At 72.3% G+C, this 56,441-nt stretch carries 52 protein-coding genes and 2 pseudogenes (1 of these 54 running past the window's edge); 32 read left to right on the forward strand and 22 right to left on the reverse strand.

All coding sequences use genetic code 11. The features are described from left to right. From LN042_RS16410 to LN042_RS38030, 3 genes and pseudogenes are all read left to right on the forward strand, one after another. Positions 1-311: hypothetical protein (locus LN042_RS16410; protein ID WP_230051963.1), on the forward strand; the 311-nt coding region annotated here is incomplete at its 5' end. Between the two features lie 18 nt (positions 312-329). Further along, complete coding sequence (locus LN042_RS16415; protein ID WP_230051964.1) at positions 330-785, forward strand: hypothetical protein; 456 nt, start codon at positions 330-332, stop codon at positions 783-785. A gap of 236 nt (positions 786-1,021) precedes the next feature. Next, positions 1,022-1,344 (forward strand): annotated as a pseudogene (locus LN042_RS38030) (polymorphic toxin type 30 domain-containing protein). Positions 1,345-1,558: 214 nt separating this feature from the next. On the opposite strand, the gene LN042_RS16420 reads toward LN042_RS38030, so the two are convergent. The 4 genes and pseudogenes from LN042_RS16420 to LN042_RS16435 form a co-directional block, all read right to left on the reverse strand. Next, entirely contained in the window at positions 1,559-2,905 is a 1,347-nt protein-coding gene (locus tag LN042_RS16420) for a tyrosine-type recombinase/integrase (protein ID WP_230051965.1), read from the reverse strand. After that, on the reverse strand, positions 2,905-3,090 hold the full coding sequence (locus LN042_RS16425) for a helix-turn-helix domain-containing protein (protein ID WP_230051966.1): 186 nt from the start codon (positions 3,088-3,090) through the stop codon (positions 2,905-2,907). Before LN042_RS16425 ends, LN042_RS16420 begins: the two co-directional genes overlap by 1 nt. Next, positions 3,087-3,281: a hypothetical protein gene (locus LN042_RS16430; RefSeq protein ID WP_230051967.1), complete on the reverse strand. Its 195-nt coding sequence runs from the start codon at positions 3,279-3,281 to the stop codon at positions 3,087-3,089. The genes LN042_RS16425 and LN042_RS16430 overlap by 4 nt, the downstream gene beginning before the upstream one ends. Positions 3,282-3,447: 166 nt before the next feature. Then, positions 3,448-4,414 (reverse strand): annotated as a pseudogene (locus LN042_RS16435) (replication initiator); the annotation flags it as partial. Positions 4,415-4,882: 468 nt separating this feature from the next. Here LN042_RS16435 and LN042_RS16440 point away from each other — a divergent pair. Next, the gene (locus LN042_RS16440; protein WP_230051968.1) at positions 4,883-5,257 is read left to right on the forward strand and encodes a winged helix-turn-helix domain-containing protein; all 375 of its coding nucleotides are present in this window, start codon (positions 4,883-4,885) and stop codon (positions 5,255-5,257) included. A gap of 682 nt (positions 5,258-5,939) precedes the next feature. Here LN042_RS16440 and LN042_RS16445 read toward each other — a convergent pair. The 3 genes from LN042_RS16445 to LN042_RS16455 form a co-directional block, all read right to left on the reverse strand. Beyond that, entirely contained in the window at positions 5,940-6,293 is a 354-nt protein-coding gene (locus LN042_RS16445; protein ID WP_230051969.1) for a hypothetical protein, read from the reverse strand. After that, positions 6,290-6,763, reverse strand: a complete 474-nt coding sequence (locus LN042_RS16450; RefSeq protein WP_230051970.1) for a hypothetical protein — start codon at positions 6,761-6,763, stop codon at positions 6,290-6,292. Before LN042_RS16450 ends, LN042_RS16445 begins: the two co-directional genes overlap by 4 nt. Before the next feature lie 1,527 nt (positions 6,764-8,290). Continuing rightward, positions 8,291-8,707 carry a transposase gene (locus LN042_RS16455; protein WP_308191816.1) on the reverse strand — a complete coding sequence of 139 codons (417 nt, stop codon included), beginning with the start codon at positions 8,705-8,707 and terminating at the stop codon, positions 8,291-8,293. A gap of 170 nt (positions 8,708-8,877) precedes the next feature. Between LN042_RS16455 and LN042_RS16460 the strand changes: the two genes are divergently transcribed. Further along, positions 8,878-9,042: a hypothetical protein gene (locus LN042_RS16460; protein WP_230051971.1), complete on the forward strand. Its 165-nt coding sequence runs from the start codon at positions 8,878-8,880 to the stop codon at positions 9,040-9,042. A 330-nt stretch (positions 9,043-9,372) separates the two neighbouring features. Here LN042_RS16460 and LN042_RS16465 read toward each other — a convergent pair whose 3' ends face one another. Beyond that, positions 9,373-12,588: a hypothetical protein gene (locus LN042_RS16465; protein ID WP_230051972.1), complete on the reverse strand. Its 3,216-nt coding sequence runs from the start codon at positions 12,586-12,588 to the stop codon at positions 9,373-9,375. A 731-nt stretch (positions 12,589-13,319) separates the two neighbouring features. Beyond that, complete coding sequence (locus LN042_RS37305; RefSeq protein WP_283843776.1) at positions 13,320-13,445, reverse strand: hypothetical protein; 126 nt, start codon at positions 13,443-13,445, stop codon at positions 13,320-13,322. 703 nt (positions 13,446-14,148) lie between these two features. Here LN042_RS37305 and LN042_RS16470 point away from each other — a divergent pair. After that, the gene (locus LN042_RS16470; RefSeq protein WP_230051973.1) at positions 14,149-15,594 is read left to right on the forward strand and encodes a hypothetical protein; all 1,446 of its coding nucleotides are present in this window, start codon (positions 14,149-14,151) and stop codon (positions 15,592-15,594) included. Positions 15,595-15,797: 203 nt separating this feature from the next. Then, on the forward strand, positions 15,798-15,965 hold the full coding sequence (locus tag LN042_RS16475; protein ID WP_230051974.1) for a hypothetical protein: 168 nt from the start codon (positions 15,798-15,800) through the stop codon (positions 15,963-15,965). A 198-nt stretch (positions 15,966-16,163) separates the two neighbouring features. Here the strand turns inward: LN042_RS16475 and hemC are convergent, their stop codons facing one another. Then, a complete protein-coding gene (gene hemC, locus LN042_RS16480) occupies positions 16,164-17,105 on the reverse strand; it encodes a hydroxymethylbilane synthase (protein WP_230051975.1) in 942 nt (313 codons plus the stop codon). Positions 17,106-17,248: 143 nt separating this feature from the next. On the opposite strand from hemC, the gene LN042_RS16485 reads away from it, so the two are divergent. Further along, positions 17,249-18,712: a DUF2079 domain-containing protein gene (locus LN042_RS16485; protein ID WP_230051976.1), complete on the forward strand. Its 1,464-nt coding sequence runs from the start codon at positions 17,249-17,251 to the stop codon at positions 18,710-18,712. A gap of 18 nt (positions 18,713-18,730) precedes the next feature. On the opposite strand, the gene LN042_RS16490 is transcribed toward LN042_RS16485, so the two are convergent. Beyond that, complete coding sequence (locus LN042_RS16490; RefSeq protein WP_230051977.1) at positions 18,731-19,129, reverse strand: ACT domain-containing protein; 399 nt, start codon at positions 19,127-19,129, stop codon at positions 18,731-18,733. Between the two features lie 155 nt (positions 19,130-19,284). Here LN042_RS16490 and LN042_RS16495 point away from each other — a divergent pair, with 155 nt between their 5' ends. Next, the gene (locus LN042_RS16495; protein WP_230051978.1) at positions 19,285-19,911 is read left to right on the forward strand and encodes a PadR family transcriptional regulator; all 627 of its coding nucleotides are present in this window, start codon (positions 19,285-19,287) and stop codon (positions 19,909-19,911) included. 3 nt (positions 19,912-19,914) lie between these two features. Here the strand turns inward: LN042_RS16495 and LN042_RS16500 are convergent, their stop codons facing one another. Further along, positions 19,915-20,148, reverse strand: coding sequence for a DUF8847 domain-containing protein (locus LN042_RS16500; protein WP_230051979.1), 234 nt, complete (start codon positions 20,146-20,148; stop codon positions 19,915-19,917). A gap of 344 nt (positions 20,149-20,492) precedes the next feature. Between LN042_RS16500 and LN042_RS16505 the strand changes: the two genes are divergently transcribed. Further along, positions 20,493-21,194: a bifunctional DNA primase/polymerase gene (locus LN042_RS16505; protein WP_230051980.1), complete on the forward strand. Its 702-nt coding sequence runs from the start codon at positions 20,493-20,495 to the stop codon at positions 21,192-21,194. A 120-nt stretch (positions 21,195-21,314) separates the two neighbouring features. On the opposite strand, the gene map is transcribed toward LN042_RS16505, so the two are convergent. Then, positions 21,315-22,163 (reverse strand): type I methionyl aminopeptidase, encoded by an 849-nt coding sequence (gene map / locus LN042_RS16510; protein ID WP_230051981.1) that lies wholly within the window; start codon positions 22,161-22,163, stop codon positions 21,315-21,317. A gap of 93 nt (positions 22,164-22,256) precedes the next feature. Between map and LN042_RS16515 the strand changes: the two genes are divergently transcribed. Continuing rightward, the gene (locus tag LN042_RS16515) at positions 22,257-22,484 is read left to right on the forward strand and encodes a hypothetical protein (protein WP_230051982.1); all 228 of its coding nucleotides are present in this window, start codon (positions 22,257-22,259) and stop codon (positions 22,482-22,484) included. Positions 22,485-22,490: 6 nt separating this feature from the next. Here LN042_RS16515 and LN042_RS16520 read toward each other — a convergent pair whose 3' ends face one another. Further along, positions 22,491-23,054 (reverse strand): hypothetical protein, encoded by a 564-nt coding sequence (locus tag LN042_RS16520; RefSeq protein ID WP_230051983.1) that lies wholly within the window; start codon positions 23,052-23,054, stop codon positions 22,491-22,493. A gap of 46 nt (positions 23,055-23,100) precedes the next feature. Here LN042_RS16520 and npdG point away from each other — a divergent pair, with 46 nt between their 5' ends. Then, positions 23,101-23,784: an NADPH-dependent F420 reductase gene (gene npdG / locus LN042_RS16525; protein WP_230051984.1), complete on the forward strand. Its 684-nt coding sequence runs from the start codon at positions 23,101-23,103 to the stop codon at positions 23,782-23,784. Between the two features lie 135 nt (positions 23,785-23,919). Continuing rightward, the gene (locus LN042_RS16530) at positions 23,920-24,102 is read left to right on the forward strand and encodes a hypothetical protein (protein ID WP_230051985.1); all 183 of its coding nucleotides are present in this window, start codon (positions 23,920-23,922) and stop codon (positions 24,100-24,102) included. A gap of 40 nt (positions 24,103-24,142) precedes the next feature. Here LN042_RS16530 and LN042_RS16535 read toward each other — a convergent pair whose 3' ends face one another. Beyond that, the gene (locus LN042_RS16535) at positions 24,143-24,949 is read right to left on the reverse strand and encodes a site-2 protease family protein (protein WP_230051986.1); all 807 of its coding nucleotides are present in this window, start codon (positions 24,947-24,949) and stop codon (positions 24,143-24,145) included. Between the two features lie 112 nt (positions 24,950-25,061). Between LN042_RS16535 and LN042_RS16540 the strand changes: the two genes are divergently transcribed. Beyond that, on the forward strand, positions 25,062-28,388 hold the full coding sequence (locus tag LN042_RS16540; RefSeq protein WP_230051987.1) for an ATP-binding protein: 3,327 nt from the start codon (positions 25,062-25,064) through the stop codon (positions 28,386-28,388). Between the two features lie 9 nt (positions 28,389-28,397). Here the strand turns inward: LN042_RS16540 and LN042_RS16545 are convergent, their stop codons facing one another. The 3 genes from LN042_RS16545 to panB form a co-directional block, all read right to left on the reverse strand. Continuing rightward, entirely contained in the window at positions 28,398-29,210 is an 813-nt protein-coding gene (locus tag LN042_RS16545) for an ABC transporter permease (protein ID WP_230051988.1), read from the reverse strand. Then, a complete protein-coding gene (locus LN042_RS16550; RefSeq protein ID WP_230051989.1) occupies positions 29,207-30,244 on the reverse strand; it encodes an ATP-binding cassette domain-containing protein in 1,038 nt (345 codons plus the stop codon). Before LN042_RS16550 ends, LN042_RS16545 begins: the two co-directional genes overlap by 4 nt. Before the next feature lie 98 nt (positions 30,245-30,342). Continuing rightward, on the reverse strand, positions 30,343-31,254 hold the full coding sequence (gene panB, locus LN042_RS16555) for a 3-methyl-2-oxobutanoate hydroxymethyltransferase (RefSeq protein WP_230051990.1): 912 nt from the start codon (positions 31,252-31,254) through the stop codon (positions 30,343-30,345). Positions 31,255-31,559: 305 nt separating this feature from the next. On the opposite strand from panB, the gene LN042_RS16560 reads away from it, so the two are divergent. From LN042_RS16560 to LN042_RS16570, 3 genes are all read left to right on the forward strand, one after another. Next, the gene (locus LN042_RS16560) at positions 31,560-33,173 is read left to right on the forward strand and encodes an MFS transporter (protein WP_230051991.1); all 1,614 of its coding nucleotides are present in this window, start codon (positions 31,560-31,562) and stop codon (positions 33,171-33,173) included. Positions 33,174-33,196: 23 nt separating this feature from the next. Continuing rightward, on the forward strand, positions 33,197-33,892 hold the full coding sequence (locus LN042_RS16565) for a TetR/AcrR family transcriptional regulator (protein WP_230051992.1): 696 nt from the start codon (positions 33,197-33,199) through the stop codon (positions 33,890-33,892). Between the two features lie 105 nt (positions 33,893-33,997). Beyond that, positions 33,998-35,032 carry an endonuclease/exonuclease/phosphatase family protein gene (locus LN042_RS16570; RefSeq protein WP_230051993.1) on the forward strand — a complete coding sequence of 345 codons (1,035 nt, stop codon included), beginning with the start codon at positions 33,998-34,000 and terminating at the stop codon, positions 35,030-35,032. A gap of 13 nt (positions 35,033-35,045) precedes the next feature. Here the strand turns inward: LN042_RS16570 and LN042_RS16575 are convergent, their stop codons facing one another. Continuing rightward, on the reverse strand, positions 35,046-36,773 hold the full coding sequence (locus tag LN042_RS16575; RefSeq protein WP_230051994.1) for an NAD+ synthase: 1,728 nt from the start codon (positions 36,771-36,773) through the stop codon (positions 35,046-35,048). A 50-nt stretch (positions 36,774-36,823) separates the two neighbouring features. Between LN042_RS16575 and LN042_RS16580 the strand changes: the two genes are divergently transcribed. The 3 genes from LN042_RS16580 (at position 36,824) to glnA2 (ending at position 39,049) form a co-directional block, all read left to right on the forward strand. Continuing rightward, a complete protein-coding gene (locus LN042_RS16580; RefSeq protein ID WP_230051995.1) occupies positions 36,824-37,132 on the forward strand; it encodes a type II toxin-antitoxin system Phd/YefM family antitoxin in 309 nt (102 codons plus the stop codon). Further along, positions 37,129-37,548, forward strand: a complete 420-nt coding sequence (locus LN042_RS16585) for a type II toxin-antitoxin system VapC family toxin (protein ID WP_230051996.1) — start codon at positions 37,129-37,131, stop codon at positions 37,546-37,548. Before LN042_RS16580 ends, LN042_RS16585 begins: the two co-directional genes overlap by 4 nt. A 139-nt stretch (positions 37,549-37,687) precedes the next feature. Further along, positions 37,688-39,049 (forward strand): gamma-glutamylpolyamine synthetase GlnA2, encoded by a 1,362-nt coding sequence (glnA2, locus tag LN042_RS16590; RefSeq protein ID WP_230051997.1) that lies wholly within the window; start codon positions 37,688-37,690, stop codon positions 39,047-39,049. Positions 39,050-39,411: 362 nt separating this feature from the next. Here the strand turns inward: glnA2 and LN042_RS37735 are convergent, their stop codons facing one another. Continuing rightward, on the reverse strand, positions 39,412-39,825 hold the full coding sequence (locus tag LN042_RS37735) for an MSCRAMM family adhesin SdrC (RefSeq protein WP_230051998.1): 414 nt from the start codon (positions 39,823-39,825) through the stop codon (positions 39,412-39,414). On the opposite strand from LN042_RS37735, the gene LN042_RS16600 reads away from it, so the two are divergent. Further along, positions 39,812-40,858 carry a DUF7927 domain-containing protein gene (locus LN042_RS16600; RefSeq protein ID WP_230051999.1) on the forward strand — a complete coding sequence of 349 codons (1,047 nt, stop codon included), beginning with the start codon at positions 39,812-39,814 and terminating at the stop codon, positions 40,856-40,858. The two genes, LN042_RS37735 and LN042_RS16600, sit on opposite strands and share 14 nt — an antisense overlap. Before the next feature lie 264 nt (positions 40,859-41,122). After that, positions 41,123-44,149 (forward strand): bifunctional [glutamine synthetase] adenylyltransferase/[glutamine synthetase]-adenylyl-L-tyrosine phosphorylase, encoded by a 3,027-nt coding sequence (locus tag LN042_RS16605; protein ID WP_230052000.1) that lies wholly within the window; start codon positions 41,123-41,125, stop codon positions 44,147-44,149. 35 nt (positions 44,150-44,184) lie between these two features. On the opposite strand, the gene LN042_RS16610 is transcribed toward LN042_RS16605, so the two are convergent. After that, positions 44,185-45,156, reverse strand: a complete 972-nt coding sequence (locus LN042_RS16610) for a phosphatase PAP2 family protein (RefSeq protein ID WP_230052001.1) — start codon at positions 45,154-45,156, stop codon at positions 44,185-44,187. 999 nt (positions 45,157-46,155) lie between these two features. Between LN042_RS16610 and LN042_RS16615 the strand changes: the two genes are divergently transcribed. From LN042_RS16615 to LN042_RS16660, 10 genes are all read left to right on the forward strand, one after another. Then, positions 46,156-47,544 carry a helix-turn-helix domain-containing protein gene (locus LN042_RS16615; protein ID WP_230052002.1) on the forward strand — a complete coding sequence of 463 codons (1,389 nt, stop codon included), beginning with the start codon at positions 46,156-46,158 and terminating at the stop codon, positions 47,542-47,544. 99 nt (positions 47,545-47,643) lie between these two features. After that, the gene (locus LN042_RS16620; RefSeq protein WP_230052003.1) at positions 47,644-48,765 is read left to right on the forward strand and encodes a tetratricopeptide repeat protein; all 1,122 of its coding nucleotides are present in this window, start codon (positions 47,644-47,646) and stop codon (positions 48,763-48,765) included. A 93-nt stretch (positions 48,766-48,858) separates the two neighbouring features. Beyond that, on the forward strand, positions 48,859-49,197 hold the full coding sequence (locus LN042_RS16625; protein WP_230052004.1) for a P-II family nitrogen regulator: 339 nt from the start codon (positions 48,859-48,861) through the stop codon (positions 49,195-49,197). A 102-nt stretch (positions 49,198-49,299) separates the two neighbouring features. Further along, complete coding sequence (locus tag LN042_RS16630) at positions 49,300-49,614, forward strand: hypothetical protein (RefSeq protein WP_230052005.1); 315 nt, start codon at positions 49,300-49,302, stop codon at positions 49,612-49,614. Next, complete coding sequence (locus tag LN042_RS16635; protein WP_230052006.1) at positions 49,611-50,582, forward strand: WXG100 family type VII secretion target; 972 nt, start codon at positions 49,611-49,613, stop codon at positions 50,580-50,582. Before LN042_RS16630 ends, LN042_RS16635 begins: the two co-directional genes overlap by 4 nt. A 25-nt stretch (positions 50,583-50,607) precedes the next feature. Continuing rightward, positions 50,608-51,249, forward strand: coding sequence for a hypothetical protein (locus LN042_RS16640; protein WP_230052007.1), 642 nt, complete (start codon positions 50,608-50,610; stop codon positions 51,247-51,249). Between the two features lie 42 nt (positions 51,250-51,291). Then, complete coding sequence (locus LN042_RS16645) at positions 51,292-52,569, forward strand: ROK family transcriptional regulator (protein ID WP_230052008.1); 1,278 nt, start codon at positions 51,292-51,294, stop codon at positions 52,567-52,569. A gap of 216 nt (positions 52,570-52,785) precedes the next feature. Continuing rightward, the gene (locus LN042_RS16650) at positions 52,786-53,829 is read left to right on the forward strand and encodes an alpha/beta hydrolase (RefSeq protein ID WP_230052009.1); all 1,044 of its coding nucleotides are present in this window, start codon (positions 52,786-52,788) and stop codon (positions 53,827-53,829) included. Between the two features lie 219 nt (positions 53,830-54,048). After that, positions 54,049-54,894: a hemerythrin domain-containing protein gene (locus LN042_RS16655; RefSeq protein ID WP_230052010.1), complete on the forward strand. Its 846-nt coding sequence runs from the start codon at positions 54,049-54,051 to the stop codon at positions 54,892-54,894. Positions 54,895-55,160: 266 nt separating this feature from the next. Next, positions 55,161-55,925 (forward strand): hypothetical protein, encoded by a 765-nt coding sequence (locus tag LN042_RS16660; protein ID WP_230052011.1) that lies wholly within the window; start codon positions 55,161-55,163, stop codon positions 55,923-55,925. 53 nt (positions 55,926-55,978) lie between these two features. Here LN042_RS16660 and LN042_RS16665 read toward each other — a convergent pair whose 3' ends face one another. After that, on the reverse strand, positions 55,979-56,441 hold the 3' portion of the coding sequence (locus LN042_RS16665) for a DUF1697 domain-containing protein (protein WP_230052012.1). 86 nt of this gene lie beyond the right edge of the window; 463 of the gene's 549 nt are visible here — the last part of the coding sequence; its start codon lies beyond the right edge, outside the window; the stop codon is at positions 55,979-55,981.

The raw sequence follows: 56,441 nt of genomic DNA on the forward strand, positions 1-56,441 counted from the left end.
CTAAGAGCTTTGATATCGGCGAGGGCCGTTCCATGCTTCTCGACACCAAAGCCATGGTGCATATCATGGTTCGCCATGTTCCCGAATTCTGGGACGGGTCGACCGCGACTGCGCAGAGTTTCTTCGACCGTGGAACCACAGCTGCTGATATCACCCAGTACGTTGGTAGTGTTGTTCGTCAAAATAGGCAAGATTTGTTGGCTGCTGTAAAGGCTGGCGCCTGGAAGCAGGTCGTCGGGACGGTGGGAGACCAGGACTTCACTCTAGGCACCAAATTCGGAGGTCGCATAGGACAGTTCTATCCTCACTAGGCCTGGAGGTGGCCTGTAATGATCACGATTCGTTCGCTCTTGCGCGGTAGGGACGGTCGCCTTATCGAGCTCGATGGAATTGATGACCCTCGGCATGACCCCGACTACATGGAAGGTGCCATCGAGTTGTCCATTGATGGAGTTGCTATCCTGTCCGGGAATGACTGGGATTATATCGATGAGCTTTGGGCCTACATTGGCGGCATGTTGGAAAAGTTGGATAACGGCGAGCCAAGTGCTGCCACCTACTTTCCGGATCAGCCATTGCTGCTAGAGATGCGCAGAGTTTCGGAAGGCCGTCTCGCAGTATCATGCAAACATGGCAAATCGGTTCGTGCTGCTACTGTTTCAGAGCAAGAGCTTCTTGGGGCTCTTCGGGATTCAGGGCGGGAGTTCTTCGAGGCGATGGCGCGCGCCTTCCCGGTGAACGCGGAATCATATTCCGTCGCATCGCGCGCATTCTATGCGGGCTGAAACGTTCTGCAAGTGCGGCTTGGAAGCAGCTTTGGGTCCATGTTCACCGCCGCTCGGTGACTCGTAAGTAGAAGGACCAGGTGCCGGGATGAGCCCCGGCTCCTGGCCCCTTAGCTTCCTCTACTCCACCGGTTCAACCGCGTCGGCAGTCGACTCACACGTACTATGTGCTGGCAGGGACCACGCCGGTACTCGTGCATAACTGCGGCGGATATGATCTGCGCGGCAAAGATCCCATGAGTATCGTTCCCGATAACGCCAGTGTGCGAGAGCTGAAGCCGGACCCGAATGGCGGATCTCAGTATGGTCTTGAGTTCAAGTGGAAGAACGCCGATGACAAGACCGTCCGCTTGAGGATCCACGGTCCGGATGGGCGAGCTCCGGCTGGATCGAACTCGGCCACTGGGGAAACGTACCGCGTCAGATTGGAAATCAGTATCAAGATGAAGCAGGAAATCTCTATCACCGACAGGTGCACAATCCGGATAGCCCCTTCTATGATCCGACCGCAGCCAATGAAACTCACATTCCATGGCCGTTGCAGTTCCCGGGGCTGTAGATGAGCATTGGTCGAGATTCCCGCAGAAAGCCTTGACCCTTCGGAGGTTTCCTATATTGAAGACCTCAGAGGGCTCTTCGGATAGATGCCGAGCAGGATCTTGAGTGATCTCTGACTATCCAGTCCTTCGGGGTGAATAATCATTGAGCCCCCTTCCGGAGATAACTTCGGGAGGGGGCTCAATGCGTCTTGACGGCAGTGGTTGACGGCAACGTCAACGTACGGGTGCTGCACAAAGCTGTGGATCGTCGCCGTCGTCGGGCTCGACGGAGCTGTCGGCGAGGTTGCCGAGTATGCGGCCGAGGAGGTCTATGGCGTCGCGCTGGAGGCGGAGTCGGACGTGGGCGTACACGGTCGCGGTGACGCCGATGTGGGCGTGACCCAACAGCTCCTTGATGACGACGAGCTCGACGCCCTGTTCCAGGAGCAGCGTCGCAGTCGAGTGCCTCAGGTCATGGAACCGGATCGCCCGCAAGCGGGAGCGGCGGAGCAGCGCCTTGTAGTGCCGTGTGAGGGTGGCGGGTTCGATGGGGTGGCCGTCCGGCCGGGTGAAGACGTGGCCGCTGTCCACCCAGTCTGCGCCGGCCTGCTGCTTCTCTCGGGCCTGCCGGTCGTGGTGCGCGCGGAGCGAGGCGACGCAGGCGGCCGGGAGGGCGATGCGGCGTTCCGAGCTGATCGTCTTGGTCGGCAGGGCGGTCAGGCCGCCGGTACGCGTGCGCTGGAGGGTGCGGCGGATGGCGGCGGTGCTGGCGTCGAGGCCGAGGTCTTCCCAGCGCAGGCCGAGGAGTTCGCCCTTGCGGAGCCCCGTGCGGAGGGCGAGTTCGAACAGGGCGTGCAAGCGGTGGCCCCGCGCGGCAGCGAGGAAGGTGCGGGCCTCGTCGGCAGTGAGCGGGTTGAAGCGGCGTGGGCGGGGTGTGCCGGTGCGGACATTGCGGGCGACGTTGCGCGGGATCTCCTCCTCGCGCACGGCGTGCTCCAGGGCGGATTTCAGCACGGAGTGGATGTAGGCGAGCGTCAGCGGCGAGAGGTACTTGCGGCAGCACTTGCCGATAGCGCAGCAGCGCGGCCGGCGGTCGGCCTGAGCATCAGGCTTCCGGCGGGCGTCGATGCCGCGTGCGCAGCACTGGCAGACAGTCCGCAGCCCGTTCAGCCAGCTCCGGATGTCCTTGGCGGCGAGCTTGGCGAGCTTCTTCTTGCCCAGGCCGGGGATGAGGTACTGGTTGACGCAGGCGGTGTAGCGGGTGTGGGTGGTCTCGCGGAGCTGGTGGACGGCGACGTTGTCCAGCCGGTACGTCAGGTAGGCGGCCAGGCTGCCCTGGGCGGAGACCACGGGCACGCCGCGGTTGCTCGCGGCGATCTTCTCGGTGAGCTTGGACAGCGCCTCTTTGCGGGTGCTGCCGTAGACGCTAACGCGCTTCCGGGTGTCGCCGGGTGCGAGAACGTATCCGGCGGCTTCCCAGCGGCCGTCCTTGCGCTGGTAGACGGTGCCGTCACCATTGGCGCGGACCCTGCGAGAACTGGTGTGGGTGATGGGGCCGGGGTTGGTTTCGGAGCTGGTCATCAGGCTGCCTCTGCGAGGTGGTGGTGGACGAGGGCGGTCAGGGCGTGGGTGGGGATGCGGCGGGCGCGGCCGATGGTGATGGAGGCGAGCTGCCGGGTGCGGATGAGGTCGTAGACGGTGGAGCGGCTGATCTTGAGCCGGGCCATGACCTCGGGGACGGTGAGGAGTTCGCTGTCGGAGGTCATGCGATCGCCCCCGTCTGGACGGGGATGGTCAGCGGGTCGGTGGTGTGACTCGCCAGGTCACCGGAACGCTGTGGGTGCCTGGGGTGGCTCGGTTGCTCGGGCTGGGGGCGCGGTGGGGTGGCCAGGAGGTGGGCGAGGTGGGCGAGTTCGGGTAGGAGGCCGGTTCCGGCGTACTGCCAGTGCGAGATCACCAGGGTCGTGTCCGTGCTGCCGTGTCGCCTGTTTTCCGCGCGCTGACCGGCGCGGCGACCGGGGCCGAGGTCGGTGGGACCGGCGGTCAGGTCATCGCGGTCACCGTGCCGGTCAGTGACCGGCTGACCCTCACGGTCCCTGCTCGGCGGATCGGCCGACGAGAGCCGGGTCGGCTGCCGTGGAGGCGGCGGTTTCGGGTTGACGGGTGCGCCAGGCGGTGCGCTCTGCTCGGAGGTGGGTGAGGGTGGTGGAGTAGTGGCGGGTGCGGGTGGAGAAGTGGCCTCGGAAGCCGAGCATGTGGGCCCACTGGCGCAGGCGGAGGTGGGCGTGCTCGGGCCGGGTGCCGAGGCGCCAGGCAGTGTGGATCATTTGGCGGGCGTGGTCGGTGAGGTCGTGCTGGGCGAGTTCGGCCAGGAATCGGAGTCGGCGGTCGAGGGTGCCGGTGGTGGTTTCGGCGCCCTTGGTGGCGTACTTGGCGATGTAGGCGGCGACATGCCGGTCCGTGACAGGGCCGTCGCCGGTGAAGTCGGTGCTGCGGATGGCGCGGACGTCGATCTGCCGCCCGAACCGGAACGAGGTGGGCCTCGCGGCGCAGGTGGGTGGTGAAGCGGGCCCACAGAGCGGGCGCGTGGGCGTTCCACAGCACCGCGCCGGTGTAGTCGTACCGCTGCGGGTTCAGCGGGGTGCCCAGGAGCGGGTCGCCGTCGGCGTGCCGGGTGCCGCAGGTGCAAGGGGTGGTGCCGGGTTGGTTGTGGACGGGGCCGAAGCCGGGGGCGGTGAGGGTGGCGAACACGCGGGGGTGGGTGGCGACGCTAGCCGGGACGGTCTTGCCGCCGCGTAGTCCGGCGGCGATGAGCTGGTAGGTGTCGTAGCGGTAGAGGGTGGAGCAGGCCGGGCAGCGGGTGGTGCGGCGGTTGCCGCAGCGCAGCAGGAGTTCGCCGGCGGGCAGGTGGCGGGTGTCGAGGTGGTCGAGGATCTGGCCGGTGGCGGTGTTCAGGCGGGTGCGGTGGCCGGTCATCCGGATCGGGCGGGCGCAGCCGCCCAGGGAGCCGATCTGCCGGGCCAGGGGTGCGAGGTATCCGGCGGCAGCGAGCTTTGCCAGCCTGGCTGTCAGCCGCGCCCGGCGTTCCAGCGCCGAGCCCCTGTGCGCGGACGCGTCGGCCTTCCTGTCCTGCGCTGGTGCGGCGAACGCCGTGCTGGCGGGAGTGAAGGTGGTTGCGGGGGTGGGGAGTTGGAGCTGCGCGGGCATGGGGACAGACCTTCGGCAGGAGTCGGGAGAAGAGGAAGGCGATTGAGGGGCGACCCGGGTGATTGGCGCACGTGGCCACGGTGCGCGTGACGGCGGGCGCGGATGGTGGGCCGGGGACGTCTGGCCTGGTCAGCGGTGGTGTTCACCAGCGGTGCGTGAAGGTAGCATCGCTTCAAGCGCGCATTCAAGTGCATCCCTCCTCATCTATTTCGGTGGCCGGTGGGGACGCGAGTACTGTGGCCCCGGTCTTCCGTTTTGGACGGGCCGGATTTCAGTGGTAGAGGCGCAGAGAAAGCGGGGTGACCTGCGGTGACGGTGGGACGGCGGGGGCGCAGACCGGCGGGCGGCACGGTGCTGCTGACGTTCGAGGTCATCGCCGAGGCCCTGCGGGAACGGATCCGCTCCGAGGAGCTGAAGCCGGGGGACGCGCTGCCGACGCAGGCCGTGTTGATGGCGGAGTACGGGGCCTCCAGCCTGTCCGTGCAGAAGGCCATGGCCCTGCTGAAGCAGGACGGCTACGCGATCTCCCGCCCCGGCAAGGGCGCCTTCGTCGCCTCCCCCGACACTGACTCAGGTGACGGGGAGGCGGGGAACACACCCGTCGGCGGGACGGCGGCGCGCGTCGAGGCGCTGGAGCTGGCACTGGCCGAGACGCTTGATCAGCTCACTGCTCTGCGTGCCCGCGTCGAAGCCCTTGAAGCAGGGGACGCCGAGCGAGACCGCTGACCCGCCGGCCGCTGGACGGCCAGGGGCTGGAGTCGTGCGTCCAGATTTTCTCTACGAGGTTCAAGGCGGGCTCCGCCCGTTGGAGGTGGCCCGACGTCGCCGCCCGACCCGGAGCCGTAGCAGAACCCGAGGCCCGCAGGAGTGTCGGCGGTCAGCGGTCCGCCAGGTCGTGAGCGGGGCTCGACTGGTGCCCGATGGGAGCAAGTTGTGGAGTAAGGACTCCTCCCGCGTTCGCGGAGCAAGTTGTTGCCAACGACTGTCCTACGGCCGGATCTCAGGCAACAGGGCCGACCAGGGGGCCGACCCTTCACGTCCGTCGTCCGGCTCACCGGGGGCGGTGGCGGATCTCGCCTCCGGCGGGGAGCGAAGCTGCCAGCGACCCGTCGTTGGGGCGCCCATCTCGCCCGCCCCGGTCGCGTGTGGCCCTGTGGACGCGTATCAAGCTCCGGTCGCCGACCGCCTCACGGTCCGGCGACGGTCGGCGACCGGGCTGACCGGAACCGGGCTGTTGGCGCAGCAAGTGTCCCGTTGGATATCCCAACGGGCTATCCGACGGGAAGAAGGCTGACCCGGGGGCGGGTCTTGCGATGCAGGGCTCTCCGCGAGGGGACGACGCCGCGTCGACCAGAGGCTTGGCGTGCGAGCGGTGGAGCCCCCCGCTGGGCAGCCGCCCGTGACCACGTCAGTCCGTGGTCTTGGGGTGGCCGGTGCCGGCGTAGGTGATCCAGGCGGTGCGGTTGGCGTCGTCGAGCAGGTACCAGATGCGTCCGCCACCGGTGACTTCGTACTGCCAGCGCTCCAGGGTCTGCCCCTTGTAGGTGGTGGTACCGAGTTTGCCCTTGAGCCGGTGCTGGCGCTCGGGGTTCTCGGCGGCGCGGGGTGTGGCGCGGATCCGCTCGAAGGCGCGGCGCAGGTTGCCCGGTGCCTGGCGGCTCAGGTGTTCCCAGCCGTCGGCGGCCTCAGTGTTGGCGAAGCGGAGGTCGTACTCGTCGCCGGTCGGCGGCGGCGCGGCCCGGTCTCCGCGCTTCGGGCTCACTCCGCCGCCCCGGGCGCGGGGACGGAGCCGAGGTCGCCCTCGGGCTCGCGGGTCAGCAACGCGTGCAGGGCGGGGTCCGCGTAGATCTCGGCGCTGTGCTTCCACTGGGTGAGCAGAAGTGCGATCGGGGAGAGATTGTCCAGGGCTACCGCGCCGCGAGCCGTGTCGACCAGCTCGGCGAGCAGGGTGTCGATGTCCTCGGTGGGCAGGAAGGTGCTCCATGGGAGGGCTTCGGGCAGGGCCTGGCGCAGGGCGCTGATGTTCTCGGTCCGTACCAGCCCGGCGAGCAGGCGGGATGTGAAGTCCACGACGGTGGCGTCGCGCTCCATCTGGTCGACGCGCATCAGGGCCAGATCCCCCGCGTCGCGTCTCCGAAGCCTCAAGGCGCGGACGGCTTCGAGTCGGCGCGTGGTCGCGGCGGGATGGTGGAGCAGCTCACTGAAGGGCAGGTCCTCATAAGCCGAAGTCATAACATCCACAGTAGCTCGGATGTGGGTCGGTGGATAGGCGGCGCGACGCCTCGCCGCCGCCTGTTGGTCTAGACCTCTGACGGCAGTAGTGACGGCAACAACCACGCACGCCAGCGCACAATCACGCACCCCAACGGAACGTCTAACCGCCGCTGACCTGGGGAAAGGCAGGTAGGGCAGGCGGCCGTGCCACACGTACTATGTACTGGCCGGGACCACGCCGGTGCTCGTGCACAATTCTAATTGCGACTGGCGGATCCACGATGCTGCCGATATCGCGCGTGGCCATGCAGACGGAAAGCATGCATCAGAGTTCCCCGGGATGTCTGCCAGTGATCTTGAGGCTCACGTCAATGACGTAATGGAAAACCCCCTTCGTACAAAGGATCTAAACAACAATCGGAAGGCATATCTGGGCCAGGATGGCGAGACGATCGTAATCCATGACCCTATGCATGATGACGGTGGAACCGTCTTCCGGCGTGCGGCGGATAGGGTGGACGAGTATTGGAACAACGAGCTGAACTGAGAGGCCCAGGCAATGACTAAGAAGTCGGCGGAGCAGTTGCTGCTCACAGATGAAGAGGTTCAGCTGCTCCGGAAGGGATTGATGGAATGGAGCGGCCCGGCTCGCTGTACTGAGGAGTTCGCTGTCGCAATGGGGTTCAGCGGCGCGACGGACTTGCCTGACCAGTGCAGTAAGATCCGATCTGCACTTGTTGCAGGGGAGTCCCTTGAGTCGATGGACTGGGCAAGGGCGCTCGTTGCGACGGAGATTGCTTTTGCCAGTGATGTTGTCGGTTCCGGATATGAGTGGTCGACCACGACTGGCTGGTCTGACGAAGTGACTGTCAAGACACTGCGGGCCATTCAACGGAAGTTGGTTCGCACGGTAGCCCCGCTCGTTGGTAATGGCCTAGGAACGCGACCGTCGGAGTTCTGAATAGAGACCACGGTTATAGCCCACGCGCCACAATTGAGAGAGTGCTGTAGGAATCCCCTCTAATTGCCGATTTTTGCGCAAAGAGGCCCCGCCGGGATCGTCCGGCGGGGCCTCTGGGTTTTCTGACGGCAACGGTTGACGGCAACGTCATCCCTGAAGGGGCGGGGCCGGGTCAAGTCCTTCGGAGAGTTTGTGGCTTCCGGCTGGTTGCGGGCAGCCGTGAAAAAGGCGCTCGTGGGTCAAGGCGGAGCGCCCGCAGGCGGAGCCGAGGACGAACGGCCTTGAGGCCGAGTGCCAGCTCACGATGATGTCGGTGCCGGAAGCGCGCTTGTCGACGGGGAGTTGTTGGTGGGGTGGTGCTCCGAGTTGGGTCAGGGTGTCGGTGGGCGGGCCGTCTCCAGGGTCCGGGCGAGTGCCGGAGGGCAGGCCGTGGCACGGCTGCCGGTCATCCCTTCGCCCCGCTGACGGGGGCATGGAGCGGTGCGGCGGGCGGCCGGACGGGGGCAAACAGCGGGGCGACCTCGCCGCCTTGGCGGGGGTCAGACGTTGCGCGACCTCGCGTGCGGACGCGGCTGGGTGCCTGGTCATGCTGCGGCCTTGTGTCGGTGCAGGGCGCGGATCTCGCCGTCACGCAGGCCGTAGTAGACCAGGGTCAGGAGTTTGCGGGCCACCGCGACAGTGGCGATATTGCGGCCGCGTCGCCCGGTGATCGTGGCGCGGGTGGAGGTGAGCCAGTTGCCGGAAGGGATCCTCTGGACGGCCTCGATTACAGCCCAGCGTACGAGGGTGGAGCCCTGTTTGGTGATGCGTCCTCGGCGGACCTTGGTGTCCGATTCGCGGTGACGTGGTGTCATACCGGCCCAGGAGCAGAGGTGAGGGGCATCGGAGAAGCGGTCGACCTCGTCGATCTCGGCGGTGAGGACGGCGGCGAGCGTGGGTCCGACACCGGGCAGGGCCTGCAGTGCGTGGTAGCCGGTGTGGGTGGCGAGGCGGGCTCGCAGCCACCGTCGGCCAGATCGATTTCGAAGCCGTAGGCGTCGATGAGCCGCAGTGTGGCGTTGGCCCGCGCTCGGAAGGGAGCGTCCAGCGGCGCCGCGGCAAGAAGGTCACGGCCACGGACGCCGAAGATGTCGCTGACCGGCAGCGTCATGCCTTGCTTGGCGAGGATGGCATGGATCTCGGCCTTCAGCCCGGATCGGAGGGCGACGCACTTGGCCCAGAGTACGGCTGGTGGGCGCTGCCCGTCCCACTTCGCCCCGACCTCACCGCTCAAGAGGCCCGCGACGACATGGCCGTCACGGTGAAGCACATGCTCGCCCCGCTGCGCGAGCTGTGATCGCCCGCCCGGCATGATGGGGCACGTCCACCCGGCTGCCGAGGACAGGCGTGCCCGGATCACGGACCTTCAGCGCTGCTGGACGTCGCTCGCTGCGGCGCCGGGCAGGAGAGTAGGGGTTCACTGTTTCGGGAAGCTGTTCCGAGGGCCGCCGCACACGAAGCGTGCCCGAGCAGCGGCAGCACCGGTCGCCGGTGCCGGCCGTTGACGCCACAGGCCAATGTCGACGCGATGAGCCGCTACGCGGCCGAGCCCGCCACCGACCTCGCCCCGAGCTGCGGAGCCGCCCGGCCGCAGCCGGCGCCGGTCCCGGGCTGACCGCAGGCCCGTTCAGCGGGCCAGCAGGGCCGCCTCCGCGACGTCCGGGTCCGGGTGGCGTTGCCAGTGGGCGAGTTCCTCGCGCCAGTGCGGTGGCCAGGACTCCTTCCCGCCGACGGTGCGCAGGAGCCCCACGGCGAGCACGGCGGCGGCGGTCGTGGCGCGGGCCCGGAGGTGGTGGAGCACCGCGAGGGTGGCCTCGGCCGGCGGGCGGTCGCCCCAGGCGAGGCCGGAGACCTCGGCCACCTGGGCCAAGCGGAGCGGATGGCCCTGCGCCAAGTCGAGGCAGCGGTCCCACAGGTGGAGCGCCGGATCGCCGGCCGCCAGGGCGCGGACCGCGACGGTCTGAGCCGCGCGGGCCGCCCGACCCGCCAGGCCGGCCCGGGCGAGCGGCTCGACCAGGGCGTTCAGCAGTTCCGGTGCCGGGGAGTCGAACCCGCCACCGACCAGCCCGGCCAGCCGCTGCCGTGCCAGCTCCCGTTGACCGTCGCTCCCGGTGGCCAGCTCGACCAGCCGGGAGACCACCTCCGGCCACCGGGCCTGCACGACCGGCTCCTGCGGGCGGAGGGAGAACACCAACGCCGCCTTCCGCCAGACCCGTTCCGCCTGACCGAGGGTCAGCAGCTGTGCCGCCACCGCGCGGGCCGCTGCCTCGCCGGTGCGGCCGCGCCGGACCACCGCGTCCAAGGCGTCCTCCGCGACATCCGGATCGGGATGGACCGCCGCCGCTGCCAGGAACTCCTCCCAGGCCGCTTCTGCCGATCCGGGCAGCGGCCCGGTGCGTGCCGCCAGCACCACCTCCCGCACGGCGGGTTCGCCGAGCCAGGCGCCGAGCCGGTCGGCCACGCCGGGCCGGTCGAGCAGACGCACCATCAGCTCGCCCAGCGCCGCCCGCACATCGCGGTGCGAATCCGGGTGGTCCCAGGCGGCGACGGCCGTTCGGGCAGCCACGTCGGGCGGGAGGTCGGCGAGGGCCCGGGCGAGTTCCTTGCCGACGCCGACCGGGGTCCCCGGCGTGAGCAGCCTCTCGCGCAGCAGCGCCGCGGCCTCGCCGTCCGGCCTGTGGGCAAGGACGCGGCGCAGACCGCGGGCGGCGGCCCGGCCGCGCACCCCGCCGCCGAGTCGGGCGAGGAGCACGGGCAGGGTCTTCGCGGGATCGCCCACCGCCGCCAGCCGCAGCAGGGCGGCGGCGGCCACCGGCTGCGGTGCCCGGTCGATCACCTCCAGCAGGTCCGTGGGGTCGGTGAGCACTGCGGCGGCGGCAGTGCGCAGTGTGATCGTCCGTTCCTCATCGTGGACCAGGGGTGCCACCAGCGCGGTGTGCAGGGCGCGGTCCGTGCGGGAGGCGTCCTCGGGAAGGGCCGGCGCCCAGGGCACGGCTGCCTGGAGGTGGGCCGTCAGGGCGGGACCGATCAGATCGGTCCGCCGCCGGACCAGCAAGCTCCACACCTCGTCCATCTCGGCGAAGGCCGGATGGGCCAGGACCACCTCCTCGACGCGCCGCTCGCGGGTCCGCCGCTGCCGCAGCAGCAGGCGGGCCGCGCGCGCCCGAACCGCCAGTGCCTCCTCGCCGTTGAGGATCTGCCGCGACCAGTGGTCGACCACCTGGAGGCAGGGAAGCAGCTCCGCCGCACCCAGCAGCCGCTCCGGCCTGCGGAGCCGGGGATCCGTCCGCAGCCGGGCCCAGACCTTCCCAGCGAAGGGCAGGTGCCTGACCAGCGGCTTGATCGGCTCGGTGCAGCGCGGGTGTTCCCTCACCTGGACGAGGACGGCCAGCAGTTCGGCGACCCGGTCGAGAGCCCGGGATCCGGCCGCCTGACGGATCGTCCGGGCGAGCCAGCGCGCGGTGGCGTTCAGGCAGCGTGCGGTCGAGTCGCGCGCCTGGAGGACCGTCAGGGCCGCGTCGCGCAGCACGTCGTCCGGGACTGCGGCGAGGAACCCCTCCGGCGTCTCGGCCGCCCGGATCAACGCCAGCTCCCGGACTTCGGGGTGGTCGTGCCACGCCCGTTCGCTGCGCCGCAGCACGCGGGCGTACTCCGCGGCATCGCCGCCCAGCGCAGCGCACTGGAGCAGCGCCGACCAGCCGTAGCAGCGCATGATTCGGCTGTGGCTCCCGGCCAGCGTGGCGAGCCGTTCCTCGGCCTCGGCGAGGGGGAGGTACCTGACCGTGGCGGCCAGGCGCTGTTCTCGGCTCCTCCGGTGGGCCAGGTAGTCACGCACGACGACGGCTCGTTCCTGCGGATCCAGGGCGAGCAGCAGCGAACCGTGCGGGCGAGCGTGCGAGTGGGCGGCGAGCAGTTCGCGGGCCACGCGGTGCCGTTCGGCCGGTTCGAGCAGCTGGAGCACGGGTTCGGGCCTCGGCTGTCGGAACGGACCCGCCGGCGCCTTCGGACGACAGGTCCTGGCGAGGACGGCCAGCTCCTCGACGGGCAGGGCGCGCAGGGCCCGGCAGACCCGCTCCGGCAGCTCTCCGACCGGAACGGGCAGGTCGACCGCGTGCTCCCGGACGGCGGCGACCACCGCCGCGGGCTCGGTGAGCAGGTCGACGACGGCCTCCGCAGGGAGCAGGCCGGGGCAGCCGCGGAGGACGGCCAGCCCGGCGTCGCGGTCGCGGCGGGTCGCTCCGGTGATCAGCTGATCGCGCAGCCGGACCGGGAGTCGGCCGTCGGCGGGTTGCCCGGTCTGCCGGAGCAGGTACTTCGTCAGGGGGCGAGGGGCGGTCCGGGCGAGCGAGCGCAACACGCCCTCGGGGACGGGCAGGTGGGGAAGCCACTCGTCGACCAGGGCGGGGGTGCAGGAGGGCAGGAGCCGGGCCGCCTCCTGGCCGCCGTGGAGCCGGTGCACCTCGGGGAGCAGCCGGTCGGCGAGGATGTGCCGCCTGCTCCGGCGGAGCAGGCGGTAGAGGGCGTGCCGGTAGGCGCGCGGTGCCGTGCGGGCGAAGTCGGCCAGGATCTCGTCCGGGACGGGCAGCCGGCCGGCGGCCGCCAGGGCGCGGGCGCGGAGCAAGGGATCATCGAGAGCCGCGCCGACCCTCACCAGGTCGCGCCGGACGACGGCGAGGAAGAGCGCGGTGTGCCGGTCCTGGGTATCGCCCGAGTCGAGGCCCGCGTGGAGCGTCTCGTACGCGTCGGGGGCGAGGGCCCTGGCGTGGCGTGCGAGAGCGGCTTGGCGGGCGGGCCGGGCAAGCCGGTCGAACCGGGCGAGATGTCGGGGAGTGTCGTCTGCCACCGCGATCACCGGGAGTTCGCGAGGCCAGCCTTTCGGATCATCATGAGCGGGATCATGGCGGCCGTTCCGGCTGTGCGCAACCTGTTTTTCGACGCATCCCCGACGCATCCCCGATGCATCCCCGACGCATCCTCAGGAACCGCACCCGGTGGCGCCGGTAGGAGCGGGCGGCCCGGAGACGGTTGACGCGACGTGCGGCCGCGCACCAGCGGCGGCGGGGGTTGACCGGCAGGAAGAGTACGACGCGGTCCTCCGCGTCGCAGCGTTGGGTACCGGTCCTCACGGGGGAAATTCGAGTTCGTTGCGGCGCCGTGCTGATCCTGCTGTCGACCCCGCTCGACCCGCCCGGCCGCGCTACTGGTACCGCCCACCGAGGGTTGGCGGCGGCGGGCAGGTGGCGCACCGTGCGCGTGGTTCCCGTCGCGGGGCGGTCCGGCTGCCCCCGCGGCGGCCGGACCGGTGCGTGGCACCACGCGGCGCGAGGCCCGGGCGGCGCCGTCGGCGGCGTGGCGCGCGGTGGTGTGCACACTCCGTACGTGTCCCGGGCGCGGCGCGGAGCAGTCCATCGACGAGGGCTTCCCAGGACCGCTGCTCCGCCCGGGTGAGCGGTCGGCCGCACCGCGCGGCCCGCTCGGCCCGCTCGTCCTGGCGGGCGACGCGGGTCATGTCCCAGACCGTCAGCGTCAGGGCGACCGCGATGGCGGCGATCAGTGCGAGGGGTTCCAGGCGGGTCATGACGCGGCGCCTGGGAACGGGCCCGGCAGCCCGAGGGCGCAGGGGAGTTGCTCGTCGCGGTCGTCGCGGTCGAACTCCTCGTCCATGGCCTCGCGTTCATCGGCGCGAGGGTGATCGATCACGGTGGCTCCTTCTTCGCAGGCTGGGCGCCCGGGGTTGGGCTACGGGGCGGTACCGGTGCGGGTGCGGGTTTCGGGGCAGCTCCTGCCGGCCGCCCGCGGCCAGTCCGACCATGTCTCCAGACGTCTGAGTCGCCCATCGGTTGCACCCTTGCGGACAAGTTCCGTGAGGAACCCGACGGGGGAGGGGCGTGGGGCCGGCAAGAAGGTCCCGAAGCGCGATGGCCGCCGGTCAGGCGCACCGCGCACCAGGGCGCGGCAGGCGGCCGGGCCGCGAGCGCCACGGAGGCTCACGGGCGCGGGTGGACGGCCACCGGCGCACCGGCGCACCGGCGCACCGTCGTGAAGTCGGTCCACTGCGGCTCGGTCCACTGCGGCTCGACCTACTGCGACTCGAACGACTGCGGCTCGACCGACCGTGGCCGTCTCGGAGAGTGGTCTGCCACTCGTACCCGCCCGCAGCCTCGGTTAGAGTCGCCGCCATGACCCTGTTGGTGAGCCGCCGCCATGTCGACCATGGCCTTGCCACCACCACGGGCTGTCACCGCGACAGCTGACGCGGCCCGCACTCCGTCGACACCTCGTCCGGTGCACGGGGCCGGCCGCTCCAGTTCCGAGCCGAGCGGCCCCGACCACGCCCGCACGCGGATGACGGCGACCGGCCGCTGGGCCCCTCCCCTTTTCGAGCCCAGGAACGGGACCCTTCATGCGTCTGCTCACCGTACGCGCCATCCGTGCGGCACTGACCGTCGCCACCCTGACGGCGCTCTGCGCGCCCGCCACCACCGCCCAGGGCGCGAGCGGCGGCTTCGGGCCGCCCCCGCCGCAGAACCCCGCCACCGCCGCGAACGGCACCGCGACGATGCACGGCGACAGCGCCTCCAGCGACACCACGCCGTATGCCGGACCGGGCAGCGGCACGGTCAACTGGAGCCGCACGGCGCTCGCTTCGGCCTGCCCGACCGTGGTGATCGGCAGCGATCGCCTGCCCGTGCTCCTCTGCACCACGATCTTCGGGCAGACCCCGACCGTGCACCTGCTCGACCCCGGTACCGGCGCCGACCTCGCCTCGCTGGCGCTGGCCAAGGGCAGCCTGTTCGGCGGGGTCTACGCCTACCTCGACAACACGGACGCCCTGGTCGTCGTGGACGGCGACGACAATCTGCTGCGCATCGGCCACCATCGCACCGCCGGCGGCTGGACGCTGACGGTCGACCAGTCGACCCCGCTCGCCGCCGCGGTACCGGCCGGGGACAACATCGTGGGCCTCAGCCCCGGTTGGGACGGCCGGGTGTGGTTCGCCACGGCCGGCGGAACCATCGGTACGGCCGACACCTCCACCGGCGCGGTCCGGACCATCAGCACCGGCGAGGGCGTGGAGAACAGCATCTCCACCGTCCCCGGCCACACGGCCGTCGCCACCGATCACGCGCTCTACCTGCTCACCGAGGCCCCCGACGGCACCCCGACCGTCGAATGGCGGGCCCCCTACGACCGCGGGCCCGGCCGCAAGCCCGGCCAGCTGAGCTGGGGAACCGGCGCGACACCGAGCTTCTTCGGCACCGGGACCGGCACCGAGTACGTCACCATCACCGACAACGCCGCGCCGCACGAGAACCTCCTCGTCTACCGGGTCGCGGGTGGCCCGAACCCCGTCTGCACCACGCCCGTGCTCACCCAGTACCCCGAGAGCGGGACCGAGGACGCCGTGATCGCCTCCGGCGGCAGCGTCTTCGTCACCAACACCTACGGGTACCCCTACCCCGCCCTCCCGGCCGGTGCTCCCGCCGGCGTCCCGGCCTCGGCCGGCTTCGACGGCGGCCTCAGCCGCGTCGACCTGGACGCCGACGGCAACGGCTGCCACCTGGTCTGGAACAGCGACGTCAAGTCGGCAGCGCTGCCGCGGCTCTCGCTCGCCGACGGGAAGATCTACACCCTCACCGTCAGCGGCCCGACCGACTCCGTGGGGGCGCAGACCTTCGCCTCCTACTCCTACGCCACCATCGATCCCGCGACCGGCGCGCAGCTCTCCAGCTCCTGGATCGGCCTCGGCCTGCTCTACAACCCGCTGCAGATGACCGGCACCACCGGGCCGGACGGAACGCTCTACCAGGGCACCGAGACCGGGGTGCTGAGGGTGACCCGCGGCTGACCCCTGACCGGGACCCGCGGCTGACCCCCGCCCGCTGCCCCGCGGCTGACCCAGGACCGCGCAACGGACCCGGACCGCGCAACGGACCCGGGATGCCGGACGGTCGCCGGGTGACCCGTCGCCGGCCCGGTCCGTGGGGCCGCGCGGCCCCGGATGCCCGTCCCAGCGGGCGGGACCGGTGCTGACGGTGTGTCATGGGAGCCATGGCACACCGACAGCACTGGCTGATCCGCTTCACCGACGAGTTGATGACGCTGACCAGCGACCTGACACAGGAGAAGGCCGCCGACTTCGTCCGCCGGGTCTACCAGGCCGGCCACGAGGCGGGCGTGGCGGAGACCCGTGAGGAGACCCGCCGCGAAGGCGAGTGACCCCGGGGTGCGGCGCGTCGGGGCGTCAGTGGACGAGACCCGCCGCGAAGGCGGGTGACCCCGGGGTGCGGCGCGTCGGGGCGTCAGTGGACGAGACCGTCGCGAAGGCGAGTGACCCCGGGGTGCGGCGCGTCGGGGCGTCAGTGGACGAGAGCCGTCGCGAAGGCGGGTGACCCCGGGGTGCCGGGCGTCGGGGCGTCAGTGCGGGATGCTGTCGATCACCTCGCGCGCGCCCTGCCGCAGCAGCGCCACCGCGACCGAGGTGCCCAGGGTGGCCGGGTCCAGCGGACCGGCCCACTCGTGGGCGTCCAGCACGGTCTTGCCGTCCGGTGAGAAGACCCGGCCGCGCAGCGAGAGCCGCCCGTCCCGCTCGGCCCGGGCGAAGCCGGCGATCGGGCTGTTGCAGTGCCCCTGCAGCACGTGCAGGAACATCCGCTCGGCGGTGGTCTCCCGCCAGGCGTCCTCGTCGCCGAGCGCGCTGACCGCCGCGATGGTCGCCGCGTCGTCCTCGCGGCACTGGATGGCCAGCACCCCGGCGCCGATCGGCGGGCACATGAGCTCCACCGGCAGGATCTCGCTGATCCGGTCCTCCGCGCCGATCCGGGCCAGGCCCGAGGCGGCGAGCAGCAGCGCGTCGGCCTCGCCGGCGGCCAGTTTCTCCAGCCGCCGGTTGGCGTTGCCGCGCATCGGCACGCAGACCAGCTGCGGGTGGCTGGTGGCGAGTTGGGCGATCCGGCGGACCGACGAGGTGCCGATCCGGCTGCCCGGCGGCAGCTGGTCGAGGGTGAGCCCGCCGGGGTGCACCAGGGCGTCCCGCACGTCGTCGCGGCGCAGGAAGGCGGCGAAGACGGTGCCGGCCGGCAGCGGCCGGTCGGCGGGGACGTCCTTGACGCAGTGCACGGCCAGGTCCGCCTCGCCGGCCAGCAGCGCCGCGTCCACCTCCTTGGTGAACGCGCCCTTGCCGCCGAGCGCCGACAGCGCCCCGGTCCAGCGGTCCCCGGAGGTGGTGACCGGCACCACCTCGGTGCGGATCCCCGGGTGCAGTTCCGTCAGTTCGGCCTGCACCCGGGCGACTTGGGCCAGGGCCATCGGGGACGAGCGGGAGACGATCCGCAGCACGGCGGGCACAGGCAGCGTCATGGCACCACGATAGGGGGTCCGGGCCCGGGCGAACGGCGGATCGCCGCCGCTGCGCTGTGCCGCCCGGGCGGCCACGCGGTAGCCTGCACCCTTCGTACCCCGGTCGGCGAGCACAGCACGAGAGCGGAAGGGACCCTGCCCGGATGGCCGATATCCGCGAGTCCGCGATCCCGTCCCAGCGGGTGCCCGCCTGGGGCCGTGCCGGCCGGGCGGTCCGGGCGGCCGGCGGGGGCCGGCTGCGGGAGGCCGGTCCGCACCTGGCGCTGGCCGTGCTCTTCCTGCTCGGGTACAGCCTGGTCGAGCTGCTGCGCTACCAGCGGTTCGCCGCGCCCTCCTGGGACCTCGGGATCTTCACCCAGGCGGTCAAGGGCTACGCGCACTTCGGCGCGCCGATCCTGTCGATCAAGGGCCCGGGCTTCAACGCGCTCGGCGACCACTGGTCCCCGATCGTCGCGCTGCTGGCCCCGGCCTGGTGGGTGTGGCCGTCGCCGGCGATGCTCCTGGTCGCCCAGGCCGCGCTGTTCGCCTGGTCGATCGGGGTGGTCTCGGACACCGCCGAACGCGTCCTCGGCAGCCGCAGCAAGGGCCTGCTGATCGGCGCCGCCTACGGCCTGTCCTGGGGGCTGCAGCGGGCGGTCGACTTCGAGTTCCACGAGATCGCCTTCGCCGTCCCGCTGCTCGCCGTGGTCTGCCGCCAGGTGCTGGTCAAGCGGTGGGAGCGGGCTGCCTGGTGGGCGCTGCCGCTGGTGCTGGTCAAGGAGGACATGGGGCTGACGGTGGCGGCCCTCGGCGTGGTGCTGCTGGTGGCGGCCCGGCGCCGGACCACCGCGGCCGTGCTGGTGATGTTCGGCCTGGGCTCCGCGGCGCTGACCATCGGTGCGCTGATCCCGCACTTCAACCCGCAGCACCAGTACGACTACTGGGCCAAGCTGCCGGGCGGCACCCACCCGTTGCCGTGGCAGCTGCTGATCGGGCCGTTCACCCGCTTGACCGTCTGGAAGACCTGCGGCTGGCTGCTGGGCATCGTCGGGTTCCTGGCGCTGCGCTCGCCGCTGGTGCTGCTCACCCTGCCAACCCTGGCCTGGCGCTTCTCCTCCTCGAACCCGATGTTCTGGGGGCAGGACTGGCACTACAACGCCACCCTGATGCCGATCCTCTTCCTCGCCCTGGTGGACGCGATCGCCCGGCTGCGCGCGAGCCACGCGGGGCCGGTGCTGCGGGGCTTCGCCGAGGGCATGGTGCCCGGGGCCCTGGCGATCGCCGCGGCCTGCACGGTGAGCCTGCCGGTCGGCGTGGGCGCGCTGTCCGACCCGGGCACCTGGAGCGGCGGGCGGCACGCGGCGGCGCTGCGGGACGCCCTGGCGCTGGTGCCGCACGGCGTGACGGTGGAGTCCACCATGGGACCGCTCTCCCGGCTGGCCGCCACCGACGACGCCTACTGGGTCGGCGGCTGCAAGCCCGGCCCGCCGCGGTACCTGGTGCTGGACACGGCGGGCTGGGACAACCCCCCGACCGATCTGCCCGCCTACGGCGCCGCCTTCCACCCGGGGGCCCGCTTCACCGTGCTGTTCAGCCGCGACCAGGTGACGGTGCTGCGGCTCCGGTGAGCCGGGCGCGGGCCGCCGTCAGCCGGCGGCGAGCCGCTCCAGCACCCGCACCGCCTGCTCGGCGTGGTCGGCGGTCACGAACAGGTGGTCGTGGTGGAACCCGGCCACCACACTGCAGCCGATGCCGTGCTCGGCCAGCCGGCCGGCGACCGCGGTGGTGATCGCCCTGCCGGTCTCGTCCCGCACGGAGTGGGAGCGCAGGGTGATCCAGACCGCCGGATAGGCGTAGTCGAGCCCGAGCGCCTCGGCCTCGTGCTGCTCGACCACCGCCGTGATGCCCTCCGGCTCCGCCACGGTCACCACCGGACGCAGCCCGGCCGGCACCCGCCCGGGGAAGCTGCAGAAGACGTACCGCCCCGGGGTGACCTCGGGGTGCAGCTGCCCGAGCAGCTGCTGAAGATCTCTGTCGCCGGCCATGCCTGCCACGGTAGCGGCCCGGCCCGCCCGTTCCCGGGAACCCACCGCCGGAAGTTCTTCCGATGCACCATTGCCGTCCGACAGTCACCGATATATCGTTGAGTTATCGAGACAGTACGCGACAGGCGCGTACGACAACGAAGGAGGTGCGCACCATGCGCACGGAACGACATGGCAGGCGCGGCTACCGGATCCGGTTCGGCGAACTGCCTGGTGAGTACGGCGAGCGGCGCGGCGCCTTCGGGCCGCCGGTGCCGCCGGGCGGCCCGTTCGGCGGTGGCCCGTTCGGGGGCTTCGGTCCGCACCGCGGCGGCCGCGGACGCGGGCGGCACGGACGGGCGCGGCGCGGCGACGTCCGGGCCTCGCTGCTGGCGCTGCTGAAGGAGCGTCCGATGCACGGCTACGAGATGATCACCGAGATCGGCGAGCGGACCGGCGGCGCCTGGCGGCCCAGTCCGGGATCGGTCTACCCGACCCTGCAGCTGCTGGAGGAGGAGGGCCTGATCGAGGCTCAGGAGTCCGGCGGGAAGCGGCTGTTCACGCTCACCGAGACCGGTCGCGCCGAGGCCGACGGCGGCTCGGCGGAGCCCTGGCAGGAGGCCGGGCGCGGCATCGACTGGGCGGCGGTCCAGGAGGTGGGGCAGACCATGTCCTCGCTGGACCACGCCATCCGCCAGGTGATGACCACCGGCACCGAGGAGCAGCGCACCAAGGGGCTGGCGGTGCTGGTCGAGGCCCGCAAGAAGCTCTACCTGATCCTGGCCGAGGCCGAGGAGGCGTGAGGGCTACGGCCGCGCGGCCGCGTCCTCGGGCGCCCGGTACTCGTACCGCCAGCGCATCCGGCCCTTGGCGGTGTACACCTTGGCCCGGTCGTACACCAAGGTCCGGGCCGGCTCGTCGCCATGGGCCGGCACCGGCACCCGGTAGACCTTGGGCACCGCGTTGAACAGGCTCACCATGATCGGCAGTACCCGGCCGTCCAGTGGTCCGCCGACGAACTCGGTGTCCTCGCTCCGCATGACCAGTGCCCTTCCCACGTGCTGATCCGTCCAGCTTCGCACCAGGTGGGGGCCGCTCCCAAACCCGCTGCCGAACGGCTCACCACCACCTGGCGAACACCCCCGGGTCCGAGCAGCCCCACTGCTCCCTTATCCTGCTCAGTACGCCTCCGGGACCAGAGCCCGGTCAGCGGGCCCCGAGCGCACCCCCTCCACGGCAGCACCCCACGTCCGGTGACCCCGGCGCGGCCGCCCGGTGGACGGCCCCGGGCCCGACCGGGAAGCTGCGGACCGCGCCCGGTGTTGCGTCGGTAGGTGCGTAGAACGCTGTGGCACACCAGCCACAGCTGTGCGGAAGGGGCCCTATGGTAGCCAGCAGCAGGTGGACGGCGTGGTTGCGGCGCGATCGGAACCCCGGCCCGACCGCAGGCCGCCCGGCCACCCCGCAGGCCCGACTGGAAGAGCTGCTCGCCGCGGCGCGTGCCGGCTTCCCGCTGGCGCCGGCGGCGCACCCGGCCGGCCACCGCTGCTCCTGCGACCGGGTCGGCTGTCCGGCCCCGGCCCGGCACCCGGTCTCGTTCGCCTGGCAGTCCCAGGCGACCACCGACACCGAGCAACTGGACCGCTGGCTCACCCGCGACCCGCAGGCCAACTTCATCTCCGCCACCGGGCGGGCGCACGATGTGCTGGACGTGCCCGCCGAGGCCGGCCGGCTGGCGGTGGAGCGGCTCGCCGAGCGCGGGGTGGAGGTGCCGGTCGCGGCCGTCGGCGAGGACCGCTACCTGTTCTTCACCGCCACCCGGGGCAGGCCCGAGGACGAGGACGAGTTCTGGTCGTCCGAGCTGGACAGCCATCCGGACTCGCCCACCGAGCACCCGGGGCTGCGCTGGCACTGCCGCGGCTCCTACACCCTGCTGCCCCCGGCCGCGCTGCCGGACGGCACCGAGGTGCGCTGGGTGCGCGGGCCCGAGCACCCGCTGCCCGATCCGCTGCGGGTGCTCGACGTGCTCACCGACGCCTGCACCGAGGTCGGCGCGGTCGCCGAGGAGCAGTGGCTGATCGGCTGACCCCGTGTCAGCGTGCACTGGGGGGACGTCGTTCACCGAGGGGACGTCGTGCACTGAGGGGACGTCGTGCACTGAGGGGACGTCAAGCGCGCGCTTGGCATCCCCTCGGGCGTCCGTCCACTACGGCAGCGTCAGGATCTCCGCGCCGTCGGCGGTCACCACCAGGGTGTGCTCGAACTGGGCGGTGCGCTTGCGGTCCTTGGTGACCACGGTCCAGCCGTCCGGCCAGACGTCGTAGTCGTAGCTGCCCAAGGTCAGCATCGGCTCGATGGTGAAGGTCATCCCCGGCTTGATCACCGTGGTGGCCCGGTCGCTGTCGTAGTGCGGGATGATCAGGCCGGAGTGGAACGAGGTGTTGATCCCGTGCCCGGTGAAGTCCCGCACCACGCCGTAGTCGAAGCGCTTGGCGTAGGACTCGATCACCCGGCCGATCACATTGATCTGACGACCCGGCTTGACCGCCTTGATCGCCCGGTTGAGCGACTCCCTGGTCCGCTCCACCAGCAGCCGGGACTCCTCGTCCACCTCGCCGACCAGGTAGGTGGCGTTCAGGTCGCCGTGCACCCCGTGGATGTACGCGGTGGCGTCGATGTTGACGATGTCACCGTCCTGCAGCACCGTCGAGTCCGGGATGCCGTGACAGATCACCTCGTTGATCGAGGTGCAGATCGACTTGGGGAAGCCGCGGTAGCCGAGGTCGGACGGGTAGGCGCCGTGGTCGCACATGTACTCGTGGGCCACCGCGTCCAGTTGGTCGGTGGTCACCCCGGGGGCGATCAGCTCCGCCGCCGCCGCCATCGCCCGCGCCGCGATCCGGCCGGCGATCCGCATCTTCTCCACGGTCTCCGCGTCCTGCACCTCGGGACCGGTGTACGGGGTCGGCATCGGCTTGCCCACGTACTCCGGCCGGGCGATGTGCGCCGGAACCTTGCGGACGGGGGACTGGGTGCCGGGAACGAGGAGAGCCATGGGCGGGAGTCTATCCCGCAGGCCGGTCCGGCCCGGCTGTGTGTGCGAAGGCGCGGCCGGGCATGATCCAACCAGAGCGACGAAGGAGGGACCATGCCGCTGTTCCGCCATCAGCCCACCGGCAAGCCGGGCGAGTGGTACTACTGCCTCAAGCACCAGAAGGTCGAGGAGGGGCCGGAGTGCGCCGCCAAGGACCGGCTGGGGCCCTACGCCACCCGCGGGGAGGCGCAGAACGCGCTGGAGATCGCCGCCGAGCGCAACCGCGAGTGGCGCACCGACCCGGCCTGGAACGACGACCGCCCCGAGGACGACCGGAGCTGACGCCCGCTACCACCGGTTGACCGGTTCCGCGGTGAACTGCCGCACCAGCCGCGCCAGCCGGGAGCGCGGCCGCTCCCCGGCCGCCGCGCTCACCAGGTGCTGCACCAGGTCGAAGCCCGGCTCGGCGGGCTCGTCGACGGTCAGCCGCTCATGGGCCAGCGCGCCCAGCTCCCGGTCGCCCGCCTCCAGCGCCAGCACCACCGCGCCGCCCCGCCGGGCGTCCGCCAGCCGCTCCAGCAACTCCTCGCCCGCCGCGCCGGGGCTCACCACCAGCACCGTCTCGCCCCGCCCGGCCACGGCCAGCCGCTCCGGCCCCGGCTGCCCCGGCACGGTCGGCCGGCGGCGGATCAGCAGCGGCGACAGCTGGGGCACCGCCGACCACGCCGCCTCGTCGTCCAGGTGCGCGGCCAGGTGCCAGGGCTCGTACGCCGCCGTGCCGACCAGCAGCAGGCCACGGGCGGTGCGCCGGGTGACCGCGCCGCGCAGCGACCCCGCGAAGGAGCGGGTGGCCGCCAGCAGCGGAGAGCCGGCCAATGCTTCGCGGACTTCCGACAGGCTGGTTGCATCCATCCCCGAAGCATGGAGCCTGCCGCAGGCGTTTGGCAGGATCGTCGGTATGACTTCCCTCGAATCAGCGACCGACAGCGGACCCGACATTGCCGACCTGGTGGTCGGCGTGCTCGGCGGGACCGGTGACCAGGGTCGGGGCCTCGCCTACCGGCTGGCCCGGTCCGGCCAGCAAGTGATGATCGGCTCGCGCAGTGCCGAACGGGCCAAGACGGTGGCCGCCGAACTCGACAACGGCGTGCTCGGCGCCGACAACCACACCGTCGCCAAGGAGTGCGACGTGGTGATCGTCGCCGTGCCGTGGGACGGCCACGCCGAGCTGCTCGGCGGACTGCGGGCCGAGCTGGCCGGCAAGATCGTGGTCGACTGCGTCAACCCGCTGGGCTTCGACAAGCAGGGCGCCTACCCGCTGCGGCCCGAGGAGGGCAGCGCCGCCCAGCAGGCCGCCGCGCTGCTGCCCGAGTCGCGGGTGACCGGCGCCTTCCACCACCTGTCGGCGGTGCTGCTGCAGGACCCGCAGATCGACCGGATCGACATCGACGTGATGGTGCTCGGCGACGACCGCGCCGCCACCGACGTGGTGCGGGCGCTGGCCGACCGGATCCCGGGCATGCGGGGCGTCTACGCCGGCCGGCTGCGCAACGCCCACCAGGTGGAGTCGCTGGTGGCCAACCTGATCGCGATCAACCGCCGCTACAAGACCCACGCGGGCCTGCGGATCACCGGCCTGTAACGGCGCGTGACGATCCGGTGACGGTATGACGGGACGGGAGTCACCCGGCTGCGGGTGACTCCGGTCCGTCGGCGACAATGGAAGCCGACAGACCCGCGACGGACCCGTCGCCTCACCGACCGGAAAGCCGGACAGATGCCCCGCAACGCCCTCTACGCCTCGATCGTCTTCGTCCTCGCGGTGGCCGCCGCCGTGGTCTCCTTCGTGGAGGGCAACTGGCTGGGCGTGGTCTGGGTGCTGCTCGCCGGTGTGTCCAGCAACATCGCCTGGTTCTACCTGCGCAAGGAGAAGCTGGCCCGGCAGGTCGACCAGGCCTGACCGCCGCCGGCACCACGCCGGCGCGGCCGCCGGACGTCCGTCACATCTGCCAGAACCGGAACAGGTGCTGGCCGAAGTAGACGTAGAACTCGTTCACGCCGAACAGGTCCATGATCCGGTAGACGAGGCTGAAGAACCACTGGTTCACCTGGGACTGCCAGAAGACGATGAAGACCGCCAACAGGCCGTACGGGGCGAACGGCTCCACCGCGCGCCGGGTCTTCAGCGACAGCCACGGCTCGATGATGCCGTAGCCGTCCAGGCCCGGGACCGGCAGGAAGTTCAGCAGCGCGGCACTCACCTGCAGCAGCGCCAGGAAGGTCAGCGCCGCCGGGAACGTGTGCACCAGGTACTGGCCGACCTGCGCGGTGCCCGGGCTGTCGTCCAGCCACCCCGCGCCCACCGGCACCAGCAGCAGGACCGCGAAGGCCAGATTGACCAGCGGGCCGGCCGCCGAGATCAGGCTGTGCTTGAGCCGCCCGCGGATCCGGTGCCGCTCGATGAAGACCGCCCCGCCGGGCAGGCCGATCCCGCCCAGCAGCACGAAGACCACCGGCAGGACGAAGCTGGTCACCGCGTTGGCGTACTTGAACGGGTTGAGCGTCAGGTAGCCCTTGGCGCCCACCGTGATGTCGCCGCCGTGCAGCGCCGTGCGGGCGTGCGCGTACTCGTGCAGGCAGAGCGAGACCATCCAGCCCGCCACCACGAAGAGGAACACGCCGAAGCCGGGCGCCCCGTACCCCTGCCACACGGCCCACGCCGAGGTGCCCAGTACCGCGAGCAGCACCCAGAAGACCGGACTGATCCGGCGCTCGTCGCTGGACCGGCGCGCGTCGGCAAAACTCATCGGATCTCCCTGGGGAACGTCGCCTGCTTCATCCCGCGAGCGTATAGGGCCGCTGAACCGGGCGGAGGCCCCTTCCCGTCCGGCCCGGGCCGGAAGGCAGCAGAATGGTGCGGTGCACTATGGGATTCTCGGGACCACGACCGCGCAGCACGACGACGGTACCCCGGTGCCGCTGGGCGGTGCCCGGCTGCGGGCGCTGCTCGCCGCACTGGTGCTGCGCCAGGGGCGGCCGGTGCCGGCCGAAGTGCTGGCCGCCGAGGTGTGGGCCGACGAGCCGCCGCAGGATCCGGCCGCCGCGCTGCAGACCCTGGTCGGCCGGCTGCGCCGCACCATCGGCCGGGACGCGGTCGGCTCCGGGCCCGGCGGGTACTGGCTGACGGCCGGCCAGAGCGACCTGACCCGCTTCCAGGACCTGGCCGCCCGTGGCACCGAGGCGCTCGCGGCGGGCGAACCGGCCACCGCTGCCCCGCTGCTGCGCGAGGCGCTCGCCCTGTGGCGCGGCCCGGCGCTGGCCGACCTGCCGGACGGCGCCGGCAGCGCGGTGCGGCTGGAGGCGCAGCGCACCGAGGCCCGCCGGGCCCGGATCACCGCCGACCTGGCGCTCGGCCGGGCCGGTGAGCTGCTGGCCGAACTCGCCGGCCTGAGCGCCGACCACCCGTTGGACGAGCCCCTGCAGGTGCTGTGGATCCGCGCGCTGCACGGCGCCGGGCGCACCGCCCAGGCGCTGGAGCAGTACGAGAAGGTCCGCCGCGAGCTGGCCGACCAGCTCGGCGCCGACCCGGGCGCCGAGTTGCGCGCCGTGCACCAGGAGCTGCTGAACCCCGTCGCGGCGCCCGCGCCGGTGCCCGCAGCCGAACCGCCGCCGGCGGCCGCCGCCCAGGCCGGCAACCTGAAGGCCCGGCTGACCAGCTTCGTCGGCCGCGAGGCGGACCTCGCCGCCGTCGCCGAACTGCTCGGCACCGCACGGCTGGTGACCCTCACCGGCCCCGGCGGCTCCGGCAAGACCCGGCTCTCGGTGGAGGCCGGCCGGCTGGCCCAGCAGGCCGGCGGCTGGCCGGACGGCGTCTGGCAGGTCGAGCTGGCCCCGCTGGAGGACCCGGCGGCCGTGCCCGGGGCGGTGCTCTCCGCGCTCGGCCTGCGTGCCGTGCTGCACCACGCGGTCGGCTCGGTCGCCGAGGCGCCGGTCGACCTGGTGCGGCGAATAGTCGAGCACTGCGCCCGCGCCAGGATGCTGCTGCTGCTCGACAACTGCGAGCACCTGATCCAGAGCGCGGCCGAGCTGGTCGACCTGCTGCTGACCGAGTGCCCGCAGCTGACCGTGCTGGCCACCAGCCGCGAGCCGCTGGGCGTGCCGGGCGAGGCGGTGCTGCCGGTCGAGCCGCTGCCGGACCCGACCGCCCGCCGGCTGCTCGCCGAGCGCGGCGCCACCGCCCGGGCCGGCTTCGCCGTCGAGCAGGACCCGGACGCCTGCGCCGAGATCTGCCGCCGCCTGGACGGCCTGCCGCTGGCCATCGAACTGGCCGCCGCCCGGCTGCGCTCCCTGACGCCCCGTCAGCTCGCCGACCGGCTGGACGGCCGCTTCGCACTGCTCACCGGCGGCAGCCGGGTGCTGCTGCCCCGCCAGCAGACCCTGCGCGCGGTGGTCGACTGGAGCTGGGAGCTGCTGGACGAGCGGGAGCGCACGGTGCTGCGCCGGCTCGCCGTCTTCGCCGGCGGCTGGACCCTGGAGATCGCCGAACAGGTCTGCGCGGACGGCGAGTTGGTGCGCCTTGGCGAAGTGGCCGAGCTGCTCTCCTCGTTGGTCGACAAGTCGCTGGTGGTGGCCGGGCTCGACCGGCCCGGGGAGCCCCGCTACTGGATGCTGGAGACCATCCACGAGTACGCCGCCGAACGGCTCGCCGAGGCCGCCGAACCGCAGGCCGCCGACCGGCACCTGACCGCCTACCGCGAGCTGGTCCGGCTCACCGAACCGCAGCTGCACGGCCACCGGCAGCTGCCGCTGTTCGGCATGTTGGAGCGCGAGCAGCAGAACATCCGGGCCGCGCTGCGCCATGCGGTGGCCGGCGGCGCGGAGGCGGACGCATTGGTGCTGCTGCTCGGCATGGCATGGTTCTGGATACTGCGCGACTTCCGTGCCGAGGCCCGCGGTTGGGTCGACCAGGTGTGCGCGATGTCCGCGGACCCGTACGGCCCGGACGCCCCCGCGCCGGTGCCGCTCGCCGAGGACCCGCTCGCCCATCCGCTCCCGTGGCCCGAGCCGGTGCTCCAGGAGGCCCGCCGCCAGGCCTGGCTCTACCACCTGGTGGCCCGCTTCGACGGGGACATGTCGGTGATCGGGGATCCCGAACTGGTCGAGCGGGCCCCCAGGATCCTCGCCGCCTACGGTCCGGACCTGCCGCAGTCCTACAGCTACCCGCCGCTGCTGCGGCTGTTCGCCTGCTTCCTGGCCGGCCAGGCGGAGCAGATGCTGGAGCTGATCGACCAGGCGGTGGACGGCTGCCGCCGGTTCGGCCGGGAGAGCGAGCTGGCCTGGACGCTGCACCTGCGCGCCAAGATGTCCAACGACCGGATCGGCGGCCTGGAGCAGGCCCGCCGTGACGGCGCGGAGGCGATGGCCATCTACACCCGGCGCGGCGACAGTTGGGGCATGTCCGAGACGCTGGCGGCACAGGCCGAGACCGCCGGGTTCGCCGGGGACAGCGTCGAGGCGGCGGTCCGCTACCGCCAGGCGATCGAACTGGCCCTGGAGTTGGGGGCGCCGCAGGAAGTACCGCTGCTCCAGGTGCGGTTGGGCGAGGCGCTGCTGGAGCAGGACGAAGCCGAGGGGGAGCGGCTGATCCGGGAGGGGCTGGTGGGCACGTCCCGGACCGGTCGCTACACCGACGGCGCGCTGGTCTACGGCCACATGGTGCTCGCCGGCCTGCGCGTCCACCGGGGCGAGACGGAAGCGGCACTGGCCGAACTCGCCGCCCTGGAGGACTCCCTCAGCCGGATCGAGTCGGCGGCGCCGGGTCTGATAGGCGGCCTGACGGCCTGCGGGGCCGGCCTGATCCTGGCCCGCTGCGGTGACGTCGACGGCGGGGTGGCGCGGATGCGGGCGGGGCTGCGGGCGCTGCGTGCGGTGCCGCCGGCCGCCTCCGTCTTCGCCCAGCACGTCCTCCTGCAGATACTGCCGGTGGCCGCCGGCGTGCTGGTGGTCCAGGCCGAACGGGACGGCGACCGGGCGACGGCCGCCTTGGCCGCCGTCCTGTCGGGCGCGCACGACGACCGGATGGGTCTGCGGGGCACCTACATGGAGCGGCTGGAGCGGGCCCGGCGCGAGAGGGTACTGGTCGCGATGCTGGGCCGCGAGGAGTTCCACCGGCTGGTCGAGGAGGGCGGCGGCCTGTCCTGGGACGCGACCACCGCCCTGGTGGACCAACTGGTGGACGGCGCCTGACGCCGTTCCTCAGGTCACCTTCCGGAACCGGGCCACCGCCAGCGGTGCCGTGACGGCGGTGATCGCCACCGACCAGAGCAGCACCATGGTGACCGAGTGGGCGACCGGCCCGCCGTTGATCAGGTGGCGGCAGGCGTCCGCCAGGTTGGAGAGCGGGTTGTACCGGGTGAACGCCCGCAGCCAGCCCGGCATGGTGCTCGGCGGGGCGAAGATCGAGCTGCCGAACTGCAGCGGCATCAGCACCAGCATGCCGATGCCCTGCACCGCCTGGGCGTTGTCCAGGGTGAGGCCGAGCAGCATGGAGATCCAGACCAGCGACATCCCGAACACCAGCGACAGCGCGACCGCCGCCAGCACCCCGGTGATCCCGGTCTTCAGCTGCAGCCCGATGACCAGCGAGAAGGCGATCAGCACGGTGTAGGCGACCAGGCCCCGGCAGGCCTCCGCCACCACCTTGCCGATCAGCACCGAGGCGCGCCCGATCGGCAGGGTCCGGAACCGGTCCATCACCCCGGTCTTCAGGTCCGCGTTGAGGCCGGTGCCGACCGCCATCGCCAGGTTCATCCCGGTGGTGCCGAGCAGGCCGGGGATCAGCCACTGCTTGTAGGCGCCCTGGGTGCCGGAGATGGCACCGCCGAAGACGTAGACGAAGAGCAGCGTGAAGATGATCGGCATCAGCAGTGCGTCGAACATCGACTCCGGGTCCGCCTTGATCCGCATCAGGTTGCGCCGGGTCAACGCGCCGATGTGGCGCAGGTGGTCGGTGAGACCGATCCGGCGGTCCGCGAACTCGGCGCCGGGGACGGTGGTCGCAGTGCTCATCGGACGGCCTCCTCGGCGGTCTGCGGGGCGGTGGGCCGGCCGGTGAGGGCCAGGAAGACCTCGTCGAGGCTGGGCACGGCGGTGTCGATGCCGGCGATGCCGAAGCCCCGGCCGCCCAGCACCCCTATCACCACGGTGAGTTGGGCGTCGTCGGTGATCGGCACGGCCAGCAGCCCGGTGTCCGTGACGGTGGCGGAGATCCCGCGCTCGGCCAAGCAGGCGGCCATCGCGGGCAGTTCGGCCGGGTGGCTGGGCCGGACCTGCAGGGTCCGGCCGCCGACCTGCTGCTTCAGGCCGTCCACCGAGCCGTTGGCGATCACCTGGCCGCGGTCGATCACCGTCAGGTCGGTGGCCAACTGCTCGGCCTCCTCCATGTACTGGGTGGTGAGCAGCACGGTGGCGCCGTCGGCCACCATCCGCTGCACCTCCTCCCACACCTCGTTGCGGGTGCGCGGGTCCAGGCCGGTGGTGGGCTCGTCGAGGTAGAGCACCCGGGGGCGGCCGATCATGCTGGCGGCCAGGTCCAGGCGGCGGCGCATGCCGCCGGAGTAGGTCTTGGCCGGGCGGCCGGCGGCCTCGGTGAGCGAGAAGCGCTCCAGCAGCTCCGCGGCCCTGGCCTTGGCCTGCTTGGCCGGTAGGTCGAGCAGCCGCCCGATCAGGTAGAGGTTCTCGGATCCGGAGAGCAGCTCGTCGACGGAGGCGTACTGGCCGGTCAGGCCGATGGTGCGGCGCAGCTGCCGGGGCTGGCGCAGCACGTCGTAGCCGCCGACCACGGCGGTGCCGGCATCGGGCTTGAGCAGCGTGGAGAGGATCCGGATCAGCGTGGTCTTGCCGGCCCCGTTGGGCCCGAGCACGCCCAGCACGGTGCCCTGGCGGACCGTCAGGTCGACGCCGTCCAGCGCCTTGGTGGCACCGAAGTGCTTGACGATGCCGCGGGCCTCGACGGCGTTGCCCGGTCCGGCGTCGTGCGATCGCGGGGCCCGACTGGCCTGCTGTCCCGAGCCGTTCGGGGCGGGTGCGGTCTGCGTTGTCATGGCACCAGACTGTCCGGCGCCGCCGTCAGGCCCCGGGCATCCGGCTGTCAGCGCTGTCGGCCCGCTGTCACCGCGTGACAGCGGGCCGACGGAGCCGGTTACTTGAACGAGTGCTCCGGCGCCGGGAAGGTGGCGCCGCGCACCTCCTCGGCGTACTCGCGGGCCGCGTCACCGAGCACGGCGCGCAGGTTGGCGTACTGCTTGACGAACTTGGGCACCCGGCCGGCCGTCATCCCGGCCATGTCCGTCCAGACCAGCACCTGGGCGTCGCAGCCCACCCCGGCGCCGATGCCGACGGTCGGGATCGCCAGCGTCTCGGTGACCTGCGCCGCGAGCTCGGCCGGCACCGCCTCCAGCACCACGGCGAAGGCGCCGGCGTCCTGCACCGCCTTGGCGTCCCGCTGCAGTTGGTGCGCCGCCTCGTCGCCGCGTCCCTGCACCGGGTAGCCGCCCAGCGCGTGCACCGACTGCGGGGTGAGGCCGACGTGCGCCATCACCGGCACCCCGGACTCGGTGAGCAGTTCGATGGTGCGGGCGCTGCGCTCGCCGCCCTCCAGCTTGACCGCGCCGACCCCGGCCTCCTTCATCAGCCGGGCCGCGTTGCGCAGACCCTGGGCGGGGGACTCCTGGTAGGAGCCGAACGGGAGGTCGCCGATGACCATGGCGCGCTTGGTGCCGCGCACCACGGCGGCCGAGAGGATGGTCATCTCGTCCATGGTGACCGGCACGGTGCTCTCGTAGCCGAGCGCACAGTTGCCGGCCGAGTCGCCGACCAGCAGGACCGGGATGCCGGCCTCGTCGAAGACGCCGGCCGTCAGGGCGTCGTAGGCGGTGAGCATCGCCCACCGCTCCCCGCGCTGCTTGGCGGCGGCCAGGTCCCGGACGGTGACGCGGCGGTTGGTGACCCCGCCGTAGAGCGAGTGCCCGCCGGACGCGGTGACCGCGGCGGCCGGTGCCCGGTTGGGCCCCTGGTCCGGCGTCTGGGCAGGGGAGAGCTGAGAAGCGTTCATCGAACAGGCTCCTGAAGGGTTGTGGTCTCGTGGCGCCGTCTGGCGTCCCCGGATCTCCTCCATGCTTGCACGGCCCGTGCGCCCCGCAAAGAGCCGGGGCCGGGGTGGCGGTTTTCGGCGAGGCCGCCGGTCCTTCCCGAGCCCGCCCACGGCCGTTTCCGAGGCCATCCTCCGGTCGTTTCCGATACGAGACGTACTCGTATCGCAAATCGGGTACAGTCGGGCGGGGGGATTACGAGACGCCCGCGTCTCGCTGGGCCCGCCAGTAGCCGCTGTTCTCCGCACGGGACGGGACGTTCACGCACATGACCACCGCGATACCAGGCGCCGCACGACGGGTGCCGGACCACATCCACCGCCGACGCTGGGCGATCCTCGGCACGCTGCTGCTGGCGCTGCTCGTCGTCGTGCTCGACAACTCGATCCTCAACGTCGCGATGAAGACCATCGCGACCCCGGCCCCGGTCGGCCTCGGCGCCACGCAGAGCGACCTGGAATGGGCCATCAACTCCTACACCCTGGTCTTCGCCGGCCTGCTCTTCACCTCGGGGCTGCTCGGTGACCGGTTCGGCCGCAAGAAGGCGCTGCTCGGCGGCATGCTGGTGTTCGGCGTCGGCTCGCTGCTGTCGGCGCTCGCCACCGGCCCGGGCCAGCTGATCGCCTTCCGGGCCGTGATGGGCCTCGGCGGCGCCTTCGTGATGCCCGCCACCCTGGCGATCATCATGAACGTCTTCGAGCGCGCCGAGCAGCCCAAGGCGATCGGCATCTGGGCCGGCGCGGTGGGCCTGGCGATCGCGATCGGCCCGATCACCGGCGGCCTGCTGATCGAGCACTTCTGGTGGGGCTCGGTCTTCCTGATCAACGTGCCGATCGTGGCCGTGGCCCTGGTGGCGATGTTCCTGATGGTGCCGGACTCGCGGGACCCCAACCCGGGCCGGCTGGACCCGATCGGGGTGGTGCTCTCGATCATCGGCCTGGTGGCGCTGATCTACGGCATCATCAAGGGCGGCGACCTGGCCTCGGTCACCGCCACCCAGGCCTGGGTCCCGGGCCTGATCGGCATCCTGGCGCTGGTCGCGTTCGTGCTCCACGAGAGGCGGACCGAGCATCCGGCGCTGAACGTCGGCTGGTTCCGCAACCGGGTGTTCTCCACCTCGGTGACCGTGGTCGGCCTGGTCTTCTTCGCGCTGATGGGCGTCTCCTTCTTCGGCGTCTTCTACACCCAGAGCGTGCGCGGCTACAGCGCCCTGCAGTCCGGCGCGCTGATGCTGCCGCTGGCCTGCGCCCAGCTGGTCTTCGCGCCCCGGGCCCGCCTGGTGGTGGACAAGATCGGCGTCCGGGCCACCTGCGCCGGCGGCATGGCGCTGATCGCCGTCGCCTTCCTCGGCTACCTGTTGCTGGGTCAGCACACCCCGATCTGGGTGCTGGAGGTGATCGGCTTCGTGATGGGTGCCGGCATGGCGCACGTGATGCCGCCGGTGACCGTGGCGATCATGGGCTCGCTGCCGCGCGAGAAGGCCGGTGCCGGCTCGGCGATCAACAACACCTTCCGCCAGGTCGGCGGTTCGCTCGGGGTCGCGGTGCTGGGCGCGGTGCTCTCCACCGTCTACCGCAACGGCATCTCCGACAAGCTGCCCCCGCAGGCCCGGGGCAAGGCGGGCGAGTCCCTGGAGGCCACCCTGGGCTTCATCCAGCAGGCCAAGCCGAAGGCCGACGGTCTGATCCAGCCCGCCTACGACTCGTTCCTGCACGCGATGCACGTGGTGGCCGGCCTGTCCGCCGGGATCACCCTGCTCGGTGCCCTGCTGGCGTGGTTCTTCCTGCCGGCGCGGATGGCCGGGCCGGGCGGGGCGCTCGAGCCGGCCGGCACCGTCGAGCGGGTCGGCGCGGCCGGTGCCGTCCCGTCCGCCAAGGGCTGAGCAGCGCGAAGGAGAATGGGGCCATGGAGACAGATCGCCAGATCCCGCAGCCGTCCGCCGAGCCGCCGCCGTGCGGGGCCCCGCGCCGCGGACGTCCCCGCTCGGAGGCGGCGGAGCTGGCGATCTGTCAGGCCGTGGAGCGGCTGATGGCCGAGGGCGGCACCCTGGCCGACCTCACCATCGAGGGCATCGCCCAGGCCGCCGGCGTCGGCAAGGCCACCATCTACCGCCGCTGGCCCAACAAGAACGCCCTGCTGGTCGACGTGATCGACCGGCTGGACGAGCAGATGCCCCAGCTGCCCGGCACCAGCGTCCGCGACGACCTGGTGGTGGTGATGGACCACATGCGCCGACGCGGCCTGGCCAAGCGCTCCCGCTGGGTCCTGCGGATGGCGCTGGAACAGCTGCACTCGGCCCCGGGCCTCAAGGAGGCGTACTACTCTCGGGTGATCAACCCGCGCCGGCAGGCGCTGCGCAGCCTGGTCGAGCGCGGCATGGCCGCGGGGGAGTTCCGCTCCGACCTTGACTCGACCCTGCTGGCGGAGCTGTTCGTGGGCGCGATGCTGCTGCGCACGGTGATCTACGACGACGCCACGCTGGACGACCCCGAGCTGCCCGCCATGATGGTGGACAGCCTGCTGGAAGGTCTGCGTGGCCCGGCTCACACCAGCGCTGACCCGGAACCCACCACCCCGGTGGACGCGTCGGTATCCGCATAGGCTGAGCCGACGACCCGATCATCTCGTCGCGCACCCGGCACGACCGGGGCGCCCGACGATCCGGCTCGTCGGGCACGGCGCGGATGACGACGAAGGGGCCACCGGATGACCCAGGCCGACCAGGTTGGGCTGCCGACGGACGGCGACCAGCCCGCTCCCGAGGCCCCGGCCGACCGGTGGCGGTGGCGGTGGGGCACGGACGCCCGCGGACGGAACTGCTGGCGGCGCGGCTGGGTGCCCGCCGTCCTGGCCGCCGCCCTGGCCGGTCTGCTGGCCGGTCACCGGCTGGTGCCCGACTCCTTCGGCAACTTCGGCAGCCTGTTCGAGACCTTCCTGCCCTGGGCGGGCCTGCTGGTGCTGCCGCTGCTGGTGCTCGCGCTGCTGCGGCGCTCGGCCACCGCGCTGATCGCCCTGCTGCTGCCGGTCGCCGTCTGGACCCAGCTCTTCGGCGGCCTGCTGGGGGACAAGGGCGGCGGCAAGGGCGACTTCACCGTGGTGCAGCACAATGTCGAGGCCGACAACCCCGACCCGGCGGGCACGGTGCGGCTGCTCAACTCCTCCGGCGCGCAGATCATCGCCCTGGAGGAGCTGACCGGCCAGGCGCTGACGGTCTACACCGCCGGGTTGGCCGCCAAGTACCCGTACCACGTGGTGGAGGGCACGGTCGGGCTCTGGTCCAGCTACCCGATCAGCGGCACCCGAGTGGTCGACATCAAGATCGGCTGGACCAGGGCCTTCCGCACCCAGGTGGCCACCCCGCAGGGCCCGCTGGCCGTCTACGTCGCCCACATGCCGTCCGTCCGGGTGGAGTTCGACGGCGGCTTCACCGCGGACCGGCGCAACGTCAGCGCGCAGGCGCTCGGCGACGCGATCCAGGCCGAGCCGCTGCAGAAGGTGCTGCTGCTCGGCGACCTCAACGGCACCATGAACGACCGCAGCCTGGCCCCCGTCACCTCGCAGCTGCGCTCCGCCCAGGGGTCGGCCGGCTCCGGGTTCGGCTTCAGCTGGCCGTCCGGCTTCCCGATGGCGCGGATCGACCAGATCATGAGCCGGGGCGTGCGGCCCACCGACTCCTGGGTGCTGCCGGCCGACGGCAGCGACCACCGGGCGGTCGCCGCCGACTACCGCTACGAGCGGTGACCACCGGTGACTACTACCCCCGGCGCCAGCCGTTGGTGATCGGCAGCCGGCGGTCGCGGCCGAAGTTCTTGGGGGAGATCTTCGGGCCCGGCGGGTACTGGCGCCGCTTGTACTCGGCGGTGTCCACCAGGCGGCCCACCCGGTCCACCACGGCCGGGTCGAAGCCCATGGCCACGATCGCGTCCCGGCCCAGGTCCTGCTCGATGTAGAGGTCGAGCACCGAGTCCAGCAGGTCGTAGTCGGGCAGCGAGTCGGTGTCCACCTGGTCCGGGCGCAGCTCGGCGCTCGGCGGCTTCAGGATGGTGTTCTCCGGGATCGGCGGCGTCTCGCCGCGCTGCTCGGCCAGCTCGTTGCGCCACTTGGAGAGCCGGAAGATCAGCGTCTTGTAGACGTCCTTGATCGGACCGAACGCGCCCACCGAGTCGCCGTACAGCGTGGAGTAGCCGACCGCCAGCTCGCTCTTGTTGCCCGGCGCCAGCACGATGTGGCCCTCCTGGTTGGAGATCGCCATCAGCAGCGTGCCGCGCAGCCGGGACTGCAGGTTCTCCTCCGCCAGGCCGGTGAGGCCGAGCGACTCCATGTAGGCGTCGAACATCGGGGCGATCGAGACCGTGCGGAAGTTGAGCCCGGTGCGGCGGGCCAGCTCGGCGGCGTCGTCCTTGGAGTGTTGCGAGGAGTAGCGGCTCGGCATCGACACGCAGTACACGTTCTCGGCGCCGATCGCGTCGCAGGCGATGACCGCCACCAGGGCCGAGTCGATGCCGCCGGAGAGGCCGATCAGCACCGATGCGAAGCCGTTCTTGCGGACGTACGCCCGGGTGCCGGTGACCAGCGCGGCGTAGATCTCCGCCTCGTCGACCAGCTGCGGGAAGCTCTGCCGCGGGGCGGGCTCGGTCTGCTCGACGGGGGTGGTCCCGAGGTCGAGGCGGACCAGGCGCAGTCCGTCGCTGTAGAGCGTGCCGTCGGCGTCCTCGCGGTCGGCGGCCGGCAGCGCCAGGTCCACCACCACCAGCGCCTCCTCGAACTTCGGTCCGCGGGCGAGGAGCTCACCGTCCTTGTCGACCACCATGGTGTCGCCGTCGAAGACCAGCTCGTCCTGGCCGCCGACCATGTTGAGGTAGGCCAGCGTGCAGCCCGCCTCGGCGGCCCGGCGCCGCACGAGCTCCAGCCGTTCGTGGTTCTTGCCCTGCTCGTACGGCGAACCGTTGATCACCAGCAGCAGCCCCGCGCCGGCCTCGCCGGTCGCGCGCACCCGGCCGCCCTCCTGCCAGATGTCCTCGCAGACGGCCAGCGCGACGTCCACCCCGTCCACCCGCAGCACCGGCAGCTGCTGGCCGGGCACGAAGTAGCGGTACTCGTCGAAGACGCCGTAGTTGGGCAGGAAGTGCTTGGCGAACCGCAGCGCCACCTCGCCCCGGTACAGCACGGCGGCGCAGTTCTGCGGCGACGACGTCTCCGGCTTGCGCCCCAGGTACCCGAGCACCACCGGCACCTCGCCCAGCCCCTCGGCGGCGAGCCGCTCGGCCACCTCCACCAGCGCGGCCCGCGACGCCTCCACGAACGACGTGCGCAGCGCCAGGTCCTCCACCGGGTACCCGGTCAACGCCATCTCCGGGAACGCCACCAACCGCGCCCCGGCCGCCACGGCCCGCTCGGTCCAGCGGACCACCTCGCCGGCGTTGTGCGCGATGTCGCCGACCCGCGGGTCGGTCTGGGCCAGGGCAAGACGCAGATTGGGCATGGGGTCAGTCTAATCGTCGTTCTGACGCTATGGGGGGAGTGAGCGGTATCGTGGAGACAAGTCTGGACAGTCTGGACAGAACGAGGAAGAGCATGAGATGGCAGGTGCAGGAAGCCAAGCAGAAGTTCAGTGAGGTGCTGCGGCATGCCGAGTCCGAGGGGCCACAGTTCGTGACCCGGCATGGTGACGAGGTCGCGGTCATCATCGACATAAGGGAGTACCGGCGGCTGAAGGGGGGCGAGATGGATCTCCGGGACTACTTGTTGCTGCCGGGGCCGCCGTACTTCGACGACCTGGACAAGGAGATCGTCCGCTCGCCTGATGTGCCCGGGTTCGTGGATCTCGGAGAAGACGAGTGACGTTCCTGCTCGACACCAACGTCGTCTCGGAGACTCGCCGGTCAAGGCCGAATGAATCGGTGGTGCGGTGGCTGTCCTCGGTGCAGCCGGGGGAGCTCTACCTGAGCTGCCTGGTGATCGGCGAACTCCGCCAGGGCGTGGCGCGGTTGCGTTGGCGGCGTGATCAGGTTCAGGCCGACCGCCTCGAGGGCTGGGTGGCGGGCCTGGAGCGGGCTTTCGCCGATCGCATCCTGCCGGCCGACCTGGAGGTGGCCAAGGTGTGGGGGGAACTCAACGTTCCCGATCCGCTTCCCGGGGTGAACGGGCTCATCGCCGCGACCGCCAAGGTCCACCGCCTCACCCTGGTGACCCGCAACACCAAGGACTACACGCGTACGGGCGTCCCCTTGCTCAACCCGTTCGAACCGTGTTCCTGAGCTGTTCCGCCGCCCGGGTGCCCGGCTCGGGCCGGGATCCGGGATGATGGGGACTGGTCGGTCAGGTGTCCGGTGACCACGCTCGCAGGCGGTGTGCGAACGTAACACGAACGTAAAGAGCAGAGGTGAGACTGTCCCCATGGGCAAGCAGCAGGAGTTCGTGCTTCGTACGCTCGAAGAGCGAGACATCCGGTTCGTCCGGCTCTGGTTCACCGATGTGCTCGGCTTCCTGAAGTCGGTGGCCGTCGCCCCGGCCGAACTGGAGCAGGCCTTCGAGGAAGGCATCGGGTTCGACGGCTCGGCGATCGAGGGTTTCGCCCGGGTGTACGAGTCCGACATGATCGCCAAGCCGGACCCGACGACCTTCCAGATACTCCCCTGGCGGTCGGAGACCCCCGGCACCGCGCGGATGTTCTGCGACATCCTGATGCCCGACGGCTCGCCGTCGTACGCCGACCCGCGGTTCGTGCTCAAGCGCACCCTGGAGAAGGCCTCGAGTCAGGGCTTCACCTTCTACACCCACCCGGAGATCGAGTTCTTCCTGCTGAAGAACCTCCCGGGCGACGGCACCGTGCCGGAGCCGGCCGACCAGTCCGGCTACTTCGACCACACCCCGCGCGGCATCGGACACGACTTCCGCCGACAGGCCATCACCATGCTGGAGTCGATGGGCATCTCGGTGGAGTTCTCGCACCACGAGGGCGCCCCCGGCCAGCAGGAGATCGACCTGCGCTACGCCGACGCACTCTCCACCGCCGACAACATCATGACCTTCCGCCTGGTCATGAAGGAGGTCGCGCTGGAGCAGGGCGTGTACGCCAGCTTCATGCCCAAGCCGTTCTCGGGCTTCCCCGGCTCCGGCATGCACACCCACGTCTCGCTCTTCGAGGGCGACCGCAACGCCTTCCACGAGTCCGGCGCGGAGTACCAACTCTCCAAGATCGGCCGCTCGTTCATCGCCGGCCTGCTCCGCCACGCCGCCGAGACCTCCGCCGTCACCAACCAGTGGGTCAACTCCTACAAGCGCATCTGGGGCGGCTCCCAGCGCACCGCCGGCGCCGGCGGCGAGGCCCCCTCCTACATCTGCTGGGGCCACAACAACCGCTCCGCGCTGATCCGCGTGCCCATGTACAAGCCGGGCAAGCAGGGCTCCACCCGCGTCGAGGTCCGCTCCCTGGACACCGGGTGCAACCCCTACCTCGCCTACGCCGTCACCCTCGCCGCCGGCCTCAAGGGCATCGAGGAGGGCTACGAACTCCCGCCCGGCGCCGACGACGACGTCTGGGCCCTCTCCGACGCCGAGCGCCGCGCCATGGGCATCCAGCCGATGCCGCAGAACCTGGGCGAGGCCATCGACCTGATGCAGCGCAGCGAGCTGGTCGCGCAGACCCTGGGGGAGCACGTGTTCGACTTCTTCCTGCGCAACAAGAAGCAGGAGTGGGAGGAGTACCGCAGCGAGGTCACCCCGTTCGAGCTGCGGAAGAACCTCCAGGTGCTGTAGGGCGGTGTGCCCGTGCGGCCCCGGAGCGGCGGTGAGAACCGCTGTTCCGGGGCCGTTCGGCGTTCTCTGGTGGGTGTCCCGCGTTGCCGTGTGAGGGAATGGTGTGGGCGGGATGGGTGAATGGCGGAGGATGCTCGGCGTGCTCATCCTATTAACGGGCTTTGGCTGCTCATGATCTGAGTCACTGTTCACTCGGTGTCATGAGGGAGTCTCCGTGAGTAGACGTCAGGAACCGGCGATCGGGGCGGTGAGCCGATGAGGGGCGCGCGCCGCTGGATCGCTCCGCTCGTCGCGCTCGGTGCCGCTACCGGTGGGTTGCTGTACACCACGCTGCCGGTCGGCGCGAGCATGGTGCGGGTGGGTCAGGTGGCGGTGGTGAGCCCGGCCGGGTCAGGGGCTGCGCAGGCCCCCCAGGACTCGGCCCCGCCCGTGGACGCCGCGTCCGAATCGATGTCGCCTTCGGCGTCGGCTGCGCCGTCCGAGCCCGGCTCCGCATCGCCGGCCGCGTCGGTGGCCGCGGCCGACTCCGCTTCGGCCACGGCGTCGGCCTCCGACTCCGCGTCCGAGTCCGACTCGGCATCGGCTTCGGCTCCGGACCAGGCCGCCGAGTCCGACCCGGCTTCGCCGTCCGCGTCCGAGTCCGCGCCGGCCTCGGAGTCCGCGTCGCCGCAGGCCGAGGCGAGCCCGTCGGCACCGGACGCCGCTCCCGACGCCGCGCCCGACGCCGCGCCGGACGCGGCACCCGAGCCGGGCTCGACAGCCGTGCAGCAGGGCACCGACGGGCAGGAGCGGTGCCACCTGAAGATCGTCAAGTCCGCCGACCGGCACCACTACCTGCCCGGCGAGACGGTCACGTACACCATCACCCTCACCAACGACGGCAACCAGATGATCACCGGTGCGGTGGTCACCGACGACCTCGGCGGCGACCTCCAGGACGGGGTGTACAACGACGACGCCCGCGTCGGCACCGGCTCCCTGAGCTATGCGCCGCCGGTCCTGACCTGGGTCGGCGACCTGAAGCCGGGCGACAGCACCCAGATCGTCTACACCGTCACCGCGAACAACCCGGACGACGGTCCCAAGCACCTCAGGGACGCGGTGACCGGCCCCTCCTTCAGCAGCTGCCCGACCGGCACCGAGGAGCGCTGCCACCTGGACCTCGGCTCACCCCGCCTGACGGTCAGCAAGGAGGCCGACCGCAACCGGGCCAAGCCCGGCGAGGTGGTCCGCTACACCGTGCGGTTCACCAACTCCGGCACCGACCGGTTCCCGGACGACGACCTGCCCGTGATCACCGACGACCTGCACCAGGTGCTCCGGCACAGCACGTTCGTAGCCGGTTCGCTCAGCTCCACGGTGCCGACCGCGACCTTCGACCCCACGGCCGGGAGGATCACCTGGACCGGCCGGCTGGCGGCCGGTGAGGACGGCTCGTTCACCTACCGGGTGAGGGTCGACGATCCGTACTCGGGCGAGCGGTTCCTGCACAACACCGTCGTGTCGGCGCGGTCGACGGACTGCCAGGAGGGTTCCACCGACGACCGTTGCAGGGCCCATGTCGAGATCGTCGTGGCGGACCGCACGCCGCCCCCGGCCGACGCGCCCGGCCAGACCCCGGCGGACACCCCGGCGGACACCCCGCCCCCGCCCCCGCCGGCGCACGAGCCGCCCCGCGACGACCAGCACCACCTGGCGCACACCGGCGCCGACGGCACCGCGGTGCTGGGGGGCTCCGCGCTGGTCCTGCTGCTGGGCGGCGGCGGCCTGCTGCTGCTGACCCGCCGGCTGCGCAGGCACCGGCACTGACGCCCGGCAGCCGCTGACCGCGGCCCGAGCGCCGACGGCGCCGACGCGGGGCCCGACCACCACGCACCACGGTCGGGCCCCGCACGCATGCCCGCCGGCCACCCCCACCCGCCTCGCGTGCCCGCCGGTCACCCTCACCCGCACGCACTGCCCGCCCGCCACGCTGACCCGCACAGATGGCCGACTGCGGCAAGTGCGCCGGGTGATCGACGGGGGCAGGTGCGAGATGATCGAGTGAAGCCGCACGGAGCGACGGGAGGGCGCATGTCCGCTGCCGGGAACCGCCTCAGCCGACCGGAGAACCGGTTGGTCCGCCGGGGCTTCACCGACCCGGAGGCCGCCGTCCGCCGACTGGGCGCACCCGCGCTGGCGGGCCTGGCGGACGATCCGATCCTGCTGGACGCGCTCGGCGCCGCCGCCGACCCGGACCTGGCGCTGCTCGGCCTGGCCCGCCTGCTGGAGGCGCTCCCGGGCAGCGAGCGGCAGGCCCTGCGCGACACCCTGACCGCGTCCAAGCCGCTGCGTGACCGGTTGCTGGGCGTGCTGGGCGCCTCCGCCGCGCTCGGTGACCACCTGGCCACCCACCCGCGGGACTGGCACGCCCTGGTCACCTTCGAGCTGCGCGACATCCATCCGGGCACCGCCGACTTCCGCGAGGAGCTGGAGCGGCAGGTGCGCGACTCGTCGGCGGAGCCCGCCGACGCCCTTCGGGTCGCCTACCGGCGCTGCCTGCTCACCATCGCCGCGCGCGACCTGACCGACACCGCCGACTTCGAGCAGACCGCGGCCGAACTGGCGGACCTGGCCGGCGCCACACTGCGCACCGCCCTGCAGATCGCGAGCGAGCGGGAGCCGGCCGCCGCCGACGCCTGCCGGCTCGCAGTGATCGGGATGGGCAAGTGCGGCGGCCGGGAGCTGAACTACGTCTCGGACGTGGACGTGATCTTCGTTGCCGAGGCCCGCGAGGGGGTCGAGGAGAGCCGCGCGCTGCAGGCGGCCACCCGGCTGGCCGCGGCGATGATGCGGCTCTGCTCGGACACCACCCGGGAGGGCACCATCTGGCCGGTGGACGCCAACCTGCGCCCGGAGGGCCGCAACGGCCCGCTGGTGCGCACCCTGGCCAGCCACCTCGCCTACTACCAGCGCTGGGCCAAGACCTGGGAGTTCCAGGCACTGCTCAAGGCCCGCCCGGTGGCCGGCGACGCCGAGCTGGGCGAGGCCTACGTGGCGGCGCTGGCCCCGATGGTGTGGCAGGCGGCCGAGCGGGAGAACTTCGTCGCCGACGTCCAGCAGATGCGCCGCCGGGTGGTCGAGGCGATCCCGGTGACCGAGCTGGACCGGCAGCTCAAGCTCGGGCCGGGCGGCCTGCGCGACGTGGAGTTCTCGGTCCAGCTGCTGCAGCTGGTGCACGGCCGCACCGACGTCGAGTTGCGCAGCGGCAACACCCTGACCGCGCTCAAGGCGCTCTCCGCCGGCGGCTACGTGGGCCGGGCCGACGCCGCCGCGCTGGACAGCGCCTACCGGTTCCTGCGTTCCCTGGAGCACCGGATCCAGCTGCACCGGCTGCGCCGCACCCATCTGATGCCGACCGATCCGGCCGACCTGCGCCGGCTGGCCCGCTCGCTGGCCCCGATGATCAACGACGACACCCGGGCCGACCCGGTCGCCGCGCTGAACCGGGAGTGGAAGCGGCACGCGCTGGAGGTCCGGCGGCTGCACGAGAAGCTCTTCTACCGTCCGCTGCTGGCCGCGGTCGCCAGCCTGTCCAGTGGCGAGGCGGTCACGCCGGGCACGCACGCGATGACCCCGCAGGCGGCCCAGGCCCGGCTGGAGGCGCTGGGCTTCGCCGACCCGCCGGCCGCGCTGCGCCACTTGCAGGCGTTGGCCAGCGGGGTCAGCCGGAAGGCGGCGATCCAGCGGACCCTGCTGCCGGTGCTGCTGGCCAGGTTCAGCGACTCGGCCGACCCGGACGCCGGGCTGCTGGGGTTCCGCCAGGTCTCCGACGCGCTCGGCCGCACACCCTGGTACCTGAGGCTGCTGCGGGACGAGAGCGCCGCGGCCGAGGACCTGGCCCGGGTGCTGTCGGCCGGCCGGCTGGCGCCCGACCTGCTGCTGCGGGCGCCGGAGGCGGTGGCGCTGCTGGGCGATCCGCGCGGTCTGGCGGCGCGCGGCCGGGAGGCGCTGGAGGGCGAGATCCTGGCGGCGGTGGGCCGGGCGCCGGGTGCCGCCCAGGCGGTGGCGGCGGCTCGCTCGGTGCGCCGGCGGGAGCTGTTCCGCACGTCGGCCGCCGACCTGCTCGGCCGCTTCGGCGACGATCCGGCCGAGGCGCTGGAGCTGGCCTCCGGCGCGCTCACCGATCTGAACGCCGCCACCCTGTCGGGCGCCCTGGCCGGCTGCGTCGCCGACTGGGAGCGGCGGCACGGCGAGCCGCTGCCGGCCCGGATCGCGGTGATCGCGATGGGGCGGTTCGGCGGTCATGAGCTGGGTTACGGTTCGGACGCCGACGTGCTCTTCGTGCACGAGCCGCTGCCGGGCACCGAACGGGACGCGACCGCGGCGGCCCGCTCGGTCTGCAACGAGCTGCGCGCCCTGCTGGCGGCCCCGGCCATCGAGCCGCCGCTGCTGGTCGACGCCGATCTGCGGCCGGAGGGGCGGCAGGGTGCCCTGGTGCGCACCCTCGGCTCGTACCAGGCCTACTACCAGCGCTGGTCGCACGTCTGGGAGAGCCAGGCGCTGCTGCGGGCCGAGCCGGTGGCCGGGGACAAGGCGCTGGGGGAGCGGTTCGTCGAGCTGATCGACCCGCTGCGCTACCCGGTCGAGGGGGTGTCGGAGGCCGATCTGCGGGAGATCCGGCGGATCAAGGCACGGGTGGAGAACGAGCGGCTGCCGCGCGGGGCGGATCCGACCACCCACACCAAGCTCGGCCGGGGTGGTCTGGCCGACGTCGAGTGGACGGTGCAGCTGCTCCAGCTGCGGCACGGCCACGAGCTGCCCGGACTGCGCACCACCCGGACCAGGCAGGCGCTGCTGGCCGCCGTCCGGGCCGGACTGCTGAACGCGGAGGACGGCGAGGTGCTGGACACCGCCTGGGTGCTGGCCTCCCGGGTGCGCTCCGCGGTGATGCTGGTGCGCGGCCGCCCGGGGGACAGCTTCCCCAGCGGACCGCGCGAGCTGGCCGGCGTGGCCCGCTACCTGGGCTACGGCGGGGGCCGCACCGGCGAGCTGGTGGACGACTACCGGCGGATCACCCGGCAGGCCCGCTCGGTGGTCGAGCGGGTCTTCTACGGGTGAGCCCGCTGGTACGAGCGGCCCGCGGGTGACCGGTGTCAGCGGCCGACCCGGACGCCCACCGGGGTGGGCCGCTGCTCCGGCAGCGTGCCGGTCTCGGCCCCGGCCTGCCAGGACGCCGGGATCTGCGGGAACTGGTAGGCCCAGCGGTGGTAGACCAGCCGGGTGACCAGGAACCCGATGGCCAGGCAGAGGGCGCCGCCGACCGCGTCCATCCAGAAGTGGTTGGCGGTGGCGATGATCACCACCAGGGTGGCGGCCGGATAGGCCAGGCCCAGCGCCCGCACCCAGAGGCGCTCGGCCAGGAAGAAGATGCTCAGCCCGCACCACAGCGACCAGCCGATGTGCATCGAGGGCATCGCCGCGTACTTGTTGGTGACGCTGGCCGCCGCGCCCGAGGCCAGGGAGCCCCAGGTGTGGTGGGCGATCACGGTGTCGACGAAGCCGCCGCCGTTCATCAGCCTGGGTGGCGCCAGCGGGAAGAAGTAGAACCCGATCAGGGCGATGAACGTGGTGACGGCCAGGGCCAGGCGCGACGCCGCGTAGCGCCCGGGGTGGCTGCGGTAGAGCCAGATCAGCACCCCGAGCGTCATGATGAAGTGCAGTGTGGCGTAGTAGTAGTTCATCCCCGTGATCAACCAGCCCACCCGGTCGAGGGTGTGGTTGACCCAGCGCTCCACGGCGACGTCGAAGTCCTGTTCGGTGTGCCACACCCAGGAGGCGTGCCGCTGGGCGAGTGCGTCCTGCTGCGGCACGGCGTTGCGGACGATGTTGTAGAGCCAGTAGGTGATGCCCATCAGGGCGATCTCGAACCAGAGTCGGGGCCGCTTGGGTCCGCGGCGGGCGCGGGCGATCCGGCGGCGCAGCGAGTCGGCCGAACTGACGGCCGTGCTGCCGCCGGTTCCGTCCGCGGCCTCGGCGGCCGGGCCGCCCGGGGTCTGGACGGAATCGCCGTGACGGGGTGCGGCGGTGTCATCACCGCCTGGCGCGTGGATGGTCGATTCCCCCATGGGGGAAGAGTCTGCCAGACGTTCTGTGGCCGTCCGATCATCCTCTGGTCGTGGATTCGTCACCGACTGTCCTCCCGCGGTACTAGGTGACCACCCCCAGTCGGGACGGGGGAGTCGGCACGGTACGCCCGATGGCGACGCGTCGGAGGGACACACATCGGATTCCATTGTTACGCCGCCGCGACGAGCCGGGCGAGGCGAGTCCCTTGGCGGGCAAGGGGCTTCGGCCGGCAACGGGATGGCGGCGGTGGCCGGCCGGCCTGCGGCGGCCGCGCGAACCGGCCGGGGTGGCTCCACCCGCCGCTCCCGGGCCGCCCCTTCGGCATCGCCGCCGCCCCACCGGTCGCCGGCCGGGAGCCGTCGCCGTGCCGCCCGAGCACAACTGTCCGGCCGGTGCGGCGGGGTCTTCGGTTGCTGAGCCGAAGTTCCGTCGGCCGAGCTGCTGTTGAGGTGTCCACCGGCGGCGCGCCGAGCGCGACGGGCGGGGCTGCCGACTGCCGCAACCGGTCGAGGTGGTCCGCTGCCGCCGCACGGCTGGACAACCCCCCGGCCGGCTCGGGCCGTTCGCGCGGAGCAGCGCGCCCGTCGAGCGGTACTGCCGGTTCCTCCGGATCAAGCAGCCCGAGGATCTTCACGGTTCCTGCACGTACGGTGGCGGTGTTCCCGCAACGCCCAGTCGGTATCGGCTCCGTACTGATCGAGTACCAAGTCGGCGACCGGCCGCGCGTCATCACGGAAGGCGGCGGGACCGGGGTTGCCGCTGATCGGGCCGGTGATCAGCGGCAATTGAGGAAGTCGGGTCCGGATAAGGGCACCGACTTTCTGTCAATTGATGCTTCAGTGGGGTTGGAGAGGCGTTGTCAATCCTGTAAACAATGAAGTCAAGTCGGGTGCGGGTCGCCCCGCCGGCCGACGGCGAGTTGCGCGCAGGCCCGCCGCCGACGGGCCTGCGCGAACACGGTCGACCCGACTCCTGACGACTCGAACGCAAGGACGCGCATGGATACGGGGCAGGACGCCACGATGGAGATCGGCCGCCGCCTTCGCGATCTGCGCCGCGAGCGCGGCCTCAAGCAGAGCGACTTGGCCGGCGAGGGCCTGTCGGTCAGCTACCTGTCGCTGCTGGAGTCCGGCAAGCGGCCGCTCACCCCGGCCATCCTGCGCCGACTGGCCGGCGAACTAGGGTGCACAGTGGAGTACTTGCGCACCGGTCGGGAGAGCAGCCAGGAGCGGGAGCGCCAGCGGGAGTTGCTGCTCTGCGTCACCCTGGGCGAACTCGCCCTGCGGGAGGGCGACTACCAGCGGACGCTGGCGGTCTGCGAGGCGGTGCTGGCCGAGGAGCCGCCCGCCGAGGGGCCCACCCTGCGGCGGGCCATGATCGCCCGGGCCGACGCCCTGGAGCGGCTCGGCCGGCCCGGTGAGGCGCTCGGCGAGCTGCACCGGCTCTACCAGGAGACGGCGCTGGGGCCCGGCTCGGTCGAGTGGCTGCGGCTGGCCGTCGCGCTCTGCCGCTGCCACCTGCTGGCCGGTGAGCCGGGCAGCGCGGTGGAGGCGGGCGAGCACGCGCTGGCCAGGCTGGACGCCGTGCTCAGCGAGCCCACCGAGGACCAGTTGGGCCTGGGCGTGGTGCTGATCGAGGCGCACCACCGCAACGGCGACCTGCGGGCCGCCCGCTGCCTGGCCGACCGGCTGCTGCCGCAGGCCGAGCGGCCGGCCACCCCCGCGGTGCGCGCCACCGCCTTCGAGGCGGCCAGCCGCCGCGCCCGGTCGGCCGGCAACACCGCGCTCGCCCTGACCCTGGCGGAACGCGCCCTGGCGCTGCCCGCCGAGGACGAGATGGCCCGCTGTCTGGGACTCCTCAAGGCCGGCTACGGCTCGCTGCTGCTGGACGGGTCGCAGCCGGAGCCGGACCGGGCCAAGAGCTACCTCGCCTCGGCCGGCCGCGAACTCGCCCTGCACGGCCGCATGTTGGACCGCGCAGGTTGCGAACTCAGCCTGGCCAGGGCCGATGTGATGCTCGGTGAGTACGCACAGGGCGCCGCCCACGCCGAACGCGCGCTGCAGCTGGCCGGCGCCGAGCCGACCGGGGTCGGCGTCTGGGCCTGGCTGCAACTGGCCGAGGCCCGAAGGCTGCAGGGCCGCCCCGACCAGGCGGTGGCCTCGCTGCGCACCGCCGAACGGCTGCTGGACGGCCCCCGGCTGGCCGCCGGACGCGACCTGGCCGAGGCCTGGCGGGCGCTCGGCGACCTGTGGTTGAACAACCAGGACTCCGAGGCGGCGATGCGGGCCTACCGTCAGGGGCTCGCCGCGGCCGGGCTGTCCGGCGCCGCGCCGCTGCCCGCGGTGCTGCGCCCTGCCGTGCCGAGTGCGCACGGAGTTCACCGGTAGTCGGCCTTGACGCCCATGGTTCGAACGTGAGTTGGCGGGTAGCCTGGGGCGGACCGCCGGTGCCCGCGGCGTCGGTGGCCCGTCACCTTGGGGGGAACCGTGTCACTTCGGCTGGACACCGCATTCGCCGAACTGGCGTTGCGCGCCGGCGGGGACACGGCGGCGCTGGCGGCCTTCCGGCAGGTGCTGGCCGCGGACCCGCCGCCCGACCGGGCCACCGCCTGGCGGGCCCGCCGCGGGCAGGCCTGGGCGCTGGAGAAGCTGGGACGCCTGGAGGAGGCGATCACCGAGTACCGGGAGCTGCTGGCCGCGGCCGAGGCGGTGCCGGGCAGCGCGGACTGGGCGCTGCTGACGGTGGCGCTGTGCCGGTGCTACCGGGACGTCGGGGACCATGGGATGAGCATCGACCTGGGGGAACGGGCACTGCGCGAGCTGGCCGCCGCCGAGGTCGAGCCGATCCACGAGCACGTGCAGCTCGGCTCCACCCTGATGGGCTGCTACGTGGTGCGCGGTGACCTGACCTCGGCCCAGCTGCTGGCCGAGCAGTTGCTGCCGCTCGCCGAGCGCGCCGACTCCCGGGTCGCCAGGGGTGCGGTGGAATGGAACCGGTCGGTGATCGCCCGGGAGCAGGGCCGTCTCGCGGATGCTCTCCAACTCGCCGAGCGCGCCTTGGTGTTGATGGCCGAGGCGGACAACGAGCGGCACCAGGGGATGCTCCGGGTGAACCTGGCGTCGGTGCTGCTGGCCGGTGGCGAGCCGCGCCGCGCGGTGGAACTGCTCGCCACCGCGCATCCGGTCCTGGCGGACCATGCCCAGACGCACGAGGCCGTGCTGGCGATGGCGCTGCACGCCGAGGCGCTGGTCCAACTCGGGGACCCGGACGCGGCGCTGGCCTGGGTGGAGCGCGGGCGCGCCCTGCTGGACCGCGGTCGCCGGCCGTTCTGGCCGCACCGGGCGCAACTCGCCCTGGTCGCGGCCCGGGCCCGGCTGCTGGCCGGCCAGGACGGGCCGGGGGAGGCCGAGCTGCGGGGCTGCGCGGCGCTGCTGGGCCGGGCGGCGCCGGACCGCCCGGTGGCCGTGCTGTGGCGCCAACTGGGTGACGTCTGGGCCGAGCGGCAGCAGCCGGACGAGGCGATGTCGGCCTATCAGACGGCGTTGACCGTGCTGGGCCTGCCCGCCGCGTCCATGCCGGCGACCGGACGGCGGCGGGCGCTCTCCTGAGCGCCGGCCCACGGTTGTCAAATGCTGTCAAGTATCTGGTAAAGGGCCTGGTGGGCGGCCGAATCGGGCATCGAGCGCCTACGATCACGCGGTATGAAGCTGATCACCGCCGTCCTCAAGCCGTTCAAGCTGGAGGACGTCAAGGCCGCGCTGCAGGAGCTGGGCGTCCACGGGCTGACCGTCACCGAAGCCACCGGTTACGGCCGCCAGCACGGCCACACGGAGGTCTACCGGGGCGCCGAGTACCGAGTCGACCTGGTTCCCAAGGTGCGCCTGGAGACCGTGGTGGAGGACGACGACGCCGAACGGGTGATGGCCGCCATCGTGCAGGCCGCCCGCACCGGCCGGATCGGCGACGGCAAGGTCTGGGCCGTCCCCGTCGACACCCTGATCCGGGTGCGGACGGGAGAACGGGGGCCGGACGCGATCTGACCCGGCGTCAACTGCGTGGACGTACAAGGCGGCACGAACGGGTGACCGCGTGCCACCCTGGATCCCTCATCCTAGGTGTCACCCGTTCGATCGGGGGAAGCCATGCGGCTACCTGACGTCCACGTCGTCCCCACCGCGCTCGTCGGATACGGCTCGGTGGTGGCCGGGCAGTGCGAAGCCCTGCGTCCGATCAAGGCCGCGCTCGCCCGGATCCAGGTACCGGCCGGAGCGTTCGGCAAGCTTCCGGGCTCCGCCGGCCTGCACGCCTCGTACACCGAGCACGCCGACGCCGAGCAGCGCAACACCGGCGACCTGGTGGACTGCCTGGACGCCATCGCCGTCGGCCTGCACACCACCGCCGCCAACTACACGGCCGCCGAGGCGGAGCTGGCCGGCCTGTTCGGGGCCCGGCAGTGAAGGAACCCGACCGGGTCGGCAGCGATGACGCCTACGCGTGGATCAGCGCCACCCCGGCACCGCCGACCCCGCTGCCGCTGCTTCCCGCGTCCGACCCCGGCGCGATCGGTTCCGGCATCGACTCGGTGGTCAAGGGCGTGCTCGAAGCCACCGGGCTGCTGGACCGGCTCGACGGGGTCACCGGTCAGCCGCAGGCCCTCATGGCCGCTGCCCAGGGCTGGCAGGACCAGGCCGCCGCACTGCGCGAGGTCGCCGAGGCACTGCGCCGCGGTGCCGCCCCGGTCGCCCGGCAGTGGCACGGCAAGGCCTCGAACGCCTTCGGCACCCGCCTGGGCCGGGTGGTGGAGGCCATCGACGCCACCGCCGACGACGCCGACGCCACCGCCGGCCTCCTCGGCAGCGCGGCCGCCGAGTGCCGGTTCGCCGAGAACGCGGTGATCGCCGTCATCCGCGAGGCCATCGAGTGGATCGCGGTCACGCTGGCGGCCGGCGCCATCGCGGACTTCCTGACCATGGGCCTGGCGACGATCGTGGACACGCTGGTGGCGGAGGAGGAGATGGCGGTCTTCATCGCCCGGGTCTCGGCGGTGTCGGAGCGGCTGGGGGAGGCCCTGAAGGAGCTCGACGAAGCCCTGAAGGCGATGCGGGAGGCCGAGGGGGTCTGCGGCGCCTACCAGGAGTCCAAGGACGTCCGGACCGTCATCAAGGCCCTTCGGACGGGCGGCAAGGTGGCCTGGAACCCGCTGACCTATCCGGCGGCCTACACGGGCTCCAACCTTGCCGGGCAACTCCTGTTCAAGCCGCTCACGGCCGGGCTGACCGAGCCGCTCGTCAAAGCGGTCACCGGTATGACCGGTGACCCGGGATCGCCGGCGCGCGGGCTGATCTCGGACGCGGGCGAGCGAGCCGGTGACCCGCCGCCGCCCTACCACGTGCCCGGCAGCCGGGCGGAGCGGGCCCCCGGCTGACCCCGGCGGCAGGAGAGTCACGGCCATGGCGAAGCAGACGCGGGTGGCGCGGCAGAACGCCCGTTGGGAGGCCTTCAAAGCGGGGCGCGTCCGCGCGCGGCGGGAAGAGCTCGACGAGGTGATCTCCCCCTGGCTGCGGCCGCCGGAACGGGAGCGCGGCGCGACGGAGGTCACGGTGGACGTCTTCGCGCCGCACCGCGTGCCCCGGCGGCTGCGTGCCACGAAGCCGGCTCCGCCAGGGGGTTGGCGCCGCGGCCCGACCGAGCGCCTGGACCGCGTCGTCATCGCGGTGCTCGAGCCGGTCAGCGCCGTCCTGCGGTTCTTCCGGAAGTTCCCCCACGGCCTCCCGTTCCGGGGCGGCTGGTCCAGCCAGGCCGGGCGGTTCCTGATCATGGTCCGGACCGGCCCGTCGACCCACCGCTACCACGAGAACAACGAGGCCGTCCTGGTCTTCACCGACCGGCGGGTCCTGGTGCTGCACCCCGGGAGCGGCGAGCGCCTCGGTGAGCTGGCGTTGGATCAACTGGTGGTCGGTGCGCCCAAGGAAAGGCCATGGCGCCAGCCGGGGCGGGTCGACATCCGCTTCACCGACGGCTCCCTCCTCGCCGTCGAGTGCCGCCACTTCGTGAACGACGTGCTTCGGTCCCTGCTGGCCGGCCGCGCCTGACTCCGGGCACCAATAGGGTGCCGGAGGAGGAGGGTGACCAACGTGACCAATAGCGGTGCGCAGCGGGACCAGCGGCCCCAGGGGCTGATCACCACCGGGCAGCGGGCCGAGTACATGCGGCAGGGAAACGCCTCGGCCGTGCTGCGTGCGGTGCTCGCGTACGGGCCGGTGTCGCGCGCGGAGATCGTCCGGCACACCGGACTGTCCGCGCCCAGCGTGACCAAGTTGACCGCGGCGCTGATCGGGGCCGGGCTGCTGGCCGAGCTGGCGCCCGTCGAGCCGACCCACGGGCGGCCGCGGGTGCCGCTGCGGATCGACGGCGAGCGCACGGTGGCGCTCGGGGTGCACATCGACCTGCTGCGCACCACCTTCGGCCTGGTCGGGCTGGATGGCCGGATCATCGCGGAACGCGAGGTCGTGCACCCGGCCGACCCGGCGCGGCTCGGCCCGCGGGAGCTGGTCGGGCGGGCGGTGGAGGCGATCGAGGCGTTCTTGCGGGAGCGGCTGGGCGGGCGGCGGCTGGTCGGCACCGGGGTGAGCATCGGCGGCTGGGTGGACGGCGCCCGCGGGCTGGTGGTCGAGCACGGCCCGCTGGGCTGGCGCGACGTTCCGCTGCTCGCCGAGTTGGGCGACCGGCTGCCCGGCCCGGTGGTGCTGGAGCAGACCGTCCGGGCGATCGCGCGGGCCGAGTTGTGGTTCGGGGTCGGGCGCGAGGTCGACGACTTCGTGCTGGTGTTCCTGGGCAACGTGCTGGGTGCCGCGATCGTGGTGGACCGGACCGTGCACCGCGGGCCGGGGGCGGCGGCCGGCGGGATCGAGCACCTGCCGGCCACTGATGACCCGTCGGTCCGCTGCCCGGAGTGCGGCGCCGGCTGCCTCGGCGTGGCGGCGAGCGACATCGCGCTGCTGGCCGAGGCCCGCGCGGTCGGCCTGCTGGAGGCGGCCCGGCAGCCCGGCACCGGCGGCCCGCTGGACCTGGAGCGGCTGGTGGCGATCGCCCGCCCGGCCGGCTCCGGCAGCGGCGACGAGCGGGCCCAGGAGCTGCTGCGCCGCCGGGCCCGCCGGGCCGGGCGGGCCATCGCCACCCTGGTCGACCTGGTGAACCCGAGCCGGGTGGTGCTGGCCGGCGGGATCCTGGTGGCCGACGAGTACCTGGACGACTTGCGCGCCGAGGTCGCCGAGCGCAGCCACCGCGGGGCCCCGGTCGCCGCCGACATCGTGCCCGCCGACTTCGGTGCCCGGACCCTGGTGCGCTCCTCCGCGGTGCCGGTGCTGGAGCGGGTGATCACCGAGCCGTTCAGCGCGCTCGGCCTGCTGTGACCCGGGCCGGCGCCCGGGCCCGGTCCGGTCGGTCGGACCAGGCGCGCCTGTCCGCCGAGGTCCCGCCGAAGCTCGCCCGGTGGGCCGTCAGGTCGGAACCGCTGCGGGCCCCGACGTCGTCATAGGATCTGCGCAAGTCGCCGCCCGATCCCGGGCCGGCGCGGCCCGGGCCGGTTCGGCCCGGGCACCCACCCACCAGCCGGAAGTCCGCCCACCGTGCAGCCGCGCCCCAGTCGTTCCCGTGTCTTCCTGTCCGCCGCCGTTCTGGTGCTGGCCGCCGCGCTCTCGGCGTGCGGCGGTTCCGATGACGGCAAGAAGCCGGCGACCGACGCGGCCGCGGGTGCGTCCCCGAACGGCCCGTCGTCGCCGGGCGGTCCGGCGAGCGGCCTGCCGAGCGCCCCGCCGAGCCCGAGCGACTCCAAGGTGCTGATGCCCACCGGGCCCGCCACCCAGCTGACCAAGGCCCGCGACACGGCGGCCGGCCCGATCATGATGACCACGCTGGCCGGCCCCAAGTCCGGTGTGACGGCCAAGGTCTGGATCTGGCTGCCGCCGGAGTACAACGACCCCAAGTACGCCGACTACGGCTTCCCGGTGCTCACCCTCTACGCGGGCGGCCAGAGCAACGGCTACAACACCTGGACCGACGACCAGCTGCCGATCCAGGTCGAGGACGAGGAGTTGGTGAAGCAGGGCAAGGCCCATCCGTTCATCATGGTGATGCCGGTGCAGAACCTGGTGGCCAACGAGCACCAGACCCTGGACTGCAGCGACATCCCCGGCCAGCCGAAGATGGAGACCTGGATGACCCAGGACGTGCCGGACTTCGTGCGCGCCAACTTCCGCACCCTGAAGAGCCGGGACGGCTGGGGGCTGATGGGCGCCTCCACCGGCGCGTTCTGCAGCGCCAAGCTGGCCATGCAGCACCCCGAGCAGTACAAGGCCGCGGTGCCGATCGACGGCTACTTCGACCCGGACTCCTCGTTCTGGAAGGGCCACGAGACCGAGCGGCTGGCCAACAGCCCCGACGTGCTGGTCAGCCAGTCCAAGGCCGACGTGCGGATGCTGGCCACCGCGGGCGGAGCCACCCCGGACGAGGTGAAGCTGGTCAAGAACTGGGTGGCCAAGGCCACGCCGCCGCTCAAGATCGACTACTACGAGCAGCCCGGCGGCCGGCACCTCACCTCGCACTTCAAGAAGATGATCCCGGACACCCTGCAGTGGCTGACCAAGAACATGGCGGGGCCGTCCGCCCCCTGAGCCGTTGACGCCGACCGGCCGAGGGCGGTGCTGACACCTCGTCAGCACCGCCCTGTTTTGTCCCCGCATGGCCTCTGACCTGCGCGGCAATCCAGCATTGATTCGGTTCTGATCGACTGCCGACACGCTGTGGGCGACGGCATCGCGCTACCCGACCAGCACGGGTGGGACGCCGACGCCAGGTCCCCCGAGTCCGCCCTGAGTGCCGAGAAGAGTGCCATGCAGTCGCATCTGCTTTCCGTCCCCGCCCAGCGCGGCGCCAGTGAGGCGGTTCCGGCCGTGCGTCCCGTCCGATTCGCGGGCCTGCGGCTGGTCCACGCCGCACTCCGCCGCGACCTGGCCCGCATCCCCACCGCGCTGCGCCTGCTGCAGCCCGACGACGAAGCGAGTGCCGAGGCGCTGCAGCGGCACTGGGACTTCCTCACCGCCATGCTCACCTGCCACCACGAGCAGCAGGACGGGCGGATCTGGCCGCTGCTGCGCCGGTTCGCCCCGGAGCTGCGGCTGCTCATCAACTGGCTGGAGGACGACCACCACAACCTGGACCACTCGTTCACCCGGACCACCACGCTGATGCGGATCGCCACCCGGGACCCGGCCAGCGCCTGGCCGGTGGCCTACGCGGTCGAGGAGCTGGCCGCCCGGCTGGAGACCCATCTGCGGATCGAGGAGGAGCAGGTGCTGCCGGTGATGGCGCTGCAGCTCTCCCCGCAGTCTCGGGTCGGCACCCTGGGCGAGCTGCTCGACCTGCTGCGGCTGGCCGACGGGCCCGGGGCGCCGGACGCGCTGGCGTGGCTGCTGGAGGGGGTGGCGCCGGAGCAGGTGGACGCGCTGCTCGCCGAGTGCGACGACCTGACGGCCCGCCAGTGGCCCCACCCGAGGCGGTGGTTCTGGCCCGGCGAGGTTCCGGAGAGCGATGGCATGATCACCAAGGACGAGCAGATGAGCAAGGCGATAGACGCCTGGGTCGAGGACCACCTGGCCACCTCGCCCCAGTGGACACCCGAGCAGTACGCCGGCGTCCGTCAGCACCTGGAGGGTGACGCTCCCTCCGGCGAGGGGTAGGGCCCGGCACCCGTTGCCCGCGCCGCGGGGGCCCGCCCGGTTTCCGGCCGGCCGCCGGTCGGGACGATCAGCCCTACGCGGACCCGGTCCGCGGTCAAGCCCGGGTCTGAGGCTCCGGGGCCGACTTCCGATGCTCGCACGGCCGCAACTGGCGGAGGAGTAGACGCCCATTCGGGTTGCCGTGGTGGCGGGTGGTGACGGTGGGTGGAGAAGGTGGGAACAGGCCGTCACCGGCCTGAGTCAACCTCGGAAGGAACACCACCCTCATGCAGAGAAAGTGGACTTCGGTCCTCGCCACCGCCGCGCTGGCGGGCTCGCTCGCCGTCACCACGGGCATCGCCATCAGCCACGCGGACTCTGACAACCACCCGATGATCAGCCCGGCGGCCGGGACCCCCAGCGCTCCCAAGACGCTGGAGGCGATCGGTGACCTCGGCGCCGTGCTGCACCTGGTGGGCGACCTCGCCGCGACCAGCAGCCCGGCGAACGGCACCGCCGACCCGGCCACGCTGAAGGACCAGCTGGCCAAGCTGGACGCTGCTGCCGACCAGCTCAGGGCGGCGCTGCCCGCCGAGAAGGGCAACATCGTGGACGACCAGTCGATCGTGTCCGGTGCGCCCGCCGACCCCGCCTCGCCCGCCGACCCCGCCTCGCCGGCCGACCCCGCGTCGCCCGCCGACTGGGCGTCCCCGGCCGACGCCGCCTCCCCGATGGCCGCCGACTCGGCATCCTCGGATGCCCCGGCGCAGCAGGGTGCGATCAACCCCGGCGGCCCCGAGCGCCCCGGTTCGCCCGAGGTCCCCGGCGGCCCGGTGCAGCAGGGCGGGCCGATCCAGCGGGACGTCCAGCCGGCTGCCGCCCGGGGCGTGGCGAAGGTGCTGGCCGCGCTGCGGCAGCACGCCGCCGCCCTGGTCTCCGCCGCCTCCGCCGAGCAGCCCGAGAGCGCCCAGGTGCACAAGGCGATGCAGCCGCTCGCCGCCGACGCGCTCGAGCTGAGCAAGGCCGCGGTCAACCGGCTCGGCGCCAAGTGAACGGCTGACCGACCGTAGCCGAGGGCCCGCCGCGAGGGCTGACCGGGTGCCGGTCAGCCCTTGCGGGCCGCTGCCAGGATCTTGGCGGTGGTGTGGAAGAACCGGACGGTCGCCTCGCCGGTCCAGTCCTTGCCGAACGCCTGGTCCGGAGGGCCGACCGGCCGCCCGCCGATGATCCGCCCGACGATGAAGGCCTCGCCCTCGGTGGCGGCGATCACCTCCACGTCGCCCCGCGCCGACCGGGCCGGCAACGTCAGCGCGGCGGGCAGCGGCTCGCTGAGGAAGGCCACGCAGAGCCGCACGTCCTCGGTGACCGGCACCCCGCGGAACGGATCGGCCTCGACCACGGCGGCCAACTCCTCGACGGTGCGCAGCAGCACCGGCACCGGAAAGCCGAGCGCTTCCCGCAGGTGCTCCGCGACCACCCGGGCCAGCTCCGCCCGGTCGCGGCCGGCCGGATCCCGGAAGAAGACGTTGCCGCTCTGGATGTAGCTGCGCACCCCGGCCAGCCCCAGC

Source organism: Kitasatospora humi (assembly GCF_020907985.1).
In the GTDB taxonomy this organism is placed as follows: Bacteria; Actinomycetota; Actinomycetes; order Streptomycetales; family Streptomycetaceae; genus Kitasatospora; species Kitasatospora humi.

Coding starts and splice junctions, on each gene's coding strand:
- LN042_RS16570 (WP_230051993.1), top strand. CDS start 33,998: ATGACCCAGGCCGACCAGGTTGGGCTGCCGACGGACGGCGACCAGCCC.
- LN042_RS16575 (WP_230051994.1), bottom strand. CDS start 36,773: ATGCCCAATCTGCGTCTTGCCCTGGCCCAGACCGACCCGCGGGTCGGC.
- LN042_RS16490 (WP_230051977.1), bottom strand. CDS start 19,129: ATGGCCGGCGACAGAGATCTTCAGCAGCTGCTCGGGCAGCTGCACCCC.
- map (WP_230051981.1), bottom strand. CDS start 22,163: ATGGCTCTCCTCGTTCCCGGCACCCAGTCCCCCGTCCGCAAGGTTCCG.
- LN042_RS16545 (WP_230051988.1), bottom strand. CDS start 29,210: ATGAGCACTGCGACCACCGTCCCCGGCGCCGAGTTCGCGGACCGCCGG.
- LN042_RS16610 (WP_230052001.1), bottom strand. CDS start 45,156: ATGGGGGAATCGACCATCCACGCGCCAGGCGGTGATGACACCGCCGCA.
- LN042_RS16450 (WP_230051970.1), bottom strand. CDS start 6,763: ATGACTTCGGCTTATGAGGACCTGCCCTTCAGTGAGCTGCTCCACCAT.
- LN042_RS16505 (WP_230051980.1), top strand. CDS start 20,493: ATGGTAGCCAGCAGCAGGTGGACGGCGTGGTTGCGGCGCGATCGGAAC.
- LN042_RS16640 (WP_230052007.1), top strand. CDS start 50,608: ATGGCGAAGCAGACGCGGGTGGCGCGGCAGAACGCCCGTTGGGAGGCC.
- LN042_RS16615 (WP_230052002.1), top strand. CDS start 46,156: ATGGATACGGGGCAGGACGCCACGATGGAGATCGGCCGCCGCCTTCGC.
- LN042_RS16500 (WP_230051979.1), bottom strand. CDS start 20,148: ATGCGGAGCGAGGACACCGAGTTCGTCGGCGGACCACTGGACGGCCGG.
- LN042_RS16625 (WP_230052004.1), top strand. CDS start 48,859: ATGAAGCTGATCACCGCCGTCCTCAAGCCGTTCAAGCTGGAGGACGTC.
- LN042_RS16470 (WP_230051973.1), top strand. CDS start 14,149: ATGCGTCTGCTCACCGTACGCGCCATCCGTGCGGCACTGACCGTCGCC.
- panB (WP_230051990.1), bottom strand. CDS start 31,254: ATGAACGCTTCTCAGCTCTCCCCTGCCCAGACGCCGGACCAGGGGCCC.
- LN042_RS16425 (WP_230051966.1), bottom strand. CDS start 3,090: ATGACCTCCGACAGCGAACTCCTCACCGTCCCCGAGGTCATGGCCCGG.
- LN042_RS16550 (WP_230051989.1), bottom strand. CDS start 30,244: ATGACAACGCAGACCGCACCCGCCCCGAACGGCTCGGGACAGCAGGCC.
- LN042_RS16415 (WP_230051964.1), top strand. CDS start 330: ATGATCACGATTCGTTCGCTCTTGCGCGGTAGGGACGGTCGCCTTATC.
- LN042_RS16515 (WP_230051982.1), top strand. CDS start 22,257: ATGCCGCTGTTCCGCCATCAGCCCACCGGCAAGCCGGGCGAGTGGTAC.
- LN042_RS16495 (WP_230051978.1), top strand. CDS start 19,285: ATGCGCACGGAACGACATGGCAGGCGCGGCTACCGGATCCGGTTCGGC.
- LN042_RS16560 (WP_230051991.1), top strand. CDS start 31,560: ATGACCACCGCGATACCAGGCGCCGCACGACGGGTGCCGGACCACATC.
- hemC (WP_230051975.1), bottom strand. CDS start 17,105: ATGACGCTGCCTGTGCCCGCCGTGCTGCGGATCGTCTCCCGCTCGTCC.
- LN042_RS16565 (WP_230051992.1), top strand. CDS start 33,197: ATGGAGACAGATCGCCAGATCCCGCAGCCGTCCGCCGAGCCGCCGCCG.
- glnA2 (WP_230051997.1), top strand. CDS start 37,688: ATGGGCAAGCAGCAGGAGTTCGTGCTTCGTACGCTCGAAGAGCGAGAC.
- LN042_RS16460 (WP_230051971.1), top strand. CDS start 8,878: ATGGATCTCGGCCTTCAGCCCGGATCGGAGGGCGACGCACTTGGCCCA.
- LN042_RS16475 (WP_230051974.1), top strand. CDS start 15,798: ATGGCACACCGACAGCACTGGCTGATCCGCTTCACCGACGAGTTGATG.
- LN042_RS16605 (WP_230052000.1), top strand. CDS start 41,123: ATGTCCGCTGCCGGGAACCGCCTCAGCCGACCGGAGAACCGGTTGGTC.
- LN042_RS16630 (WP_230052005.1), top strand. CDS start 49,300: ATGCGGCTACCTGACGTCCACGTCGTCCCCACCGCGCTCGTCGGATAC.
- LN042_RS16660 (WP_230052011.1), top strand. CDS start 55,161: ATGCAGAGAAAGTGGACTTCGGTCCTCGCCACCGCCGCGCTGGCGGGC.
- LN042_RS16655 (WP_230052010.1), top strand. CDS start 54,049: ATGCAGTCGCATCTGCTTTCCGTCCCCGCCCAGCGCGGCGCCAGTGAG.
- LN042_RS16530 (WP_230051985.1), top strand. CDS start 23,920: ATGCCCCGCAACGCCCTCTACGCCTCGATCGTCTTCGTCCTCGCGGTG.
- LN042_RS16485 (WP_230051976.1), top strand. CDS start 17,249: ATGGCCGATATCCGCGAGTCCGCGATCCCGTCCCAGCGGGTGCCCGCC.
- npdG (WP_230051984.1), top strand. CDS start 23,101: ATGACTTCCCTCGAATCAGCGACCGACAGCGGACCCGACATTGCCGAC.
- LN042_RS16520 (WP_230051983.1), bottom strand. CDS start 23,054: ATGGATGCAACCAGCCTGTCGGAAGTCCGCGAAGCATTGGCCGGCTCT.
- LN042_RS16420 (WP_230051965.1), bottom strand. CDS start 2,905: ATGACCAGCTCCGAAACCAACCCCGGCCCCATCACCCACACCAGTTCT.
- LN042_RS16535 (WP_230051986.1), bottom strand. CDS start 24,949: ATGAGTTTTGCCGACGCGCGCCGGTCCAGCGACGAGCGCCGGATCAGT.